The sequence below is a fragment of the Shewanella sp. ANA-3 genome, assembly GCF_000203935.1.
Taxonomy (GTDB): Bacteria; Pseudomonadota; Gammaproteobacteria; order Enterobacterales; family Shewanellaceae; genus Shewanella.
This window is the reverse complement of sequence record NC_008577.1, coordinates 1,266,454-1,324,124: the sequence shown is the minus strand read 5'-3', so window position 1 is coordinate 1,324,124 and position 57,671 is coordinate 1,266,454. Positions and strand designations below refer to the sequence as shown.

Here is a 57,671-nt window from a genome sequence, read left to right as displayed (position 1 = left end):
GTGGCGCTTATCACGCTAATGGCCCATATTGGCTGCTTTGTGCCAGCAGATCGCGCCATCATTGGCCCTATCGATCGGATTTTTACTCGGATTGGCGCCTCAGACGATCTCGCCTCTGGTCGCTCAACCTTTATGGTAGAAATGACTGAAACGGCAAATATTCTCCATAATGCGACCGCACAGAGTTTAGTCTTGATGGATGAAATTGGCCGTGGCACATCAACCTACGATGGTCTGTCATTAGCATGGTCTGCAGCGGAATATTTAGCGCAGCAAGTCGGCGCAATGACGCTGTTTGCGACCCATTATTTCGAGTTAACACAATTACCGGAACTCATGGCTGGCGTCTATAACGTGCACCTCGATGCAATTGAGCACGAAGACACCATCGCCTTTATGCACGCGGTGCAAGAAGGTGCTGCCAGTAAGAGTTATGGTTTGCAAGTTGCGGCCCTTGCCGGGGTACCTGCACGGGTGATTAAGGCGGCAAAACACAAGTTACATCAGCTTGAGAGCCGCGATCATCAAGTGGAAGGTGCTAATGTTAACGGCACTAGGGCACCGATCCAAACCCTGCTCGCCCTGCCTGAGCCAGTGGAGAATCCCGCCGTCAGCAAATTAAAAGATATCAATCCCGATAACCTGACCCCAAAACAGGCGCTGGATTTACTCTACGAGCTAAAACGCTTGAGTTAACACATAGAGTGAAAAACTCGCGATAGCATAAAAGTGAAAGCATAAAAAAACGCCCTCAAAATTGGGCGTTTTTTTATGACTTGTTTAACTGGTGGAAGGCTAAATATCTGAACCTTAGTTTCTAAAGAGTGCCTCTACAGAGAGACCTTGAGCGCCCAGCAAATCACGTAGGCGTTTTAGGGCTTCCACTTGAATTTGGCGAACACGTTCACGGGTGAGGCCAATTTCAGCACCGACGTCTTCAAGGGTTGAGGGTTCATAACCTAACAAACCAAAGCGGCGCGCTAACACTTCTCTTTGCTTGGTATTGAGTTCATTAAGCCATTTCACCACTGAGTTTGAAATGTCTTCATCTTGTACTTTGTAGTCAGGGCCTACGTTGTCGTCATCGGCCAGCACATCGAGTAACGCCTTGTCGTTATCGCCACCTAAGGGGATATCGACAGAGGTGATCTTCTCATTGAGCTTCAGCATACGGCTGACGTCAACACTGGATACTTGCAGTTTTTCGGCAATTTCTTCTGCCGTAGGTTCGTGGTCAAGTTTTTGCGCTAATTCCCGAGCCGTACGTAAATACACGTTGAGTTCTTTTACAACATGGATTGGCAAGCGAATCGTGCGGGTTTGATTCATGATGGCACGTTCAATCGTTTGTCTGATCCACCAAGTCGCATAGGTTGAGAAACGGAAGCCTCTTTCTGGATCGAATTTTTCCACCGCACGGATCAAGCCAAGATTACCCTCTTCGATTAAATCCAGCAGCGCTAGGCCGCGATTATTGTAACGACGGGCAATTTTAACCACGAGTCGCAGGTTACTCTCAATCATGCGATTACGGGATTTTTCGCAGCCTTTTAAGGCCTTACGGGAAAAGTAAACTTCTTCTTCTGCGCTAAGCAGTGGGGAAAATCCTATTTCACCTAAATAGAGCTGAGTGGCATCAAGATTTTTTTGCAGGTCATCTTGAACCTGTTGTTCGAGTCCTAGTTCTTGAACTAAATCAGCGGCAATATCCTCTTTATCGAGATCAAACTCTGCGGTATCTACGGAAAAATCTACTAGTTCTTCTGCGGCAGTGCTATTTATGCGGCTCATGATCAAATCTCCCAAACCTAATGTAAACTGCTTGAATTACTGCAATTTTTTATCCTCCATGCCAACAAGGCCCTAAACAATCATTGCTTAGGTAAATAGTTAAGTGGGTTAACAGACTGACCGTGGTAACGGATCTCGAAGCGAAGCATTACCTGATTAGTACCTGTACTGCCCATTTTTGCAACTGTCTGTCCAGCGAGGACATGTTGCTTTTCTTCGACTAAGATCTGATCTGCATGAGCATAGGCACTAAGGTAATCGTCACTATGTTTAATAATCACTAAATTACCATAACCCCTAAGAGCACTACCTGCGTATACCACCCGCCCATCTGCAGCGGCTTTGATGATATCTCCGCGTTTTCCTGCGATCTTAATTCCTTTATTTCCCTGCTCATTGGCAGAGTATGTCCCAATCAATTTACCTCTTACTGGCCATTGCCACTGACTCACACTGTCTGGCAGTGTTGATGTCGGGGCGACGATCGAAGGGTTAATACTTTGTTGAGAGCTTGTTGCAGAATACGCAGGCTTGGCTTTCTGATCAAGTGTTTTTTTCTGCTGTTCACTTGACAAGTTTTTCGCGGATGAATTGTTACTAGCTGATTGTTTATCAACAGAATTAGCTTTATTTTGTCCTTTAGACGCTGAATTACTTCCACCTAAAGTTGTAGAGCCTTTGCCATTTTGCCCGCGATCATTCGTTAAATATAGAATCTGTCCAGGGTAGATGGTGTACGATTTATCTAATTGATTAATTTTAGCAATTTCGGCGAAATCTTTACCTGCAGCCCAAGAGATCGAGTAAAGGGTGTCACCTTTCTTAACTTTATATGAATTAGATTTAATGTGGCCTTTGTTATGTTTGGAATAACTGTGGGAAAGACTTTCGACAGGTGCGGGGCGACTCGCCTGAAAGCTACAGCCCGCAAGCAACAACACTAAACTGAGGTTTAAGAGTAAACCCACATTCAACAATAAAAACTCCTCTTTAGGGCTATCTTACTGTTTTACCTAATTATAAAGTTAAAGTATTTAACGAAGTGACCTAAAGCTAAAAACTTAAGCGAGCTCGCCATTGATCAAGGGAACAAATTTGACGGTTTCGATCACTTCAGAACTAAAACGGTCCGAGCGGCGGGTAAAGCGCATCAATTGCTGCGTCTCTTCCCCCACAGGGATGATCAGCACGCCCCCTTCAGCTAACTGGGACAATAAGGCTTCGGGAACCTTAGCCGCTGCCGCCGTGACCATAATGCCATCAAAGGGGCTGCGATTCGGCCAGCCCTGCCAGCCATCGCCATATTTAAATGACACATTATGCAGATCGAGTCGCTTTAATCTTTGTCTCGCTTGGATCTGTAACCCTTTGATACGTTCAATGGTGCACAGTTCTGGCACTAATTGCGCGAGGATCGCCGCTTGGTAGCCAGAGCCCGTTCCTACCTCAAGTACCTTTTGCGGCTGATGTTGCAGCAGTAATTCTGTCATACGCGCGACGATATAAGGCTGAGAAATCGTTTGTCCTTGGCCTATAGGCAAGGCGGTATTTTCGTAGGCTTTATGGGCCAGCGCATTATCAAGAAACAACTCGCGCGGGGTACGGGATATTGCCTTAAGAACGGCTGGATGGCGGATCCCCGCCTCCTGAAGCTTTTTAGCTAAATTCACCGCCGATGTTAAGGCAACCCGAGTCATATTTTATCTACCCAATCTTGCAATACCGATAATTGTCTATGCGCAGTCAAGTCCACGGTTAAGGGAGTGATCGACACATAACCATGGGCTACCGCATGGAAGTCCGTTCCTTCACTCGCATCTTGTTCTACACCCGGTGGACCGAGCCAAAAAATCTCTTTCCCCGCAGGATCTTGTGTTCGCACTATGCCTTCGGCCTTATGCCGTGCACCTAGGCGCGTCACCCTGATCCCTTTAATCTCATCGAGCGGTAAATCGGGCACATTGATATTGAGGATCTGATCGCTCGCAATTGGATGCGCTAACAGCCCCTGCACAATTCGCCGCGCATACACAGCCGCGGTGTGATAATGCTTTAATGCCTTACCATTAAGCGAAATCGCAACGGCGGGGAAACCTAAAAACCGCCCCTCCATCGCCGCCGCTACCGTGCCCGAATATAAAGTGTCATCCCCCATATTCGCGCCAGCATTGATACCCGATACCACCATATCCGGCTCACCATCACAAAGCTCACGTATGGCTAAGTGAACGCAATCCGTGGGTGTACCGTGAACCGAAATATAACCATTATCTAACCTATTAATTCTTAATGGGTTAGTCAAGGTTAAAGAGTTACTTGCGCCGGAGCAATTACGATCGGGCGCGACCGTCATCACAGTAGCGATTTCGGCGAGCGCCTCGGTTAAGGCTCTGATCCCCGGCGCATTCACACCATCATCATTACTGACTAGGATGCGGATCATAAAGCTGACTCGCCCTTATCGGTTGTAATGGCCTCTGCTGAATCGGTTTCTGATGCTGTGTTTGTTTCAGCTGCGTTTGCATCAGGCGTGACTGTCGCTTGCCATTGCAGCTCTTTCACATCTTGATAATCAACCAGCTCTCGTAACAGCGATGTCGCAAAGCTGCCCGCAGGTAAGATAAATTCGAGCACTAATCCATCCTCGGTTTGCTCGTATTTAAGGCCTTGAGGTTCAAGCAGCAATGGACGGCGCTCCTGCTCAAGCCCCGCGTGCTCAAGGCCGTAGCAATCTTCGCTCAGCTCTGCCATGGCGAGGGTTTCAACCTCGGCGGCTTCGCCCTGCGGCAACATTTTTCCGCGGCCCCAAAGTGGCGCAGAAAGCTGAATATCCTTCTCAATCAAGCGTTTCAATACCACTAAGTCCCATTCTGGCGTGACGAAAAAGCTCTTACTGCCCGCCAGCATCACGCAATCCCCCGCTAAGGGTTTAGTGCCATGATTCGCCAAACGATAGGAGACAACGGTATTGAACAGATTGGAGCGCACCGCAGACAGGTACATGCTGCGCTTATTACGGTCTTTCACCTTTTTGCCCGCCAGCATTTGCCGACCCATCACCAGGTTTTTACCATCGTGGCCGAAACGCTGCTCACCAAAATAGTTAGGCACACCAATTTGGCTGACTTTTTCGATGCGGCTGATAATGTCTTCCACGTTTGTGACATTACGCAGGGTAAGAATAAAACGGTTGCCCAAGAGCGCGCCAATACGCAGTTTTTTGCTATGGCGACTGCTGGATAAAATGGTTAAGCGCTCGCTGTTAAGCTCGCTCCACGCCGGGGTTTCTTTACCTGGGATACGAATGCCAAACCACTGTTCTGTGATGGCATTTTTATCTTTTTGTCCGGCATAGGTCACTTCTTTGGGATGAACCTTAGCGAACTTGGCCAGCATTTCAGCCACTTGCACCGTATTCAGCCCATCCTTACGAATGTGGACTAAATGATGCTCGCCCTCGCCCGACGGGCTAAAAGGCAAAATCTCTTTCACGATAAAGTCGCTGTTAACGGTTCTTAAATCGGCGGTGGCCGTCGGTTTGCCGTACAGGTAATGTAGTTCGCTCATGGGTCTTTCTTATCTCTTAAAGTTTCAAGCTATTGGCGGCTGAGTAATACAACGGCTTCGACCGCAATGCCTTCTTTGCGGCCGGTAAACCCGAGTTTTTCAGTGGTGGTAGCCTTAACGTTGATATCGGCAATGTCAGCATTAAGATCGGCCGCCAACACTTGGCGCATATCCTCGATATGCGGCGCCATCTTTGGTGCCTGGGCAATGATAGTGACATCCAGATTACCCAGCTCAAATCCCTTCGCCCGCGCTAACGCATAACAGTGTCGCAGCAAGACGCGACTATCGGCGCCTTTATAGGCGGCATCGGTATCGGGGAAATGTTTACCAATATCCCCAAGGGCCATCGCCCCTAGAATGGCATCGGAGATGGCATGCAACACCACATCACCGTCGGAATGAGCCACCAACCCAGTTTCGTAAGGGACTTCGACCCCACATAAAATTAACGGGCGCGCTTCACCAAATTTATGGACATCAAAACCATGGCCGATTCGGATTTTCATTACTTATTTCCTAACGTATTTAATAGATTGCGCAATTCACTCTGCTTGGCTTCAAGCATTCGCGCGCAGTAAAAAAAGTTCTGCCAACTCCAAATCATCGGGATGGGTGACTTTAATGTTATCCGCCCGCCCCGCGACCAAACCAGGGGAAATGCCCGCCCACTCCATCGCCGAGGCTTCATCGGTCACGACAGCCCCCGCGGCAAGCGCGGCTTTTAAATGTAATCGCAACAAGGAGGTTGGGAATAACTGCGGTGTCAACGCATGCCAGAGATTATCGCGGCAAACAGTCGAGCTAATTTCACCTAAGCTATTGGCGCGCTTCATGGTATCCCGCACAGGCATGGCTAAAATCGCCCCTTGGGGAAAGTGCACCCGCGATGCCAACAATTTATCAATGTCTTGCGCCGTCAGGCAGGGTCTGGCCGCATCGTGAACTAAAGCCCAACCATTATCAGGCGCCTTATCGAGTGCCGCCAGCACCGAGTCGGCACGCTCAGAACCGCCAATGACAGTTACCAGCTTGGGATGCTTGGCCTGCGGCAACGCGGCAAACTTGGTATCCTCAGGATGCAGCGCCACAATCACTTGGTTAATTTGCGGATGGGATAATAACTTATCTAAGGTATGAGCCAGAATGCTTTGTCCCAGCAAGGTTAAATATTGTTTGGGTTTGCCCGCGCCCATGCGGCTGCCAATCCCCGCGGCGGGCACAATCGCCACCACATGGTGCGAGAAAGGATCAATTTGAACTGCAACTTGGGTTTCGACCTGCGGCGCGGCCTCTAATACGGTATCCATAGGCGCTCCGTTACTGCGAGGGACTCGATACTGAACGGTCACCGCCCACCACGCGATAGAAGGTTTCGCCTTCTTTCACCATGCCTAGCTCGTTACGCGCCCGCTCTTCAATCGCTTCGGTACCACTCTTAAGGTCGATAATTTCCTCTTTAAGCACTTGATTACGCTCATTGAGTTTTGCATTACCTTCTTGCTGAGCCGCGATCTGTTTTTGCAGAACAAAGTATTCGGGCAGGCTATTATCACCCGACCACAGCCGATATTGCAGCAAACCGAGAAGCACTATGAGTGCAATGACAAAGAATTTCATGGAGGAATTAGCGTCAGTATCTTGAATTAAAAAAATATACTGCAGATAGTACAACAAAAAAGGCCACCAAGTGGTGGCCTTTTTACATCAGACGACTAAATTACGCCTGACCTTTGATTTCTTTCAAACCGCGGTATGGCGCTTTTTCACCTAATTGCTCTTCGATACGCAGCAATTGGTTGTATTTAGCAACACGGTCAGAACGGCACAGTGAACCCGTCTTGATTTGGCCAGCCGCAGTACCTACCGCTAAATCAGCGATAGTAGAGTCTTCAGTTTCACCGCTACGGTGTGAAATCACCGCAGTGTAACCCGCCGCTTTTGCCATACGGATAGCCGCTAAGGTTTCAGTTAATGAACCGATTTGGTTGAACTTGATCAGGATTGAGTTAGCGATGCCGTTCTCGATACCACGGGTTAAGATCTTAGTGTTAGTTACGAATAAATCGTCGCCCACTAATTGGATCTTGTCACCCATGATCTTAGTTTGGTATGCCCAACCATCCCAATCTGACTCGTCCAGACCGTCTTCAATAGACACGATTGGATATTGCTCAGTCAGTGATTTCAGGAAGTCAGAGAAACCGTTTGAATCGAATACTTTGCCTTCGCCAGACAGGTCATATTTACCGTCTTTGTAGAACTCAGAAGCCGCACAGTCTAATGCCAGAGTCACGTCGGTACCCAGCTTGTAACCTGCTAATTCAACGGCTTCTTTGATTACCGCTAATGCATCAGCGTTAGAAGACAGGTTAGGTGCGAAACCACCTTCGTCACCCACAGAAGTGCTTAAACCTTTGCCGTGCAGTACTTTCTTCAGTGTGTGGAAAATCTCAGCGCCCATACGTAAAGCTTCGCGGAAGTTTTTCGCGCCAACAGGTTGAACCATGAACTCTTGGATATCAACGTTGTTATCAGCGTGCTCGCCACCGTTGAGGATGTTCATCATAGGCACTGGCATAGCGTATTGGCCAGGAGTACCGTTTAATTCCGCAATGTGAGCGTATAAAGGCATGCCTTTGAATGCTGCAGCCGCTTTAGCCGCCGCTAAAGACACAGCCAGAATCGCGTTAGCGCCTAACTTGTCTTTGTTTTCAGTGCCGTCTAAGTCGATCATGATTTGATCAAGCTCAGCCTGTGCAGTCGCATCTTTACCGATTAACGCCGCACGGATAGGGCCGTTTACGTTAGCCACAGCCGTTAATACACCTTTACCTAAGTAACGGCTCTTGTCGCCATCACGCAGTTCCAGCGCTTCGCGGCTACCGGTAGAAGCACCAGATGGCGCAGCCGCCATACCGATAAAACCACCTTCTAAATGCACTTCGGCTTCAACTGTTGGGTTACCACGAGAATCCATAATCTCGCGACCAATCACGTTAATAATCTTAGCCATATTACCCTCGATTTAAGTTTAAAAGAGAAAAGAAAAAACCAATACCAATGGGAATTAACAGATGTAGAGTACGACCAAAATCTTTAAATTCCGTTTACTATTTCCGTCTATACGCATGTCGTTTATACACATGGGTATGAGTTTTGACTCATGATTACGCGGCCTGAGTGTAACAAAAGGCCGGGCCCACTGTCGCGGGTCCGGCCTTAAAATTTATTTCTTCAGATCACGTTTTTGATGTGCACTTGCGGCAGCAACGAAACCTTCGAACAATGGATGACCATCGCGTGGGGTCGAAGTGAATTCTGGGTGGAATTGACCCGCTACAAACCAAGGATGATCTTTCAGCTCAATCATCTCAACCAGTTTACGGTCCGAAGATAAACCACTAAATACCAGACCCGCTTGCTCTAAACGTTCTCTGTACTTGTTGTTCACTTCGTAACGGTGACGGTGACGCTCAACACAAGTGTTACCTTTGTACGCTTGCGCCGCTTTTGAGCCTTCCAGCAGGTGACATAACTGCGCACCTAAACGCATAGTGCCACCTAAATCAGAAGCTTCATGGCGTTGTTCAACGTTACCTTCTTCATCAACCCATTCAGTGATTAAGCCAACCACAGGGAATGGCGTTGCTTTATTGAACTCGGTTGAGTGAGCATCGGTCATGCCAGCAACGTTACGAGCGAATTCAATCAGCGCCACTTGCATACCTAAACAGATACCAAAGTACGGCAGCTCGTTTTCACGGGCATATTTAGCCGCTAGGATCTTACCTTCCACACCGCGCTCACCGAAGCCACCTGGAACTAAGATACCGTCTAAACCTTGCAGAACTTCATCGCCTTTCGCTTCAACGGTTTGTGAGTCAATATACTTGATGCTCACAGATACACGGTTCTTCAGACCCGCGTGTTTTAATGCTTCGTTGACTGACTTATAGGCGTCTGGCAGTTCGATGTATTTACCGACCATACCAATCACGACTTCGCCGTTTGGATTGGCTTCTTGGTAAATGACGTTTTCCCACTCAGACAAGTCAGCTTCGCGGCATTCTAAGCCAAAACGCTTAACCACTAAGTCATCTAAACCCTGTGAACGCAGCAGCGCAGGGATCTTGTAGATGCTGTCGACGTCTTTTAATGAAATAACCGCACGTTCTTCAACGTTACAGAATAACGAAATCTTCGCACGTTCGTTGGCAGGAATCGCGCGGTCGCCACGGCAGATCAGCACATCCGGTGCAATACCGATAGAACGCAATTCTTTCACTGAATGTTGAGTCGGTTTCGTTTTCACTTCACCCGCGGCGCCAAGGAATGGCACTAAGGTTAAATGCATAAACAGGGTACGATCGCGGCCCAGTTCAACGCCTAATTGGCGGATAGACTCAAGGAATGGCAGTGATTCGATATCACCAACAGTACCGCCGATTTCAACGATAGCCACATCGTGACCTTCACCGCCTGCAATCACTTTTTCTTTGATCGCGTTAGTGATGTGTGGGATCACCTGAATCGTCGCGCCTAAATAGTCACCGCGACGCTCTTTACGCAGTACTTCCTCGTAAATACGACCCGTAGTGAAGTTGTTGCGACGGTTCATCTTAGTACGGATGAAACGCTCATAGTGGCCAAGATCAAGGTCTGTTTCTGCGCCGTCCTCAGTCACAAACACTTCACCATGTTGCGTTGGGCTCATGGTACCTGGATCAACGTTAATGTATGGGTCCAGTTTCATGATGGTTACATTGAGACCACGGGCCTCTAAAATTGCGGCTAATGAAGCGGCTGCAATGCCTTTACCTAGTGATGAAACCACACCACCAGTAACGAAGATATACCTTGTAGTCATGCTGAACCTGAGAAAATGAGTTTGAAAATACGTGCTTGTAAGAAAGCACTAGGACGGGGCAGTAGTATACCAAAGGTGTTGCCATTCGACAAACACCAATCCGGATAATTTGCCCTTTATCTTGACTCGCCCTGTTTAACCTTATCCCAATAGACATCTAACTCTTCTAAGCTATGTTCTTCTAATGCTTTATTATTTTGTCTTGCAAATGCCTCAACACCTTTAAAACGGCGTTCAAATTTAACATTGGCTTGGCGCAGCGCTTGTTCTGGGTCCACCTTTAAATGGCGCGCCAAATTCACCACTGCAAATAATAAGTCGCCCATTTCGGCCTGCACTTTGGCTTGGTCGAGCGTTGGCTGATTCACCTCCGCAAACACTTCATCAATTTCTTCATGGATTTTTGCGACAACAGGCTCAAGCTCAGGCCAATCGAACCCAACGCGCGCGACCCGTTGCTGAATTTTGATTGAACGGGATAACGCTGGCTGCGCGCGCGGAATATCATCAAGCACAGAAACCTCGCTTAATGAAGCCCCCCCAGCCGCCAATGCCTTTTGTTCACGCTCGCTGGCTTTGATTGCTTCCCAATTGGCCTTCATCTGCTGACTACTGGCATCGGCCTCGAATACTTCATTACCAAACACATGGGGATGACGGCGGGTCAGTTTGTCGGTGATTTTATTAACGACAGTGCTGAAATCGAACCTGCCCTGCTCTTTGCCAAGCTGGCAATAAAACACCACTTGGAATAATAAATCCCCCAGCTCATCAGGTAATTCGTCTAAGGCTAAACGTTCAATCGTGTCAGCCACCTCATAGGCCTCTTCGAGGGTAAAAGGCACTATGGTTTGATAAGTCTGGGCTTTATCCCATGGGCAACCCGTTTGCGGATCGCGCAGCTTCTCCATAATCTTCAGTAGCGGCGCAACATCGGTTGCAGAAAGTGCTGTTGCGGGAAGCTCAGTAATAGAAGGCGTGATATGGGAAGTCATGCAGATATCCTTTCAAGAGAGTCGACACAGGTGCAGGATGCGTAAACAGGAATACACTCAAGCTGAGTCGCAACTAAGGCTGTAATAAGGGCAATAAAGCGCTAATGATAAAGTAGCCAAGCTCAAAGTGCTATTTAGAGTCTGGTATTAGGTTTTAACGAAGAGGATATGCCCATCATAGGCTTCATCCTTTTGCCGTTTACACTCAAGGGCGGCAACTTGTTCATCCGAAAGGATTATCCCTTCTGGCTCGACTTTGGCTTCGAGGGCTTCTAATCGCTTTTGAAGTTCTCTAAGCCATGCAGTAACCAAATGGAGCTCACGCCACTGGCGGAGACAAATATCCCTTGTTTTCGAAGCTCGTTACTAGAGCGAGACTGCCCATGGGCAGGAAATACGATAGCATGTGTTAAGACAGCATTTTCAGTTACATCATCAACACGATTCTTGAGGTACAGTGTTCTTCTGGGCTGCAATCCCCAAAAAAGAAGGCCAGCTGGATTGCTGACCTTCTCTTTACAACTATTCACCTTCAGTCGCCAAACACTCAGTAACCGCCCCCCCAAATAGCTATATGGCAACTTTACACAAGTCGCCTAGGCACCAAATACTAAAATCCAAGTGCCGGGGTTTGGCTGGGTTCCAACACCAAACGGGCAACACCAGTGACGCCTGCACCATAAGGCCTGCTGGCCTGTATACCTCGACTGGATGCAGCCGGTGCTGCTGCTTGGTTCCAGTAATCAAAGGCTATTTCTTCATAGATATTGAGTCTGGGGCCCAAACCGCGGGCAACATACCAAGGCGACTGGCTGTCATTTCTGCGTTCTTCAAATTCAAATACATAAATACGTGGGCCCAAAACGCCAAACTCCAATTCTTTAAGCACATACCAATCACGGCGAGCGCATGCCTCGGTGGTCACATCACCACACTTCCAGCGGTAAATTGACTGGAATGCCACATCATCCGATTCGGTATCTACTATCCAATTAATGGGAGTGTTAAATATGGGCGCAAAATCAGGTGGTGAGGATTGGAAACTGCCCAACTGATAACCTTCACCATTGGCATTGAACTGCCAACCAAAATAGGCGAAACCGTTATCCCATAACAAATTACCGTTATCCCAGGCCGATTTATGCCATTGATTGATAGTGGTATTCCAGTACTTGCCCTCTGCGTTGGTCAAGTCAAAGGTCCCAATCACACCGTTTTCAAGCTCCAATGCATAGTCTGTATCTGCGGCAAGTAAGTTACCCTCTGCATCGTAGGATTCACTGAATACCTGTATATCGCTGCCTGACTGGTCAAGCTTGCTGATATGCACGCTACTGCCATCTTCAAATCGGGCAATAAAGGTGCCATGCTCATTAATGCTCCAGGTGAAAGGCCGCTCCAGTACCCTAGCTATACCTGTACCATCAGCACTAACCTCAAACAAGTCGGCAAACATATCAGAGTAACCGAGTCCTGGCTCACCAAAGTAGTAATAATGTTCGATAATCCAGTCGCTGACTACCTCGTCGGCGGTGAGTTTAAGTTCACTCAGTTTATCGCCATTGCGCATCAGCTGATCGGTGGTGGACTCATTCAACTTTCCACTGGTCGAAATCACCACACCACCATCCAACGTCACCGGCGTCATGGTTTCTTTTACCGATGCGACAATACGGAAGGTGTCAGTTTTCTCGCCTTCGATTACCCGTTTCATAGTGGTGCTTTGCGGTTTACGCAGCACCTCCACCTGGTTGACTCCTGCATTATGCAGCTGGTTAACCTGCGCCATAGTTAATCCGGCAACGCCCTCCTCGACGGCGGGATAACTGTAGGAGCCAATGGGATCGGAATAGGTGAGGGTTAAGATGCCATCGGTGAGTGCCCAGCTGAACTTCTCTACACGACCAGTTGTTTCAATCCCGCTGCCGTTCTGGTGGAATTCAAATCGGCCACCGCCGCGGGACAAAAAGCCTGCCGCCGCTGGATACACTTCATAGTAGGTGCTGGCGAGACTGTCTGGCGCAATCGGGGGGGTCAGTTCAGGATCAGCGATGATATCATCGACGGTCGCACTAATAATACCTGGCGTGGCGGTTTCGGCCGCTGTCACGTAGCTGTTGTATGCTTCGGTATTGGTCAGCAACTCCAGCACATTACTGACCCCTTCCGGCAAGGCAAACGCCCCCCCCTGTGTAATCAGTTTCACCACAGCGGCTGCCTCTATCAACTCATCCGGACTAACTGATTTTTCAACCAGAGTGAATTGGTCTAAATCAGCTGGAACCTCACCATTGTTAGCTGAGACTATCAGCGAATACAAAGCGGTTGAAACTGCATTGATAGACACAGTATTGGCGACCTCATCGGCCAGAGTTTCTGCCTTGGTAGCAGTTGGCGAAACCTGAATTCTGGAGGTCACTTTGCCTACCACAGCCGTCTGTACCGGATCCGCTGTCAGCTGGGGGACAAACTTGTAATACTCCAAACCGGCAGTGCTGGCTGATTTAACAATGAGATTGGTAAACAGATTGGTTTCATCATCGTCAGCTTTAAGTGGCAGGCTAAAAGCACCATTGCTGTCAGTTGTGGTGCTAAAACTGGTACCAGCCACGGTGCCGCTGACCTCGGAGCTGGCAAAGGCTGCGTCAGTAACATTCCCCGTGACGGTATAAGTCACCATGACTGGGGTCACGATGACAGTTCCGACTACTGAGGCGGATTCATCATCATCGTCAGTAACCATCAGACTGAAGCCTAGGTCAGTATCAACCGAAACACTTGGCGCCGTAAAACTTAAGGAAGCCGTGGTTTCACCGGCCAGAGTTACCGGGGAGCCAGAGGTTTGGGTCCAAAGATATGAGCTGATACTACCATCCGGATCAGTCGCTGAGGCTGTTAAGGTCACGGCCGACTTTTCAACTACACCTTCAAAGACGGCTGTGACCGTGGGTAACTTATTGTTGGCCACCAGCACCGAAACCATGGCACTGGCAGTTTGATTGGCGCTGTCAGTAACAGTGACCCGAAGCACTGCGGTCCCATCAGCATCAACGCTCGGAGCGGTCACACCAACGATGGCGCTGGTGATGTTGGCCAGCGTTAACGTGGGGCCAGATTCTTGAGTCCATAGATAGCTGAGCGAGCTGCCATCGTCCTGGCCGACCGAAATAATATCGACGCTTCGGTTTTCTTTAAGCGCAACAGAACTCGCAACGGTTACCGTTGGCATTTCATCGGAGTCATCAGAGCCGCAGGCTGCCAGTATGACAAAAGCCAAAAAACTCACAGACAACTGTTTGAAATTTTTAAATTTCATCGTCACTCCTTAACGAGCTATTGGGTATACACGAGAGGTATGAGATAGAAAACAATCGATAGGTATTGACGAATAATAAGGAATTAGTTCGCCTTTTGACCAATCAAAAAAAGCATAGTTCATATTTAAAAGACGCACGAGAATAATTCTGATTACAGTTCAGTGATTATTGGGTGCGGCCATATCTTTTGTGGTTCGAGCCCTGTTCATACTAGTCTTTAGATTTCCTTCACTTTTTCTATTTTAGAGCGGGTGATGACCTCTGATAGAAGAATACTTATAGTAGGTGCCAATAAACGCACATTTATCATCTAATTAATCGCTACGTCAGAAGTACTTTTTTGTATGATGGAGATAAACTCACGTGGCGAAACCATGAGCGAATACATGGATGTATTATTTATCAAGTAAAGAAATCACCTTCTGAAGAAGGTGGTTTAGGGCTGAAAATAAAAAAGCGGTAGCGCTTTATGCCCTACCGCTTTTTTACAACGCATAATCACAGAATCGAGAATTACAATCTGCGCGCTTCTATCACGCTATCGACTTGGGAGAGCTTAGATAACACCCGCGATAAACCATCAAGATTATAAAGCTCTAATTCCAGCTCAATGGCTGCCGTCTGATTCTTAATATCCGATGAGGAGCTCATGGCAAGCACATTGGACTTTTCGGCGGCTAGTACCGAGGTGAGATCCCGCAATAATCCGCTGCGATCATGGGCTAAGACGCGCAGACGCATGCGATAACCACCTGAATAGTTTTCGCCCCAAACCACATCGACGCCGCGTTCTGGGTGAACGCGCATTAACTCTTTCACCTGCTCACAGTCGGAGCGATGCACAGAAATACCGCGCCCTTTGGTGATAAAGCCTAAAATCTCATCCCCAGGCACGGGTTGGCAGCAACGGGCGATATGGCTAAGTAAATTACCCACGCCATTCACTTCCACCTGTCCTCGGCTATTGGTGCCAGATTTAGGTTGGCTCTTCTTAACTAATTCTTCAACCGCATCTTCTTCGCTCGCCTCATCGAGGCGCAACTTGCTTTGAATATGGTTAACAACCTGATGTAAACGCACATCACCGCCGCCGATGGCGGCAAGCAAGTCGTCCATACTCGCCATATTAAAACGCTCAACGGCGATGGCAGCATCTTTGATTTTAAGGCTGACTCGCGCCAGCTCGGCTTCGAGCATTTCTTTACCGGCGATAATGTTTTTATCGCGGTCTTGCTGCTTAAACCAATGCTGAATTTTCGAACGCGCCCGCGATGTGCGGATATAGCCTAAGTTTGGATTGAGCCAATCGCGCTTAGGATTGGGGTGCTTCGAGGTGATAATCTCGATGCGCTCGCCCGTTTCAACCTGGTAGGTAAACGGTACAATCCGGCCATCGACCTTGGCGCCGATACACTTATGGCCAACCTGCGAGTGAATATAGTAGGCAAAGTCGAGCACGGTTGAACCCAGTGGCAAGTCAACGACTTCACCACTTGGAGTAAAGACATAGACTCTATCTTCAAACACTTGGCTGCGGACTTCTTCGACCAAATTGCCGCTTTCGACCACGTCTTCCTGCCATTGCAGAATTTTACGCAGCCAATTGATTTTTTCTTCGTAGCCGCTCTGTTTGCCGGAGTGATTACCTTCCTTGTATTTCCAGTGCGCGGCAACACCCAGCTCTGCATCTTCATGCATATCTTGGGTACGAATTTGAATTTCAACGGTTTTACCTTCTGGCCCCACCACAACAGTATGGATGGATTGATAACCGTTAGGTTTAGGGTTGGCCACGTAGTCATCAAACTCGCGTGGAATATGATGCCAAAGAGTGTGCACGACCCCTAAGGCGCCGTAGCAATCCTGCAAACGTTCGGTGACAATCCGCACGGCGCGCACGTCAAACAACTCATCAAACTTGAGGTGTTTGCCCTTCATTTTGCGCCAAATGCTGTAGATATGTTTTGGACGACCATAGACCTTAGCGCGGATATGATCCTCATCGAGGCGCTGCTGCAACTGCTCGACAAATTTTTCGATATAGACTTCGCGGTCTAACCGCTTACCATCTAGCTGTTTCGCAATGTCCTTGTAGGTATCTGGATGCAGATAACGGAAGGAAATATCTTCTAATTCCCACTTTAACTGACCAATACCCAAACGGTTCGCGAGCGGCGCATAGATGTCGGCAATTTCGCGGGCCAATAAGACACGGGTTTCTTCATCGGCATTTTTCACGGCGCGAAGCAAACAAACACGCTCGGCTAGTTTTATCACCACGGCGCGCACGTCTTCGACCATTGCCAGCAACATGCGGCGGATATTGTCGATTTGCGGCTCGCTTGAGCGGCTATTGGGATTGATTTTTAACGCGCCAATCGCATCCATGGTCACGACGCTGGCAACTAACCGCGCCAGCGGCTCGCCAAATTTTTCTTTGATCGCCTCTTCATTTAGTAAGCCAGCATCAAACACCACAAACAGAATGGCCGCTTGCAGCGTCTCGATATCCATGTTCAATGGCGCGAGGATTTCAATCATCTCACGGGCACGTTCGAGCAGTTCTCTTTTCGCGGCAGGACTCTTAGCGGGTAAGGCTTCCACCTGTGCAATCAGGGTGAGTAAGGTCTGGGCCTCCTCGACATGACTGACATAGCGAGCCACCCAATCTTCAAGATGAAAATCGGGATCATTAAAGTGCGCTTCGCGAACAGAGACCATCTAATTTATTTCCTTATTCGTGCTCAGAGAAAAGTGGCACCACCTCGGCACTCCTATCTTCAGCATTGGCACGGACTTGTCAAACCCAACGAGACGAAACTTCACATTTTTTACGTTATTCAAACGCTTTGCTTACTTTACACTCGAATAACGCGGGCAAGTGAGGAAACCTTGCCCAATCGATAAGCCTTATTTTGCAAGCTCAAACAAGGCCATGGCTTCGATATGATGTGTCTGCGGGAACATATCGATTAAACCTAACTTTTGTAACTTGTAACCACGCTCGAGCAACACAGCACTGTCGCGGGCCAAGCTCGCCGGATTACAAGAGACATAAACCACTTGGCGGGGTTTCATCTTCTTAAGCCATTGCAAACTCTCGAACGCACCCGCGCGGGCAGGATCGAGTAGCAACTTATCAATCTTCCCCATCCAAGGCTCACAGGATAAATCGGCGCTTAAGTCGCCATGGTAAAAGGTTAAATTGCTTAAGCCATTTGCCGCCGCGTTTTCGCGGGCTTGGCTGACCATTTCTGGCACCCCTTCAACCCCAATCACTTCGGCGCCCAGTTTAGCTAAAGGCAAACTGAAGTTCCCCATACCGCAGAAGAGATCGAGAATTCGCTCACCCGGCTGTGGTGCTAACCATTCTAACGCCTGCGCCACCATGGTCTTGTTAATTTGCGCATTCACTTGCACAAAGTTACCAGGGGTAAAGGTGAGGCTCACAGGCGTTGCATCGGCGTTATCATCGAGTAACTGGTAAACGGGCAATAACAGCGTGCCATTCACTCCATGGAACTCGCCGTTGTTGTCTTGCAGACAAATATGGATTTGATGCTGCTCAGCAAACTGCGCCAGCTTAGCCATATCCTTATCATTTAAGGGTTTAGTGATCCGAATTACCGCAAAATGGCCGTTGTCGGCATCAATTAATTCTACATGCCCAAGGCTCGACTTGGCCGCCAGTTGATTAAGCAACTTAGCAAATGGGGCAATTAAATCCGCTAAGGGTTTCGCCAAGACTAAACAGCTATCAATAGGCACCACTTGGTTGCTGCTCGAAGCGCGAAACCCTAGGCTCAACTGCTTGGTATTTTTATCAAATAGGGTCGCAAGGCGGGCGCGGCGACGATAGTGCCAACCTTCGCCCGTCAATGCAGGCACTGAGTTGCCTTCGGCACCAGCAAATTTGGCCATAATATCAACCAAGGCCGCGGACTTATGCTCGCGCTGCCCTGCTAATGACATATGCTGTAAATCGCAGCCACCACAGCTTTGGTAATGTGGGCATAGCGGCGTGACTCGCTCAGCGCTCGGTGTCTCAACTTTAATCAGCTTGGCTCGGGCATAGTTTTTCTTTTGTTCGGTCAGCTGCGCCTGCACGGTTTCATTCGGCAAGGCGCCGGGGATAAATACGACTTTTCCCTGATGTTGTGCTATACCTGCCCCTAGATGATCCAGCTGGTGCACGCTAAAGGATTGCTTCGCGGACAATTGCTTGGAACTATTTGGTTTTGCTTTAAAAAATTGTGCCATTTCGGCCTCTAAATCAATAAAAAACTGGTAAAGACCGCCCTTTTTCTGGCAGTCTTATAAAATTATATCGTCCCTAGAATTTAGGAAACTGCGCTGCTGCTATGAACCCTGTCAACAACATGACCAAATACAGCTTACGTTCCTGGGTTCTGGTGCTTGCGCTTGCGCCGACGATCTTAGTCGGTATTCTGCTGGGCAGCTACTTTACCATAAATCGCTTCTATGAACTCGAAGATACGCTGATTGAACAGGGCAGCAATATTATCGAACCTTTAGCGATTGCCAGTGAAGTGGGACTCGTGGGCAATGACAGGGAAGCGACGAAACGGCTCCTTGCCGCAGCCCAACTGAATAAATCCACGCTCGTTAAATCTATCGCTATTTTTGACATTCAAAATCAACTGTTTGTCACATCGCATTACCACAAAGATTTCGAAATCATGCGCTATAAAGAGGCGCTGACTAATCTGCACAAAACCGAAATCGAACATGTGGGCGACAGCCTTATCCTACGCACACCGATTTTTGCCACCGCACCACCTGCGCCGGGCGCGCCCGTCAATTTTGATATCCAAACCGATAATGGCGAGTTGCTTGGCTATATTTCGGTGATTATCAATAAAGAACGCGCGCTACTCGAACAACACAGGGCCGCCGTGGCCGCCTTTATTATCGTCTTGATTGGGGTGCAATTAAACCTGTTGTTTACCTTTCGTCTGGTTAAAAACGTCACCCAGCCGATTACCGAAATGGTGCGGGTGGTCGCCAAAATTCGCGAGGGTAAACTCGATGCCAGACTCGAGGGTAATCTTATCGGAGAGCTGGATTTACTCAAACGCGGTATTAACGCCATGGCGGGCTCGCTATCGGAATATCACGATGAGATGCAGCAAAATATCGATCAGGCAACTTCGGATCTGCGGGAAACCTTAGAGCAGATTGAGATCCAAAACGTCGAGCTCGACTTAGCCAAAAAACGCGCGCTGGAGGCCAGCCGCATTAAGTCGGAATTCTTGGCGAACATGTCCCACGAGCTGCGCACACCATTAAACGGCGTGATAGGCTTTGCCCGTCAACTCGTTAAAACCCCGCTACACTCGAGCCAAGTCGATTACATTAATACCATCGAGCGCAGCGCGACTAACCTACTGGCGATTATCAACGATATTCTCGACTTCTCTAAACTCGAAGCCGGTAAAATGGTGCTAGAAAACATGCCATTCGGCCTAAGGGAAACCCTAGGTGAGACAATCACTTTAATCTCCGGCAGCGCGCAGGCGAAAGGGCTGGAGTTAGTGGTCGATATTGCACCCAACGTCCCCGACAATGTTAACGGCGATGCTATGCGTGTTTGCCAAATTATCAATAACTTAGTGGGAAATGCCATCAAGTTTACCGATTCGGGCAGCGTGTTAGTCAAGTTAGAGTTACAAAACCAGACCGATGATCAAGTGGTACTGCGCTGTGATGTGATTGATACCGGCATTGGAATTGATGAAAACCAACAGGACTTCCTGTTCCAAGCCTTTGGCCAAGCGGACTCCTCGATTTCTCGCCGCTTTGGTGGAACAGGGCTAGGGCTGGTCATCACTAAGCGCCTCGTCAACCAAATGGGTGGCCAAATTGGCTTTACCTCTTCGGTGGATAAAGGGTCTAACTTCTGGTTCACTCTGCCATTGGGCCTAGGTCAATTCCAGATTGGCGATTCGCTACCCTTTGAAAAGCTTAAAGATAAAACCGTGCTGTTTTATGAGCCCAGAGTACTCACCCATTCGGTTATTAGTCGCCAGCTAAAACAGTGGGATACAAAAGTCACTCACCATCAACACATTCCGAGCTTGCTGACGACGCTCTCGACCACTGAGCATCAGTTCGATTATGTGCTGTTGAGTTGCCATGGATTTAGCAATCCGAATCAATTGGTCAGCACCTTAAATCAAGCTAAGAGTAAAACAGATTGCTTGATCGTGCTGTTCGATTGCCAAGAGCAGGAAGTACTAAGCCAGTTTATTCGCCCCAATGCCGATGTGGTGTTGTCACTGCCGGTGAGTGAACATCAATTGGCGCGTAATATGCTCTATCCACCAATGGAATATGACATTTTACCTCCCGTGGCGATTACCGTCCCCGCCGCGCGCCAATCCCTTACGGTGTTGGCGGTGGATGATAACTTTGCCAATTTAAAACTGATTGATACGCTGCTTAACGAGTTAGTGACGACCGTCATCGCCGTTAACAGCGGTGAAGAAGCCGTCAAACAAGCCAAGAGTCGCACCTTTGACCTTATCTTTATGGATATCCAGATGCCGGGCACCGACGGCATCAGCGCCACCAAGCAAATCCGCCAAGGGTCGATGAACCGCAACACGCCCATTATTGCCGTGACCGCCCACGCGATTGCCGAGGAACGAGAGCTGATTTTAGGCAGCGGCATGGATGGTTACTTGCCTAAGCCCATAGATGAAGCCGCCCTCAAAGCGGAAATAAACCGCTGGATCACTCGGCCCAAGTTCACCCACTTCGATTTACACACCCTCAACTGGGATCTTTGCTTAACCCAAGCCAACCATAAGTCGGATTTAGCCTTAGATATGTTGCGCATGTTATTGGATTCCTTGCCACAAACGGTCTCGGCAATTGAGACGGCGCTGAGTCAGAACGATCAAGCGACTATGCTCACCACTATCCACAAACTCCATGGAGCCAGTTGCTATTGCGGAGTACCGACCACACAGCGATTATGCCAAGAGATTGAATCGGCATTGAAACGAGATGCTCGTGTCGAAGATCTCGAACCGGAAATACTAGAGTTACTTGATGAGCTAACTAAGGTAGAATCGGCGGCAAAACAAGTGCTATCACAGCTATCAGCGGAAATAACAGATGACCAAAAAAACGGGCTTCTTTAAGCGTTTAAAGGCGCTAGAACTACCACAGAAAAAACTCTTTGCCATTGCCCTTTGCCAACGAATGTTACCTAACTATCAATTGTTTTCAGAGGTTTGCGAGTTTGGCGATCCTGCGGTATTAAGCACTGTGCTCGATCTTCTTTGGCAATCCCAGTACGACAATAAGCTGAAATTCAACATTGATGTGCATTTGCAGCGCTTAGAAGATAACACCCCGGAACCCGCCGATTTTGATAACTATGGCGTATACCCGGCGATGGATGCCGTGGTTGCTCTGTCTACGTTACTCGGTGCGATTCAAACCGATCTTGAAGAAGATATCACCAATATCAGCAAGTTATCCTCAAGCACTGTGGCGAACTACATTGAGACCATCAGCGATGTGGATTTAACCGATGATGCCTTAGATGACTATGTCTTCGCCCATGAAGTGATGGAAGAAGAGCGTGAACTGCAGAATACACTGCTGGAAATTATCGAAGAGAATCCTAAGATCACCGCAGAATTGGTGAAAGGTTTACGCAAAGAGATTATCGAAGCGGGTGTCTCGAATATCGGTATTAGCGTCGCGTAAGTGAGCCCTGCTACCTAAGAGTGGTTCACTATTAGGTAGCATCTTATACCAATCGTATTAAATATCTGTTTATTCAGCGGGAGTTAAACGGGCTTTAGACAAGGCGAAGGCTTGAAGGCATAGTGGCGCTCTGTCGAAAGCCTTAAACGCAGTATAAAGCCCGTTCAACCCCGCCCTTCGGGAGCCTCACAGGCGTCTCACTCCCGTGTTACATTGACTTAAAAGGGAATAACCATTTCTTCGTCAATGCGCCTTGGATTGAGACGCCTGTGAGGCTCTGAACTGATTAGATATTTAATGTGATTGGTATTAGCCAAGGGATAACACTGCGAGGGATAGGATTTAGCCGAGCATCCATTCAATATGAAAAAACTCGTTTACCAAGGATTTATCTTAACCAATAGCGAAGGTCGCACCGATACCTGGAAACTCACCATAGGCCAGCAAAGCCGTATTGGTTCTCTGTTTGAACTGCGCCGTTTAGTCAATTACTACCTTGAGCTGGGGATTGTGCCCGCCACCCGCGCTAGCCTACAAGAGGCGAAACAGACCCAAAACTCCATGAGTAAAAATCCGCTAAAACCCCGCAAACGCTAACGAGCTTAAATCATCGAAAACAGCTCGGGCGCCTTAGACTGCATAAACTCTATAAATACTTTTACCTTTAGCGGCTGCTGACTCCGCTGGTGATACAAAATCGATATTCTGCGCTGCTCACCTATCCATTCGGGCAAGAGTACTTTTAACTGTCCCTCTTTAATCTGCTGTTTTACAAATAATTCTGGGCCATAGAGAATGCCGCCGTGATCGAGAGTCGCCTGAATCGCCCCGTGTAGATCCGTGAGCGTGAGTTTTGTCGGGCCATTAAAATAAAACGACTCGCCATTCGAGTGCTTTAAGTGCCAGTTAAACAGTGGCCACACTTTAATTAACTGATGGGCTTCAAGATCATCGGGATGGGTTAACTTAGGCGCCGAGGCTAAATATTCCGGCGTCGCAAACAGGCGGTAATCGAGTTCGCCTAAGGTGCTCGACACCCAAGAGGAATCGGGCTGGGCACCGCCCACAATCGCCACATCGATCCCTTTATCGATCAAATCCACCAACTCATTGCTTTGGGAAATATGCAGGCGAATATCGGGATATAAACGCCCAAATTCGTTCAGTGCACGGATAAAGATGATGGAGATAATCGAAATCGGCGCAGCTATTCGCAATGTTCCTTCGGGCTTATCACTGCCAACACCACTGAGTTCATCAAATTGGGCAATGACACTCTGGTAGCGTTGAAATAAAGCTAGACCTTCTTCGGTTAACCGCAGCTTACGAGTGCTACGCATAAACAATTGCTTATCGAGTTTCTCCTCAAGTTTGGCCAGCTTGCGGCTCACAGTGGCGATGGGCATATCGAGCTCTTTAGCCGCTTGGGAAAAACTCCCCGCATTCACTAAATGCACAAACAGATAAATTAACTGCAGCTCGGCGCCTATATCATCAGCCATTTTCTATCCCAATTGTTTATGTGAGTGCTTGCATTCAGACTATGCACTAACTCATTGTGTTTTAAACGTAGAATTATTCACTTCTACGACCATAGCGCAATAGCCTCTAGGGGGAATGCTATGCTATTTTGCTAACAGATTTACTGCGCTAGCGCCGATTATCGTCAATTCGCTGAAATAACATCCCAACCGATCTCACCTTGGCGGCTTGAATGAAATCAAGCATCACTAAGGCTATCTCGCGGGATAAGCAACACAAAAGGATGAGTGAGGGTCATGAACATTTTAACCCCTCTGTTTGCCGTCTTCGGGATCATGCTACTGGGCACACTAGTGCAAAAACTGCGCTTTCTTCCAGTAGAAACAGACCAAGTACTCAATCAATATGTTTACTATATTGCGTTTCCTGCCATCCTGTTGATAGCACTGGCGCAGCAGCCCATTGAAGAGATCCTACAGTGGGGGTTTATCGCCGGCTACAGCGCAGCCATGCTGGTGATTTACCTCGTTTGTATCGGCATATCCCTGCTGGCTAACCCTAAACAACATGCGATTGCCGCCGTGCGCGCCTTAAATGCCACTTTTGGTAATACCGCATTTATTGGTATTCCACTCCTTATCATCTTATTTCCCCAACAACAAAGCGCCTTAGTTGCCGCTGCGATTGCCAGTTTATTATCCGTACTCATGTTTGCCGTGGCCTTGGTCTCGCTAGAACTCGCCACCAATAAACAACGACAACATCACGCCGCGGTGATCATGTTGTTAGCCGTGGTGAAAAACCCAATTGTGATAGGTTGCTTTATTGGCGTGGCCATTTCGGCATTAGGGATAACTCTCCCCTCCGGTTTGGCAATGATGATCCAGCAGATAGGCAATACGTCCAGTCCCTGCGCCCTCTTTGCCGTCGGCATGGTGTTGGCGAAAGCTATGCGCTATCAAAAAGATAGCAAGGTCTTTAGCCTGACAAACTTTATCGAACTGAGCCTTATCAACCTGTTTAAACTTATCCTGCAACCCGCCTTGGTTTACTTCATGTTAAAAGGCGTGGGTGTCACGGGCGACTATCTCGTTATGGGCGTCATCCTTAGCGCCTTACCCACGGCGGCAAGTGTCTATCTGTTGGCTCAGCGCTATAACACTCAAGCCTCCAGCAGTGCCCAAGGGATACTCTTTGGTACCATAGTGACCTTTTTCAGCTTACCCATTCTGGAACAACTAGTTAAAACCTATTCATAAACAAATAATTAGATTTTATGATATAGCGACATGTCGAATATTCACCCAAAGCCACTTTACTGTATATAAATTCAGTATATACTGTTTATCAATACAGTGATTTGGTAAGTTTTTCGACAGGAACTCACTATGCTTTGCCAACTCAGCATCAACAATTTCGCTATCGTACGTTTCCTTGAATTGGACTTTCGCCCCGGAATGACCAGCATTACTGGTGAGACTGGCGCGGGGAAATCCATCGCCATCGACGCCCTAGGTTTGTGCCTAGGCAACCGTGCCGATGCCAGCAGTGTTCGTCCTGGCGCGAGCAAAACCGAAGTCAGTGCCCGATTTTCACTCGAGGATGTGCCTCTGGCAAAACGCTGGCTCGAAGATAACGATCTCGAACTCGATGATGAGTGTATTCTGCGTCGAACCATTGGCAGTGACGGCCGCTCACGCGCCTATATCAATGGCAATCCCGTTCCTTTGACTCAGTTAAAATTACTGGGCCAATTGCTGGTGGGGATCCATGGCCAGCACGCCCACCATGCAATGTTAAAGAGTGAACATCAGCTCACCTTACTCGATAGCTACGCCAATCACAGGCTACTGATAGACACTGTCGCAGCAAGCTATCAGCGCTGTAAACAAATCGAAGCAGAACTCAAGCAATTAGAAGCCTCACAGCAGGAACGTATCGCCCGTAAACAACTGGTGCAATATCAAGTTGAAGAGTTAGATGAGTTTGATCTCAAGGTGGGAGAGTTTGAAGAGATTGAACAGGAACACAAACGCCTAGCAAACGGCACCGAGTTGGTTGATAGCTGCCAAGCCAGCCTGTTTTTGCTCACCGATGGTGAAGAGAGCAATATCGAGTCACTGCTGAATAAAGCCGTTGGCCTTGCAGAGAATTTGCAAAGCTATGATCCCGCATTAACCAATGTCAGCACTATGCTGAACGAGGCGCTTATTCAAGTACAAGAGAGCGCAGGCGAATTGCAGCACTACCTAAGTAAACTTGAACTCGACCCCGCGCATTTTGCCTATTTAGAGGAAAGACTCTCTAAAGCCATGCAACTGGCCCGTAAGCACCATGTTAGCCCAGACAAATTAGCCGAGCATCATCTCGCCCTCAAGTCAGAACTCACCACACTCGATGATGATGAAAATAAGCTAGAAGATATCCAACGCCAAGTGGAGGCCAGTAAAGTGGCCTACCTCGCTAACGCGCAAAAGCTGAGTCAGAGCCGCGCCCGTTACGCGAAAGAGTTGGATAAGTTGGTGACTCAATCCATCCACGAACTCAATATGCCTAAGGGTAAGTTCACCATTGAAGTGAATTTCAACCCAGAAATCATATCGATGAATGGCAGCGATAATATTGAGTTTATGGTTACCACCAACCCAGGTCAGCCATTACAACCTATATCTAGGGTTGCCTCAGGCGGCGAATTGTCACGTATAGGCCTTGGTATTCAAGTCATTACCGCGAAAAAGGTTGCCACTCCGACACTTATTTTCGACGAGGTGGATGTTGGGATCTCGGGCCCCACCGCAGCCGTGGTTGGACGTATGCTACGTAGCCTTGGCGAATCGACCCAAGTGCTGTGTGTGACCCATTTACCGCAAGTTGCCGGTAATGGCCATCAACATATGTTTGTGAATAAATTCAACAAGGCGGGAAGTACTGAAACTACTATGACGCCTTTAGATAGGGAACAACGCATCCAAGAGCTCGCCAGATTACTCGGTGGCGATACGATTACCACCAACACCTTAGCCAATGCACGGGAGTTATTGCAGTAGTCATTCGCTTAATCCTGTAAATGAAGGTGTACACATAATGAAGGTTCTGAGAGAGCCTTCATTTTTTATTGTGCAGAATAATTATCCAAGCTAAAGCATAAATAATATTAAATTTTAGAATACGTTAGAATATTCAAACAACCTAATATCTAAATACTCGATACCAAATACCCTCTGATGATAACAATCACCCTTAGTGAAGGGTGAATGAATAAATTTTTATATAAATAGGCATGATTATAAAAAAATATTCGAAAGCACTATCGTGGATTAAGGTAACTACATGATATTTAATTATTAACTTTAGTTAGATTATTATCGGCTAGATTGCAAATTTAATAGCGATAATTAATATTACCGTATGAGCCCTATTTTCCTAGACTTAATTACCTCTCAGGTCAATAGGAGTTTTAGCATGCCTTTCCAGCATATTCTCGCGGCGGTGGATGAATCAGTTCCCCCCAACGCGGTTCTAAAAAAGTCCGTCGTATTGGCCAGGAAATGCCACGCATCGTTAACTATCCTAAAAGTGAAACGAACCCACAATTTTAATCTTAATCTGTTATTTCATAGAGATAAGTCTAAGATAATGCCTGATGACAGGCGAAAGCCTATCTTGGCCTATCCCGATAAACAATATCCAATCCGTATAAAGGAATGCCTTTCCCATTCAATTCATAATGCTATCGTCAATGAATGTAGCCAGTTAGATTACGACCTCATCATCGTCAGTCATAAATTCTATCCACCTTTCTTCAGTGAATTTTTAATTGCAGATGAATGGCAATTACTGAGATTGCCTAATATTCCGGTGATGTTTGTCGATCTTGAAGATTGGCACGAAAATGGTCACGTACTCACCGCCCTTGAACTAGACAATGAAAATACCAGTCACCTTGATTTTAATGAAACGCTGATAGAAGAAAGTAAACGGATTGCAACCTTGCTATCTAATGATCTGCACTTAATTAACAGTTACTTGCCCGATCCCTTCTATATGAGCTTTAATCAACAGCCACAAGAGCAACTCTGTGAACGGGACAAATATAAGGCAAGACTCACCACAGTGGCACGGCAGCATAATCTCAACACACGCAACTTACACATTGAAGAAGGCTTGCCCGAAGATACTATTGCCAAGGAAGCACGTAGACTTAACGTTAATATGCTGGTGATGGGCAGCGCCGAACGCAAAGGCATGTTGAGCGCATTCAAAGGTAATGCGGCGCGAAATATCATTAACAAACTGCGAACCGATCTCTTTATTGTCAAACCGAGACATCCGCATTAAAACATCAATACAAACAAAAGCCGCCTTTAGTCTTCACTAACGGCGGCTTAATTAACACCAATCGCTTTCGTTAATGGATAAAAGCCGCCAGGGCCTGCACACCAATAAGCGCAAAAATGCCTGCTAATACATCGTCTATCATAATGCCAAAGCCGCCTTCGACCTTGGCATCGAGCCAACGAATTGGCCAAGGCTTGATGATGTCAAAGAGACGAAACAGCACAAAACCAACGACTAACCAGAGCACTCCGGCTGGCGCGGCAACCATAGTGATTAATAGACCCGCCACTTCATCCCAAACGATTGCACCATGGTCATGTACGCCCATGTCTTTAGCAGCTTTATCGCAGATATAAATCCCCGCGAGTACGCATACTAAGGTCACAACTAAATACCAACTTAAGGGCAATTGAGCCAATAACAAATAGAGCGGAACTGCCGCCAAGGTGCCAAAGGTGCCGGGGGCCTTAGCCGCTAAACCGCTGCCAAAGCCTAAAGCTAAAAAATGGATCGGATTTTTAAGAGACAGGCGCGACAGCGCCTGATCTTGGGATAACAACTTCATTAAAAATGCTCAAAACCATGATATGGCGGCGTAAAGGGCTCACCATTGAGTTGCAACTTAAGTTTACTGCCCGCGCAAATTTGCCCAACCCGCACAAACTTAGTCCCAGCGTGGCTCAACGCCGTTTCTAACGCACCTTTTTGCGCCTCTGGCACGGTAAAGAGCAGCTCGTAATCCTCGCCCCCTGTTAGCGCATAACCTAAGGCATGCTCTTCGCTCACGGTATCTTGCATGGCGCGGGACAACGGAATCGTGCCCACATCCACAACCGCGCCTACCTGCGATGCTTTGAGGATATGGCCAATGTCGGAGATAAAACCGTCGGATAAGTCGATGGCACTGGATGCCAAAGACCGTAACGACTGACCCGCTAACACTCGAGGCGTCGGACGATAATGGCGATTGATTAAGAACTCTTTATGCTCCGCACGCGCATGCTGCACACCACGGATCAAATCCAGACCTAAAGCCGAATCACCGAGTGTACCGGTCACATAAATCCAGTCACCCGCTTTTGCACCGTGGCGAGTCAGCGCCTTACCCTGCGGCACTTGCCCATGCACGGTAATGTTAATGGCTCTAGGGCCGCGGGTAGTATCGCCGCCAATAAGGGCAATACCATAGTATTCCGCCGCTTCGAAGAGTCCCTCACTAAAACCACTCAGCCAGGCTTCGTTAACCTCTGGTAAGGTAAGCGCAAGCGTCATCCAAGCAGGCTCAGCCCCCATGGCCGCTAAATCGGAAAGATTCACTGCTAAGGCTTTGTAACCTAAGGCTTGTGGGGGAATATCGGGGAAGAAGTGAACGTTTTCGACTAAGGTATCGCAGGAGATGGCGATCGACTTGTTTTCGGCGGGCTGCACTAGGGCACAATCATCGCCAATACTCAGTTTGACATCACGGCGCGTGGGGCCGCGGTGATTGAAATAACATTCAATAAGTTGGAATTCTTTCACTGTACAGTTTGGCGCGACTCACATCGGCCACCTTTGTTAGCAATGAAAAACGGTATCCTAAGATACCGTTTGTCCTTATTACTTACGTGCAACCAGTTTGTCGAGTAATCCATTAACAAACTTATGGCTTTCATCCGCACCGAAAGCTTTAGCCAGTTCAATCGCCTCGTTAATCGCGACTTTGAACGGCACATCTTTACGGAAAGTCAGCTCATAGGCCGCTAAGCGAACTATGGCCTTCTCCACTGGCGACACCTCATCAATGGGGCGGTCTAAGTGTGGAATGAACAACTCATCCAGTTGGGTTTTCTTAGTTGCTACGCCTGCAAATAGCTCACGAAAATAAGCTACATCAACACCGTCGAGGCTCTGTTCAGTTAAAAACTCGTGCTCGACATCGGCAATATTATTCCCGCTTAGTTGCCATGAATAAATGGCTTGTACGGCTAAACGGCGGGCCTTGCGGCGCTCAGAAGGCTTCATTATTTTTCCTACTATTACAACTGTTGTTCTAGCTGTTGCAGAACATTGACCATTTCAAGCAAGCTTAGTGCAGCTTCGCCGCCCTTGTTACCTGCTTTAGTACCTGAACGCTCAATGGCTTGTTCAATGGTATCTGTCGTCAATACACCGAAGGCAACGGGCAGATCGAACTCTAATGCGATTTGAGCTAGACCTTTGTTACATTCACCTGCAACAAAATCAAAATGAGGGGTACCACCACGGATCACAGCACCAAGTGCGATGATACCGTCAAACTTACCACTTGCGGCAACACGACGTGCAGCCAGCGGTAACTCAACCGCACCAGGTACACGGACGACAGTGATGTTTTCATCACTGACTTGGCCAAAACGTTTCAGCGTGTCAAGTGCACTTTCAAGCAAGCTCTCAACTAAAAAGCTGTTAAAACGCGAAATTACAATCGCAACTTTGGCATTCTTCGCTTCGATATTACCTTGAACTACGTTCATTTTCTTACCTAATTTAGCTAAAGCACCCGGCTTGGGCGAAAAGTGGCGACATGATACCACAGTCAATCGCCCACAGCCCTATGCAAATTATACAAATGATTAATTTTACCTTAGTGCAACGTCTAACAAGCTCGGCCTGTTACTCCGCTACGTATTCAGTCACTTCAAGCCCAAAGCCAGAGAGCGAGTGATAACGCTTAGGCGAACTCAAGAGACGCATTTTGGTTACCCCAAGGCTGGCAAGGATTTGCGAACCTACACCCACGCGGCGTGAAGTGCCTTGCCATTTTGCAGAGGCTGGCGCTTGACCTTGATCTTCTGCTTCAAAGGCTTTGACTTTAGAGAGAATTTCACAGGTATGCTCTTGATTGCCCAGTAGCACCAACACTCCACCTTCGGCAGAAATGCGCTCCATGGCTTTTTCAAGCGGCCAGCTACGCTGCTGATCGCGCTCTGAGTGGAGTAAATCGTTGAAGGTATTTTGTAAGTGTACGCGCACTAAACAATCCGGTTTCACCTCGCCCTTCACTAAGGCAAAGTGCAGTTGATTGTCGATAGTATCCCTAAAGGTCACCATGTCGAACTCGCCAAAGCGGGTTGGCAGTTTACATTTGGCTTCGCGCACGACAGTGGTTTCTTTGGTGTTGCGGTATTCGATAAGCGCCGCAATAGTGCCGATTTTAATCCCGTGTAATTCAGAGAAAATCTCTAAATCGGGGCGACGAGCCATAGTGCCGTCTTCATTGAGGATCTCAACAATCACCCCCGATGGCTCAAGTCCTGCTAAACGGGCTAAATCACAACCCGCTTCCGTGTGACCTGCGCGGGTTAACACGCCGCCGTCCTGCGCCATTAATGGGAAGATATGACCAGGTTGTACTAAATCCGATGCCTTGGCATCTTTAGCCACGGCAGCTTTTACCGTTACAGCGCGATCGTGGGCCGAAATCCCGGTGGTTACACCTTCTGCCGCTTCAATCGATACCGTAAAGTTAGTCGAGAACTGCGCATTGTTATTAGTCACCATCAAGGGCAGGTTTAGCTGCTGACAACGGGCCTTAGTCATCGTTTGGCAGATAAGTCCACGGCCGTATTTCGCCATAAAGTTAATCGCTTCAGGCGTCACCAGCTCGGCCGCCATAATCAGGTCGCCTTCGTTTTCTCTGTCTTCGTCATCCATCAAAATAACCATTTTGCCTTGACGAATATCCTCGATGATCTCTTCTATACTGTGCAGCGCCATTGTAGGACCTTTATGATTTTACTGTTGTTATGAAATTCTATACCTAAGTGAGCTAAGTGCCAGTGCCCTAACGCACAAAGCCAGCACGGGCTAACATTTCCATGGTCACCCCACCGCCTTGGGTTTCTTTAGTATCAAAGCGCATTAAACGCTCTAAATAGCGGGCGATTAAATCCACTTCAATATTCACCTTATCGCCAGCTTTTAAATCCACCAGTGTGGTTTCACCCGCAGTATGAGGCACTATGGTTAAACGAAAACGGTGTCCATCGACTTCATTTACCGTCAGGCTCACACCATCGATGGTGATAGAACCTTTATGGGCGATATAGCGCGCCAGCTCAGTTGGCGCCGCTAACCAAAACTCGATTGCTTGGCCCCGGGCTAAACGCTGCTCTACGGTGGCAATGCCATCCACATGGCCGCTGACCATATGCCCGCCGAGGCGAGTTGTCGGGGTAACGGCTTTTTCAAGATTAACCTTAGTGCCCACTTTATAGTTAGCAAAGCCTGTGAGACTGACAGTTTCAGCCGACACATCCGCCACATAGCCGTCGGCTAATTGCTGAACCACAGTCAAACACACACCATTGGTGGCGATACTGTCGCCTAAACGCACATCGCTTAAATCCAGTTTGCCACTGGCGACCGTCAAACGAATATCATCGCCTTTACGTTCAAGCTTTCGCAGCGTGCCTACGGCCTCAATAATCCCAGTAAACATGGTTAACTCACTTATTCGCTAAAGATGGATTGGACGTGAGCCGCAAGGTGAAACGCATATCCGCGCCCACTTTACGCTCATCGACCAGTTTGAGGGTCGGAATATCGGCCATCATTTGATAATCGGGTAATTCGAGTAGATTACGTCCTTGTGCCCCAAGGATTTTCATCGCTTGATACAGCACTAACTCATCGGCTAATCCGTCACCGATAAAGGCGCCGGCTAAGGTCGCGCCCGCTTCGATAAGCACCTGATTACAGCTTTTGCCTAAATAGCTTAAGAGTGCAGGCAGCGAGATTCGACCATCAATCGCCGGTAATTGAAGACAAGTCACATGGGCAGGCAACTGCGCCATAAAGGCTGGCGAGTAAGGCTCTGTTGAGACTAATAAAATCGGCGATTCAATCGCAAGCAAGGCTGCCGTAATCGGCATGCGGCAACGACTATCTAAAATCACCCGCAGCGGTTGTAAAATTTGCGCTTCACTCAATTGCAAGTTAAGACTGCCAAGCTCTGAGTAGCGCACATTAAGCGAAGGGGCATCGGCCAGTACGGTTTCAATCCCAGTGACCAGTGCACAGGCGCGCAAACGTAAGCGCTGCACATCGCGGCGAGCTTCGGGGCCTGTAATCCACTTAGAGACACCGTTGGATAATGCGGTTTTACCATCGAGACTCGCGGCAAGCTTTACCGTCACCCAAGGTAAGCCCGATTCCATGCGCTTCATAAAACCAAGATTTAAAGCATAAGCTTCGTCGCGATGTAAGCCGACATCCACTTCAATGCCCGCATCGCGCAGCATTTGAATACCGCGACCACCGACCTGCGGATTGGGATCTTCAACCGCGACCACTACACGTTTTACACCAATATTGATCAGCGCCAAGGCACACGGCGGTGTGCGGCCATAATGGCTGCAAGGTTCTAAGGTGACATAGGCGGTCGCGCCACGGGCAAGCTCGCCAGCCATGCGCAGTGCATGCACCTCGGCGTGGGGCTCGCCGGCTTTTTGATGATAACCTTCACCGACAATCTGATTATCTTTTACGATAACGCAGCCCACACTGGGATTGGGGCGAGTGGTATAAAAACCTTTGCGAGCCAGTTGTATGGCTCGGCTCATCATCTGGTTATCGAGTTCTGACCAATTCATATAAACCCTATGAAATCTTGAGGAAGCGTGCCCGAACAAGGCGCTAACCTAAGCACTAACCTAAGATAACCCACGTTACTTTTGCAGTTTCGCAATCGCCTCACCAAATTCGGAGACGTCTTCAAAGGCGCGATAAACCGAGGCAAAACGAATATAGGCAACCTTATCTAGGCTCATTAACTGTTCCATCATCAAGTTACCTATCATCTCGGATGGCACTTCGCGCTCACCAGTAGCCCGCAGCGTTGACTTGATTTTACTTAAGGCCTGCTCGATTTCATCCATAGACACGGGGCGCTTTTCGACCGCGCGTAACATACCTGCTTGCAGCTTTTCTTCATCGAAGGGTTGGCGCGTACCATCGCGTTTAATCACCCGTGGCATGACTAATTCTGCCCCTTCGAAGGTAGTAAATCTTTCGTGGCATTCGGTGCATTCTCGGCGACGACGCACTTGATGGCCTTCCGCCACTAATCGGGAATCGATCACTTTAGTATCTGTCGCGCTGCAAAATGGACAATGCATTGAGCCTCCTGCCGTGAATGGAATAAAGCCTATGGCTTTCGCTGTTTCTCGCTTAAACCGAGCGGGTTTAAGTCTAAGATTTTAGCAATAAAAATGGCCGCTTAATGCGGCCATGGGATTTTATCCTATTTATCGGCTGAGGTTAACCACCTGAGAGTAACACCCTAAGCAGTTGTGAACTCAGCCGTCATATTCAGATAAATTAACGAATTAACCGTAAACAGGGAAACGGGCGCACAGTGCCAATACTTGGCCTTTAACGCGCTCGATGACCGCTGGGTTGTGGGCATCGTCGAGGATGTCACAGATCCAACCGGTTAACTCTTTCGCTTCAGCTTCTTTAAAGCCACGGCGAGTGATCGCAGGCGTACCGATACGTACACCAGAGGTCACGAATGGAGAACGTGGGTCATTTGGCACAGAGTTTTTGTTTACTGTGATGTTGGCGCTACCTAAAGCGGCATCGGCTTCTTTACCAGTCAGGTCGCGACCGATTAAGTCCACCAGCATTAAGTGGTTGTCAGTACCGCCAGAAACGATCTTGTAACCGCGCTCTAAGAACACTTCAACCATGGCTTTAGCATTCTTAACCACTTGTTGTTGGTAAGCTTTGAACTCTGGCTCTAAAGCTTCTTTGAAGGCTACCGCTTTACCTGCGATAACGTGCATCAAAGGACCGCCTTGACCGCCTGGGAATACCGCAGAGTTCAGCTTCTTGTATAACTCTTCATCATCGGCAGCAGACAGAATGATACCGCCACGAGGACCGGCTAAGGTCTTGTGAGTGGTTGAGGTCACAACGTGCGCGTGTGGCACTGGGTTTGGATACACACCAGCGGCGATAAGACCCGCAACGTGCGCCATGTCGACAAACAGGTAAGCACCGATTTTGTCTGCAATTTCGCGCATTCTTGCCCAGTCAACGATGCCTGAGTAAGCAGAGAAACCACCGATCATCATCTTAGGCTTATGTTCAACCGCCAGACGTTCCATTTCGTCATAGTCGATTTTGCCTGATTCATCGATGCCGTAAGGAATGATGTTGTACAGTCTACCGGAGAAGTTTACTGGCGAACCGTGGGTCAAGTGACCACCGTGAGCGAGGTTCATACCTAAAACGGTATCGCCTGGTTTTAACAATGCCATGTAAACGGCGCTGTTTGCTTGAGAACCTGAGTGAGGTTGCACGTTTGCGTAAGTCGCACCAAACAATTGTTTTGCACGCTCAATCGCTAAGGTTTCAACTACGTCCACATACTCACAACCACCGTAGTAACGCTTGCCAGGATAACCTTCGGCGTACTTGTTGGTTAATTGTGAACCTTGCGCTTGCATCACGCGTGGACTGGTGTAGTTTTCAGAAGCAATCAGCTCAATATGCTCTTCTTGACGCAGAGTTTCGTTCTGAATTGCGTTGAACAGTTCCGGATCATAATCTGCGATATTCATATCTTTTTTCAGCATTGCTTACTCCAGCTGCCAATTCTTGTAGGTAGGGTTGCGCGGTATTCTACTCGTAACGAGCCGACAATCCCAGTCTCTGAAACATGAAAATCCTACAGTTTTACCTTGAACTCGCCTCAATGCCGAGTTGAGTTCGGCGCGCAATCGAGTAGAATTAGCCGCATCATTAGTCACTTATAGATGCAGAAAAATGGCTCAGTTTGTTTACAGCATGCTGCGGGTGGGCAAGGTTGTTCCTCCTAAGAAGCAGATCCTTAAAGACATTTCCTTAAGCTTTTTCCCCGGCGCTAAGATCGGTGTGTTAGGTCTTAACGGTTCAGGTAAATCCACCCTACTGCGCATCATGGCCGGTATCGATACCGAGATTGAGGGTGAAGCGCGCCCAATGCCAGGGCTGAAGATTGGTTATCTGCCGCAAGAACCGAAACTCGATCCGACGCAAACCGTGCGTGAAGCGATTGAAGAAGCGGTTTCTGAAGCCAAAAATGCCCTCAAACGCTTAGACGAAGTCTATGCGGCTTACGCCGATCCCGATGCGGACTTCGACGCACTAGCCAAAGAGCAAGGTGAACTCGAAGCTATCATTCAGGCGCAGGACGCCCACAATCTGGACAACATCCTCGAGCGTGCGGCGAATGCCCTGCGTCTACCTGATTGGGATGAGAAGATTGAAGTATTATCGGGTGGTGAGCGTCGCCGTGTGGCGATTTGTCGTCTGCTGCTGGAAAAACCAGAGATGCTGCTACTCGACGAACCCACCAACCACTTGGACGCCGAATCAGTCGCTTGGCTCGAGCACTTCCTGCAGGAATACTCGGGCACTGTTGTGGCGATTACCCACGACCGTTACTTCCTCGACAATGCTGCAGGCTGGATTTTAGAACTTGACCGTGGTGAGGGTATCCCATGGGAAGGCAACTACTCTTCATGGCTTGAGCAAAAAGATGCTCGCTTGAAGCAGGAATCTGCCGCAGAAAGCGCGCGTCAAAAGACCATTGCGAAAGAATTAGAATGGGTTCGCCAAGGCGCGAAAGGCCGTCAGTCTAAGGGCAAAGCCCGTATGGCGCGCTTCGAAGAGCTGAACACCACTGATTACCAAAAACGTAACGAAACCAACGAGCTGTTTATTCCGCCCGGACCGCGTTTAGGTGACAAAGTGATTGAGGTTAACAACTTAACCAAATCCTACGGTGACCGCGTTCTGATCGATAACCTGTCGTTCTCCATTCCTAAGGGCGCGATCGTCGGTATTATCGGTGCCAACGGTGCAGGTAAATCGACCCTGTTCCGCATGCTGTCTGGCAGCGAGCAGCCTGATAGCGGCACCATCGAGCTGGGTGAAACCGTGCAACTGGCGTCGGTTGAACAGTTCCGTGACTCGATGAATGACAAGAACACCATTTGGCAAGAAATTTCCGGTGGTCAAGACATCATGCGTATCAACAACATGGAAATCCCAAGCCGCGCCTATGTAGGCCGCTTCAACTTCCGTGGTGCGGATCAGCAAAAAGTTATCGGCACGCTGTCGGGCGGTGAGCGCAACCGTGTTCACTTAGCTAAACTGCTGCAGGCTGGCGGTAACGTACTGCTCCTCGACGAACCTACCAACGACTTAGACGTTGAAACCCTGCGCGCACTGGAAGAAGCGATTCTCGAATTCCCAGGTTGCGCTATGGTGATCTCGCACGACCGTTGGTTCTTAGACCGTATCGCGACCCATATTCTGGACTACCGCGACGAAGGCCAAGTGAACTTCTACGAAGGTAACTACACCGAATACTCGGCGTGGTTGAAGAACACCTATGGTGCCGATGTGGTTGAGCCACACCGCTTAAAATACAAGCGTATGACTAAGTAAGCGCGATGCGTTTACAGGTACAAATAAGCCCCGCAATTGCGGGGCTTTTCTTTGATACACAAAAGGTTATGCCGACTAATCCTGTTCCTGAATCGCTTTCACATCACCATCGCGGTCAATCACATCGACCTGAAAGTAACGCACGCGCACGGTCGCCGGTTTTACTTGCCCCGTCTGCGTCAACTCACTCTCCAGTAGTCGCACAAAGCTGGCATCTGGTTTTTTAATGCCGCCAACGGTGACCCGCACTATCCATTGACTCGCCTCTTCCTCAATCCCGACTTTAATCAACCGCATATTGGGGAACTTGAGTAACTGCTCGCTCACAATGCGAGTCACTTTGCTCTCATACAATTGCCTTGCCACCACATTATGCAGATTCACGCTGAGGGCGATAATCAAAATAACCAGCAGAATCAATGTAATGAAGTTACGTTTCAACAACTCCCACAGCGAGCTTTTTTGCCAAAAATAAAATCCGTGGAAACCGTTCAACCACAGCACAACCGAGGACACAAATTGGATGGCGACTATGTTGGTAAACGTCAGTAAGAAGGCACCTCGGGCGAGTTCAAAATTACCATGGCCTAGCAATATCGCCGAGGCACACAGGGGCGGCACTAATGCGGTAGCAATCGCAACCCCCACAAAGGAAGTACTTAACCGCGGCGAAATAGTCGCATAGGCGCCCGCTGCACCACCTGCAAACGCGACCATTAAATCGAGAAAGTTTGGCGCCGTTCTCGCCATGATCTCCGGCGTGATAGGAATATCGGAATGCAGAAAGCCAATTAAAAAGGCGGTGAAATAAACCAGAATACTCCCCACGATTAAACTTTTAATGGCATGGCGAACTAGCAGCTTTTCCCCTTCGACCAGTCCTAATGCCAAGCCTAAAATGGGGGAAAACAGCATAGCGACAATCATGGCGCCAATGACCACCGCTGCGCTGTTAGCCAAGAGTCCGTAGCTGGCGATGATGGCCGCTAGGGTGTTCATCGCCAAAAAGGGCACATCGAGCTGGGCATTAACGCGAATATTCGCGCGGGTAATTTCTTTGTGATCTTTAATATCTTCGCTCATATCGTCTGCTCAGCAAGGGAGGATGGGACCTAAGTTGCACATTTAAAACAAAAATATCCCAAACAATATAGCTGAACAGAAAATAGCCGCAATGGGGTTTAAGCGTCTGGCGCAAAATATAAATCGAAGGAAGGAGCTGGGTTGAATAACGATTCCGAAGTGACGTTAACCGAGTGACAGAGTCGAACGAACAACGCAACCCAGTCGCCGCTATCTCATAGAGATGCAAGCGCAAGTGCAAGTCGCGCATTCAAGATCACGCCCTTAAATTGCCCCATTAAAATGCTGCACTAGCATATCCATCATCACCCTTAATGCGGGCTGCATATGTTTGCGGGATTGATAAACCCCGTACACGCCTAGGGATTGAGGTTTGAATTCCCGCAGCAATGGCACTAATGCCCCCGAATCGAGGTGCGGTTTAGCCGCCCACAGGGGCTGCATGGCAATTCCCTCCCCCGCCAAAGTGGCGTTTAACACCACCATAGAGTCATTGGCACTTAGGTTGCCCTTCACCGGAATATTGAATATCTGCCCGACTTCCTGCGTTGGCGTTGCCTTCACGGCGATAGGCGTTTGAGTGAATCGCCACATCACATCGCCAAAGTAGGAATAGGTTAGGCAGTTATGCCGAGTTAAATCCTCGGGATGCGTGATGGCCGAATGGCTGGCAAGATAACTCGGTGCCGCGCACACCACAGACTCACACTCGCCTAAACGTCTGGCGATAAGCGTAGGGTCGAGTTCGTTGGTGATACGAATGGCAAGATCGATTCGTTCAGCCACTAAATCAACGGTTTGACTCGTCACATGAAAGTTCACACTCGCCTGCGGGTATTGTGCTAAATAAGGGCGCACGACGCTGGGGAGGAGTAAATGCGCCATAAATTGCGAGCAGCTGATCCGCAGTAGCCCTCGGGGCTGGGCACTCTGAGCATGACTTACCGCAGGGACTTCCTGCGCCAACTCAAGCAAACGCTGACAATAATCGAGCACCTGTTCACCCGCATCGGTCAGGCTCAAACGTCTTGTCGAACGGTGCAATAAACGGGCGCCCGACCATTCTTCCATCTCGGCCAAGTAACGGGTCACCATGGAGCGCGACATATCTAACGCCTCGGCGGCGCCAATCATGCTCCCCCGTTCGACAATAGTCACAAACACCTTTGCCGCTTCGAGTCTATCCATGGTTATTCTCCCTTGTGGATTAGCTTGCACTAGATTCTCGGCTTTCAACACCAATTCATCCGAATTATGCAACAAACAAGCGCAATTTTCCGTGTTTATCTAACGTTTTTTGCAACCTAAACTAAGCTCACTTTTGCAGCAGTGCAAATCACCGAATGCCTATTTGAATGAATAAGTGAGAACTGAAATGACACTATTGAATAACCTCAGCTTAGCCAGCTTCAAACCCCAATTCGCCGCTGCAATGTTGGTGGCAGGAATGGCTACGGCGCAGGCCGCACCTTTGCAAGTGAGCCATTTTAATCCGGGTGAAAACAGCATCTTTGCCGTGTCCTCCAGCTTTATCAGTGGCGAGCATGAAATGATGTTGGTCGATGCTCAGTTCCAAAAAAATGATGCCCAGACCTTAGTGAATACCATTAAGGCCAGCGGTAAAAAACTCACCTTGGTTTATATCAGCCACAGCGATCCTGACTTTTACTTTGGGTTGGATGTGATTAAGCAAAACTTTCCCGAGGTAGAAATCGTCGCCACCCAAACCACGGTCGATGATATTAAAGCCTCGATGGAGGGCAAACTCGCCTACTGGGGACCGATTTTAAAGGACAATGCGCCGAGCCAATTAGTGTTGCCAAAGGTGGTGACAACCAATAGCTTTAGTATCGACGGCGAACAAGTGCTGATTGAAGGTCTAGAGGATGCTCATCCTAAGCATACTTTCCTGTGGGTACCTTCGGCTAAGACCATCACTGGCGGAGTTGAAGTATTTGATAATACCCATGTTTGGATAGCTGATACCCAAAGTATCGAGTCTCGCCAGGCTTGGTTAGCCCATTTAGATAAAATGAGCGCCCTCTCCCCCGAAACAGTGATCCCTGGCCATTATCTTGGCAAAGCGAGATTTGATCAGCGCGCGATTAGCTTTACCCGCGACTATATTCATGCCTTTGAAAATGCGGCTAAAACAGCAAAAAATTCTGCGGACTTAATCGCCAAGATGCTCGCACTCTACCCACAAATCCCCAGCGATGTGGGCCTTGAGATCAGCGCCAAAGTGATTATGGGTGAAATGCGCTGGCCCATGTAAGCGCATCGGGGCACGGTATTCCCTGCCCCATTCATTCTGATGTAAGCCTCGGTTAGCACTCAAGCAAAAGCCAAAGCTCAGTTCAGTTAAGCCCGTTTTATAGGAAGTTCCCATGAATACCACTGAAAATCCACCAGCCGTTTTACATGCCATTATCGACCCTCTGTGCGGTTGGTGTTATGCGGCCGCACCGTTGTTTGATGCCGCAGCCGCTGCCGGATTTACCATTAAACTCCACGCAGGCGGCATGCTCACAGGCCCAAGACGCAAACAGATTGATAATCAATGGCGCGACTATGTAATGCCCCATGATCAGCGTATTGCCGCGCTAACCGGACAAGCCTTTGGTAAGAGCTACTATGAAGGCCTATTGCGTGACACCAGTATCCTATTGGATTCGGCGCCGCCCATCAGGGCGCTACTCGCTGTGGCCGCCTTAGGAGGCGATGATTTAGCCTACTTACATGCGGTGCAGCTCGCCCATTATCGCGATGGCAAGTGCGCGAGCGATGAAAACAACCTGCATCTTTTAGCGGAAAAATTGGGGATAGATGGCGCCGCCTTCGCCCGGGAATACGCCGAAAATGAAGAAGCCCTTTATCAACATATCGTCGCTTCGCGGGCATTAATGAATCAGCTCGGCGCCCAAGGGTTTCCCTCCGTGGCGCTAGAGACCGATGAAGGCCACTTAAAGCTTATCAATCACAGCCGCTTTTACGGTCAACCTTCGAAGTGGCTTGAATATCTGAAAGAGCAGCTATCCTAATCGGCAGCGTTCTTATCAAGTTGGTAATTAAAAGCATACGCCTTAGGAAGTTTACTACCTAAGGCGTAATATATTAGCCCTGAGTACAAAGCGATTTTCTAAGTCTTTTTAAATGCTTATAAAATCGGTTAACCTTGGTTTTCAGGAGCAAACTCGGCTTGCTTGGCCTCTTCGAGGGTAAAACTCTCCGTCTTTTTCACGCATTCCAGCACCGTCTTAACATAGAGCGCTATCGGCTTATCCTGCGGTAAACGGGGTAATTTTGTTCCGGGTAAAGACAGCTGATACTGCTCGACTTTAGATTCAAACCAGGAGAAACGCATCAATTTAACTCCTTGATTCGTTTCTAAATAGCATTTGTAATCCTGTCGCTTCTCTTTTTCTGTCGCCATCGCAGGCCATTGAAGCCCCCATAACAGCAACAGACAAACGGCACCATATTTCATCATCAAGCTATCACTCATATTGATTTATTAAGGCTTTGCGTCATTGATCTACGTAGTAGTAAATCTTGTTTGCCTTGGGACCACTGCCGATACACTTAGGATTACCACTCTCACAAGTCGCCTCCTCGGGCACCGCCTTACCAATCCCAATCAAAAACATATCTGGAGTGGGAGCCTTAGCATTGGGGGCATCGGGCTGCGCAGCCGGGGGGATAACCAATTGCGGCGTATCCAAAACCAGTTCACCGGCATACAAGAAATCGGTTCTATAGCCATTTGTGCCCTTGTGTAAGTTCTTTTTATAGAGGTAGCCCTTACCCGAACTCAAACATTGGTTCACCGAAGCATCACTGCCTGGCACAAAACTAGTGAAATACACCTCGCCCTGAACTATGGTCGCAGAAGATAGACTCTTTTCACCTTTGCGGGAGAAGTTATAGTACCAGCCCCGCTTTTGACCAAAAGCGATTTCGCTGGCTTTATCATTTGGCGCCGCCGTAGTTACATCGTATAAGTCACTTAAGGTTAAGGCGCTCGGCACTGGCTTTTGATTAGGTTTACCTTGGAATGATTGAGTCACTATGTTCCTATCTTGCAAGGCAAAAAACATATCCGAACGGGACGCATCGCTAGGCTTCGCCCTGTGACCGCTGCCTACAACTACGGCATCGTAGGGAATATTCTGCTTAGTCACTGTCTTGGTCGATTTCCCATTCACCACCTGAGTCAACTCGAAGGTATTGGTGACCATGGTCTGCGCAACCGCCGGCCCCGAGAAAAATCGCCGATCCCCAGCCACCGAACTCCTGTCCCCTAATGCGGCAAATTTAAATCCCGACCAAGTCGAAGTATTTGCCGAAGGCATGTCCATTCGCCACACATTCCCTTGTGTGTCTGTGGCATAGATCCTATCCGTTCGGCCATCGCCATTACCATCTAACACGGCAACGCTGCTCGGAATACTGTTGGCAATCCCCGGCAATAGGGTGTTGGCGCCATTGCCACCAAATTGATGAATTAATGCCCCCGTTTCGGCGTCGACAATAAACACGCCTCGACCTTGGCTATCGTCACTGCCAATCTCGGCGCCATCCTTGGTCGCGGGGGTATATCCCGCACCGAAGATCAGCACAGGTTTATCGCCTGTGGCACTCGGAATCGTGGTGACGACAGGCGTCGACCAGGATTGACCTAATTCGCCCATTCCCGGAGAACTAGCATCAATCCTCCACATAAAAGTAGGATTATCGGGGGAGGTGATATCGAGGGCATAATAAGCATTTCCCCCACGGCGCATCCCCACAAACACCCACGCTTTTTCAATACGTTTGCCCTGCATTTTGGTGTAAGCGACTGGCGAGCCATCGATGCCGTATACCGAGTGCACGCCCGTTGGCGCGTTCGCCTTCAGATCGCGAAAATTCGGCAGCAACTCATAGGGGATAAAACCCCAAGTCTCAGACACGCTATCGCCTTCATCCTTGAACATATGCAGGAACCCATGGTTAGTCCCCACGATAATCCGAATATCGGGCTGGTCTTCAGAGCCAAAATTGAGTGCTAAGGGTTTGGAATGTAAAGCATCCCCCATAATATCGGCGCGCCAATTGGGGGTTGCGCCACTCGCGGCACTGAGGTCCTGATTCTTGTCATTATCGACATCGATGCCCTTGGCCCAATCAAAATGCTCGCTAAGCTCAGTTTCATCGACCCCCATATACAAGGCCAAACGGGCATCGCCCCCCGCTTTGCGAGAGGCATTCGACAGGGTAAATGGGCTTAATCCCGTGCCTAAATTACTGTACAAGGTGCGACTACTCGCCTGCTGCATTGCACCTAGCACTCCACCCCGCTTCACATCGTTACCATCGCCACTCGCACCACACTCTTCGGCCGAGGTCCAATAGGAGCAGGCCTCGGCTTTGATGTTGCCATCTTCACCTATCGCATTGTTGCCTTTGCTATCGACAACATCACCACTACTGGTCACCTTAAATTTCTTGATATTGCCTAACCATCTCGGCCCTTTGTTCGGCAAAAACATAGAGTAATAAGCGGAATCAAAGGTTTGTGTTCGGTTAAAGTTATTACTTGCCACCGAGGGAGAGGTAAAGCTGGCATTTTTTTCGAGGATATTGTTCAGGGCCGTTTGTAATGAAGAGCGTAATTTACTGGCATCGGTCGCATCGAAATACTTACCTCCGCCATTTTCGGCGGTCTGCTTCAGTAAATGTTCGGCACTGGCGGCACCTTCACTAAAGCCGATGGTAAAGGTTCTAACGGTTTGTTTACCCGCAGAATTAGGATTGACGTCTTCATTTCTCATCCAGCCCGAAAGCGCACTAAGGTAACTGACAGGACTTGAGGTATGTTTTCCCACACCTTTAGTTAACTGTTCAACCAAACCATCGGCCGCGTTATCCAAGGTGGGTTCACCGTCGGTGATATAGATGATATAGGCTTCGTTTTGGCAACGTTTGAAAGGCGAGTTATAGTTATTGGTCCCCACGACTAATGCTTCGGGATCAGTAAAAGGGTTTCTTTTCGCTTGGTAAGTCCCTTGATAGCGCCCCCACTGATCGTAATAATGGTAATCGCTATCGTCGTCACCAAAATACTGACTCTGCCCGCCAAAATAGCGGTACGCCTCATAGAGGGTTTCGCATAAGGGGGTATTTTGAGCGTAGTTAATATCATTGATCCCTTTGAGCAAATCAATTTTAGCTGCAGCGGACATGGGCTTAATCCCAGAGATAATCCGTCCACCATCACGCTGGCCATCATAGGGGCCATTCATATTAAAAATCGCTAGGCCAAAATCCACACCCGGCGTGGTTAGAATCACACTTTCAATCGCATCTTTAGCCAAGGCCAGTCGTGTTTTATTGACCTTAGTTTTCGGGCCATGCAGCCAGTTTAAGTAATCTTCGGTATAGACGGTAACCACTTTACCAGTACCAAACGCGGTTTTTTCGGCCTTGGCCTTAGCCGCAGACTTTGCGCTGTCTGACGAGCTAGTACTGGCCTTTGTGTAACGAACCGGTTTGCTTGCCGTCCCTAGGCTATCCACGGGTAAACCTTCAGCTTCGCCTACCGCGTTACCGAACTTGTTTTCCTGAATATCCTCAAAACAATCGACAGCGGAAATGGAACTGCCGTTAAGCTCTGAAAACTCTCTCCAAGACCCCGAGCTTCCCGAAAAACCATACTCCCTAAAAAACCCCGTAAAGGTGCCGTAACGATTGAGATATTCCCATGAACTTTCGCAGCCATTGAGCGCCCCTTTGAACTTACGTTTTTCCCTCCGTGAATTAGGGTTGGGCGCTGCCGCGTTTTCCGATGAGCCTCGGCTATAGAATAAATTACCCGATTGGGCATAATTTACTGCGCGCTTATTCTCGTAGGGCGCCTCGACATCATAGGCGAGACTGCTCATGCTGCCCGAGTTATCGAAAATAATCAGTACCTGAGGACGCGAGCCATTACGGGCCGATGCCTCGAAAACATAAAGCTCAGTATCATCGGCGTGAGTCGGCGCCATAAATAAGCTGGCCGCACTCACAATTACACTCGACAGAATAAGGGAAATGACGGACGTTAACGTATGGCGAACGTTTTGTGGTCGAGAGTTAAGGGATATCAGTGAAGAAGCACGAGCAATAGAGAATACCAACCGATTATGTGGCTGGCATTTAAATAAAAACGGAATCATACGGTATGCATATCTGTTATTTAGATAAAAATAAAAACACTTTCACCTAGGATTTAATAATTTAAATCGCACGATTTAAAATAGAAAAGCAAAAATTACCGAATGAAGCACAGTAAAATCATATCATTAGGTGACACTCGTGACTTTTACCACTATCAACACTTATTTGGCAATAAATAAACAAAAATATTTAAGCCTCAACACAAATATCCACATATCAGCGTTAATCAAACATTGTCACTTAATCAACCAAGTGAAATAACTCGATATTGAGCAGACTTAAAAAATAACCGTATATAGTCCGATTAAAATAACGATATAAATTTAAATAGAATACTTATTTTAATGGTTTGATAAAAATAAATTCACTCTCATTTTAAACACAGCATTCAAGATAAACTCTCAAGTTTTGTATGAGATAAGCATGACTTTCAATCGCTTGCTCATGAACAGCTCCCCTCTTGATGACTCTTGCCGCATTCAATTATTAACATTATGCTAACCAGCCCTAAATAGGTGACGTAAAACAATAATAAGGAACATCGAATGCGCATACTCTCCGAATCAGGTCTACCCCATGCCAACAGCCCATCGCGGGATGTGTGTTCGTCCGTGTCACCTAAAAAGCGCAGCAATATCGCCGCTCAGGGAGTTTTATTCTCACTACTCAGTTTATTTTCCGTTGCCAGTAATAGTGCAGAGCCAAGCTCCCCAGTCACCGATGGCCCCTATGTGTTTCTCGACCAAGGAAAAGAAAACACTGCTTACTGGATCTGCCAGAGTGAGTTAAAACAAACTCCTATCGCAAACAATCAATTGGCTCGCCCAAACGATTGCGGCAACTTGCCACAACCTTTACGCCATAACGCAGCCCCTCAGATTGAAGCCGATACTTACACCCATGCGGGTAAAATTGTGGCCTTAAGCGATGTGCATGGCCAATTTGACGTGATGATTAATTTACTTAAAGCCCACAAGATTATTGATGAAAATAATCATTGGGCCTTTGGTGATGGCCATATGGTGATGACAGGCGATATGTTCGACCGCGGTCATCAAGTCAACGAAGTCCTGTGGTTTTTATATGAGTTAGATAAGGAGGCGCAAGCCGCGGGTGGCCGTTTACATTTACTTATGGGCAACCACGAGCAAATGGTGTTTCGCGGCGACTTACGCTATATCAATGAGCGTTACAAAACCTCAGCCGAATTGCTTAATCGCAGCTATGATGCACTCTACAATAAAGACACCGAAATTGGCCGTTGGCTTCGTAGTAAAAACACGCTGGTGAAGATCAACAATCTGCTATTTATGCACGGTGGAATAAGCCCTGAGTGGGTCGAGCGTAAACTCAATATCAGCGATGCCAACCAGTTATTTCGCCAACATTTAGACGATAAAAAAGAAGAGCTAAAACAAAACGATCTGCTGAATTTTCTGTTTTTCACCAACGGCCCGACTTGGTACCGAGGCTACTTTAAAGACGCGCTTAGCGAGCAAGAAATTGACCAGATCCTTAGCTACTTTAAGGTTGACCACATCATAGTCGGCCATACCTCGCAAGATCGGGTTCTTGGGCTTTACCATAATAAAATCATTGCGATAGATAGCAGTATTAAGAATGGTCAATCTGGCGAGCTATTGCTGATAGACAAAGATAAACTTACCCGCGGCCTCTTTCAGGGTGAGCAAGTACAACTTTAAGCCATTAGAAGAAAATTAAAGGATTAAGGGCTTATGGCATTTCCCCATAAGCCCTATTTTTTCGAGGCGATGATTCGACTAAATATCCATTTCTCGCTGTAGTTATAGATAGTGATCACCATAGCTATTGCCATAGTTATTGTCATAGTCATCGCCACTTCAATTGTCATAGCTCTCACCATAATAACAACCACACAAAATTCCCACTCAAGGTTCAAACAGCCCCTATACTCAGCAAAGTGACGCTTTATTTTAAGGGACAAGTATGAACCTCAAGTCGCTAATCAAGATTAGCCTTGTATTGCAGCTCTTAGGATTATCTACGCCGTGTATGGCGGGACGAGAGTTAACACTGGTCGCGACTAACTACCCTCCCTTTTATACCAATGAGTTACCCGACCAAGGCGGCGTCGCGCTTGTGGTCAAAGAAGCCTTTAAACGTCGCGGCTACAATGCCAGTGTCAAATTCTATCCCTTCGCGCGGGCAGCATTGCTTGTTAAAACCGGCCAAGCCGATGGCATTATTGGCCTTTGGTATCGCAAAGAACGTGAGCAATGGGCACACTATTCCGATCCCATCCAAGCAGTCCAAATTGTGTTCTATAAACGCAAGGATAATCCGTTAAGTTTTAGTCAATTAACTGAACTAAAGCCCTTCACCATAGGTATTGGTCGCGGCTATGCCAATCCACCCGAGATAGCTGGTGCGGGACTCACAACAGAGGAAGGTAATTCAGATGAGATGAATCTTAAGAAATTATTTCTAAAACGCATCGACTTAGTCTTAATAGGTCACAACCTTGCTGAGTATTTAATCAAACAACATGGCGATGAATATACCGATGCCTTCGAGCAGGTTGGCGAGCCTATCGCGACTGAAGTATTTCATTTAGGGGTTTCCTTGGCCGTTAGCGATCAAATAACCTTAGTGGCAGAGTTTAACAAAGGCCTTGAATCAATGAAGAAAGATGGCCGTTTAGCCGCGATTTTAAGCCGATTCCCTCAACTTCTATCTACTTCAGATCCGATAGAAAAAATACGAACACAAGCACATCCTTAGCCCGATAACTAGGCTATTTTAGCCACGCCCACACAGCCTGAAAAAATTGTTGGCCGTCTTTTCGACAAAAACACAATTTCTTTCACTTTCGTGCGCTTAACTTTACAAAGTTTTACTCACCTGATGACGGTTATTCACTAGAATAGCGCCATTAGTGCGATCGCCTCTTAACCGTCTTTGTGCGAGATAATTATTCCAATGAAAAAAACCATAATAGCCATTGCCTTAATTGCTGCGGTTGCCACCGCTGTGAGTTTTAGTGATGTACTGCAGGCGGCCAAACCCGAAAGCGCGCCCCATTTAATGCGCACTGTACCTGTGGTCACAGGAGAAGTGGTTGAACATCCACTGGCACAATCGATTTCACTCATAGGTAAACTCGCCGCCGATCGCGCCGTGGTTATCGCGCCGCAAGTCACAGGCAAAATTAAGCAAATCGCCGTGACATCGAATCAGGCGGTCAAAAAAGGCCAACTGCTTATCGAACTCGATGATATGAAAGCCCAGGCCGCAGTAGCCGAGGCCAATGCCTTTTTAAATGATGAAACCCGTAAACTCAGGGAATTTGAAAAACTCATCAGCCGCAACGCCATCACCCAAACCGAAATCGATGCGCAAAAGGCCAGCGTCGATATCGCCAGAGCCCGACTCGCCTCGGCGCAGGCAGATTTACATTACCATTCGCTAATCGCTCCCTTTGCTGGCAAAACCGGCCTGATTAACTTCAGTGAAGGAAAAATGGTCAGCATTGGCACAGAGCTGATGACCTTGGATGATTTATCCAGCATGCGACTCGACCTACAAGTGCCCGAACATTTTCTGTCACAGCTCAGCATTGGCATGCCCGTCTCGGCGACCAGCCGCGCCTGGCCGGGAGAAACCTTTATCGGCAAAGTAGTCGCCATCGATCCCCGCGTCAATGAAGAAACCTTAAACTTGAAGATCCGCGTACAATTTGAAAACGCGAAAAACCGTTTAAAGCCGGGCATGATGATGTCATCGACCCTCACCTTCCCGCCGATTTCCGCCCCGATTGTGCCAGTGCAAGCCTTAGAATATTCAGGCACTAAGCGCTATGTGTATGTGGTGGGTGAGGACCATATCGCCCATCGCACCGAAGTAATTTTAGGTGCCCGCGTGGGTGACCAAGTGCTTATTGATTCGGGCCTCAAGATTGGCGACAAAGTGGTGGTGCAAGGGCTAGTGAACATGCGCGATGGCTTAAAGATCAATGAAGTGGTGCTCGAAGCCAAAAACGATGCTAACCGTCCAGCGGCCAAGTCTGACGTCAACACCGCGGAGACGAAATAATGTGGCTGTCCGATGTATCCGTTAAGCGCCCCGTCGTCGCGATCGTATTAAGCTTATTGCTGTGCGTCTTTGGTTTAGTATCCTTCACTAAACTGTCGGTACGGGAAATGCCCGATGTCGAAAGCCCAGTAGTGACCGTCAGTACCAGCTACTCAGGTGCCTCGGCCGCGATTATGGAGAGCCAGATCACTAAGACCCTTGAAGATGAACTCACGGGGATCAGCGGCATAGATGAAATCACCTCAACCACCCGTAACGGCAGCTCGCGGATCACAGTGAAATTCCTCCTCGGTTGGAACTTAACCGAAGGCGTGAGTGATGTGCGTGACGCCGTGGCCCGCGCCCAGCGCCGTCTGCCCGAAGATGCCAACGATCCTGTGGTCTCTAAGGACAATGGCTCAGGCGAGCCGTCCGTCTATGTCAACTTAAGCTCCAGCGTGATGGACAGAACTCAGCTGACCGATTACGCCCAGCGCGTATTAGAAGACAGATTTAGCCTCATCAGCGGCGTGAGTTCCATCAGCATCTCGGGCGGTCTGTACAAGGTGATGTACGTCAAGCTCAGACCCGAGCAAATGGCGGGACGCAATGTCACAGTCACCGACATTATTAACGCACTGCGTAAAGAAAACGTCGAAACCCCGGGCGGTCAAGTACGTAACGATACCACTGTGATGTCGGTGCGCACCAAGAGACTCTATTACACCCCGAAGGATTTTGACTATTTAGTGGTACGCACCGCCAGCGATGGCACGCCTATTTATCTTAAGGATGTGGCGGATGTGGCCGTTGGCGCCCAGAACGAAAACTCCACCTTTAAGAGCGATGGTATCGTTAACTTAAGCTTAGGCGTCATCACTCAGTCCGATGCGAACCCTTTGATTGTGGCGCAGGAAGTCCATAAAGAAGTCGATAGAATTCAAGACTTTCTCCCCGAAGGCACAAGCCTAGTGGTGGACTTTGACTCGACCGTCTTTATCGACCGCTCAATTAACGAGGTATACAACACCCTCTATGTCACTGGCGCCCTCGTAGTATTAGTGCTGTATATCTTTATCGGCCAAGCCAGAGCGACCCTTATCCCAGCGGTGACAGTACCCGTGTCGCTGATCTCGGCCTTTATTGCCGCCAATATGTTTGGCTACTCGATTAACCTCTTGACGCTGATGGCATTAATTCTCGCCATCGGTCTTGTCGTCGACGATGCCATCGTCGTGGTAGAGAACATCTTCCACCATATTGAGCGCGGCGAAGAGCCACTACTCGCCGCTTACAAAGGCACGCGGGAAGTAGGCTTTGCGGTTGTGGCCACCACCGCCGTGTTAGTCATGGTGTTCCTGCCGATTTCCTTTATGGAGGGCATGGTCGGTTTACTCTTTACCGAGTTCTCCGTAATGCTGGCAGTATCCGTGCTGTTTTCTTCACTTATCGCCCTGACGCTGACGCCAGTATTGAGTAGCAAACTGCTTAAAGCCAATGTTAAACCGAACCGTTTCAACCGTTTCGTCGACAGTGGTTTTGCCCGCATGGAAAAGGTTTACCGTGTTGGCGTGACTCAGGCGATCCGTTTTAAATGGTTGGCGCCACTGGTGATCCTCGCCTGCGTTGGCGGCAGCGCCTGGTTAATGCAGCAAGTGCCCTCACAGTTGGCCCCGCAGGAAGACCGCGGCGTACTGTTCGCCTTCGTAAAAGGTGCCGAAGGCACCAGCTATAACCGTATGACGGCAAACATGGACATAGTTGAAGACCGACTGATGCCCCTGCTCGGCCAAGGCGTGTTACGTTCTTTTAGCGTGCAAGCCCCCGCCTTCGGTGGCCGCGCTGGCGATCAAACTGGCTTTGTGATCATGCAGTTAGAGGATTGGGAGCATCGCCATGTCACGGCGCAGCAAGCCCTTGGCATTATCAGCAACGCCTTAAAAGACATTCCCGACGTGATGGTTCGCCCTATGATGCCAGGCTTTAGGGGTCAATCGAGTGAGCCAGTACAATTCGTGCTCGGCGGCTCAGATTATGCTGAGCTGTTTAAATGGGCACAGGTATTAAAAGAAGAAGCCAACGCCAGCCCTATGATGGAAGGCGCGGATTTAGACTATGCCGAAACCACGCCAGAGCTTATCGTTACCGTCGATAAAGAACGGGCGGCAGAGCTTGGGATCAGCGTAGATGAAGTCTCACAAACCTTAGAAGTGATGCTCGGCGGTCGTAAAGAAACCACCTATGTCGACCGAGGCGAAGAGTACGATGTGTATCTGCGCGGCGATGAAAACAGCTTTAACAACGTCGGCGATTTGAGCCAAATCTATATGCGCTCGGCCAAGGGTGAATTAGTGACGCTCGATACCCTAACCCATATCGAAGAAGTCGCATCGGCACAAAAACTTAGCCATACCAATAAGCAAAAATCGATCACCCTTAAGGCCAACATCAGTAAAGGCTACACCTTGGGCGAAGCCTTAAAGTTTTTGGATAATAAGGCCATTGAGTTATTACCTAAGGATATTTCCATCGGTTATACCGGCGAATCTAAGGACTTTAAAGAAAACCAGAGCAGCATCTTAATCGTGTTCGGTTTAGCGCTCCTAGTGGCTTATCTGGTACTGGCGGCGCAATTTGAAAGCTTTATCAACCCCTTAGTGGTGATGTTTACCGTGCCTATGGGGGTATTTGGTGGTTTCCTCGGCCTGTTGGTCACCAGTCAAGGCATTAACATCTATAGCCAGATTGGGATGATCATGTTGATTGGTATGGTGACTAAAAACGGCATCTTAATCGTCGAGTTTGCCAACCAATTGCGTGACCGTGGTTTAGCCCTAGATAAAGCCATTATCGACGCCTCGACTCGTCGCTTACGCCCCATTCTGATGACAGCCTTCACCACCTTGGTAGGTGCAGTGCCGCTGATCTTCTCATCGGGAGCGGGCTCTGAGAGTCGGATTGCCGTGGGTACTGTGGTGTTCTTCGGCATGGCCTTCGCCACCTTTGTGACCCTATTTGTGATCCCAGCCATGTACCGCTTAATCTCGGCCGCAACCCATTCACCGGGTTATGTTGAGGCAAAACTCGAAGCGGCCATTAAGGCTCAAGAATTAGCAGCTCAAGAATTAGCAGCGCAAGAGGCGGCCAAACAACAGGAACACACTGCTAAAGCCTAGCACGAGACAGTAAAGCGAAACGGCATAAGGTTTGTTAAAACCATAAAGCCAAGGGAATCACCCTTGGCTTTTTATTTACGCTCGAGACGACTTCCCTCTTAGCACTGTCCTGCCTGCCAAACCCGCATATCCAAGCCCAACACATAGCAGTGCAGCTAAGGTAATAACGCCCCCAAGATGGCTTACCATGCCCGCACCGCCTAAACCTAGCCCCAACAGAATGTAATAAAACAGTCCAAACAGTGCACCCGCGGAACCTGCATAAGCGCGGTAGTTTGCCAGCGCCGAGCTCAGGATATTAGGAATCGCGATCCCATAAGCAATCACAATCAACAGCATGGGTAGTAAGAAATAAACATTATTCAAGCCAATATTAGTCGATTGGAACAGCCAAATACCGAGTCCTCCGAATAGTGCCATAAGGCTTGCTAACCGCACTAATAGCGCACAGGAATAGCCTCTACCCAGCAATAGTTTATTAAAATAACTGCCAAGGAATGCGCCAAAGCCCAATAACAACCCACTGGCACCGAAGGCAAGCGTCGACAATCCTCGCGCCTCAAACATAAATGGTGCCAGCGAAAAGTAGCTAAACCACATCAAGTTAAATGAGGCCACCAGCAGAGTATTTTTAATTATCCCAATGTCGGTAAGCATCTTGATAGCTAATTCAACTATCGCGATTTTTTGAGTGTGTTCAGGCTTGGTTTCGGGCAAAGATTTTACCGACAAAAACAACAACACAATGGCAGAAACCATCAGGGCGACAAATACCCCTTGATATCCCCAATAAGCACTGAGGATGCTCCCCAATAGCAATCCGATAATGGGACTAATCCCAAGAGACATGCCCATCACCGAAAAGACTTTCGCGAGTTCCTCCCCGTTGTAACTGTCACGCATCATGGTTTGAGTGATGACAGAACCCACTGCTGCACCAAAGGCCGATAATACCCGAGCGAACAACAACAGGGTAAAGTCGCTAATCATCAACGCGCATGCGGAACCAATGGCATAACAGAGTAAGCCCGCAAGCATGGCATTGCGGCGACCAATGATGTCGGCTAAACGACCCCAGCAAAATACGCCTACAGCAAAAGCGATAAAGTACACAGATAAAGTCTGCGAGGCGCTGGTAACAGACACCGCAAAATTTTCTGCAATATTAGGCAACGCAGGGCTATAGATGGTTTCCATAATTTGCGGAAACATCATCAAGAGTACGCACAGCCAGAGTGGTGGTTTTATTTTCATGATTTTTATCTACGTTTTAGCTTTCAGGGTTAACCGATAAACCAAAACGGCGCTCCATACTTGTCAAAGAGGGCGCAGTATAGATAGGATCCCTAAGTGACAATTAACGACACTTAGACAAAAAACATCAAAAATAAGACAGCATGGCCTTTATTCAACCCGAGCAGCAATTTAATCCCGATGCCTTAGACAACCTAGTGATCGGCATTGCCGCCGAAATGGGCGAGCATGACTCAGGCGTACATCAGCATAGCAAGGCTCAGTTGCTCTACTCATCGGCGGGATGTATGCGGTTTAACTTAGCCGATACTCAAGTCGTGTTGCCGCCAACCCGTGCGGCTTGGCTGCCCGCAGGCGTGATCCACCAAGTCACAATGCGCAATGTTGTGGCGTATCGTTCACTCTACTTTGAGCCTGAAACCGTGGCGTCTTTGCCGGATAACGTCACGATTTTCCATGTGGATCCGTTACTCAAAGCGTTAATCGACACTATGTCCTTTTGGCCTTGGGACAAACCCAGACACAGCCAGCACAATGCCTTTGCCCTGCTGATTGAAGAATTAGTCAATGCGGATGCAGAGAATTTAAGCTTACCCCTGCCCAAGGACAAACGGCTACAGAGCTGGCTTAAGCAATTGCAGCAACAGCAAAAAATCCCCGCCAGCTTGCAGGAAATGGCCATTGAAATTGGCGCTAGCGAACGCACCATCAGCCGTATCTTTAGCAACGAAACGGGCATGGCTTATCAGGCGTGGCGGCAGCAATGGCGCTTACTATCAGCTATTGAGCAATTAGCTGCGGGCGCCTCGGTGGCGCAGGTAGGATTTAACTTACAGTTTTCCAGCGACAGCGCCTTTATCAGCTTTTTTAAACAATATACCGGCACCACTCCGGCGCAATACTTTAGATAATCAATCTGTTAACCTAACTAAAAATCCATTAAACACAACGACACACGGCAACTCCCGATTAGACCCATTGCCGTTTTGCCTGCTCGCGCCATTAGCCGCCTTGCTGTGCTATAGTGCGAACAGTCTTCCAGCTGATAGCCATAACTTATCCCTTGAAAAAAATCGCCCTATTTGTCGACGTGCAAAACATCTACTACACCTGCCGTGAGGCCTATCAGCGCCAGTTTAACTATCGCAAACTCTGGCAACAGTTAAGCGCGCAGGGTGAGATTGTCAGCGCCATTGCCTATGCCATTCATCGCGGCGACGATGGCCAGTTAAAGTTTCAAGATGCGCTCAGACATATTGGTTTTGAGCTAAAGCTCAAGCCCTTTATTCAGCGCAGTGATGGTTCGGCGAAGGGGGATTGGGATGTGGGCATCACCATAGATGTACTGGAAATGGCGCCCGAGGTGGATACTGTAATACTGCTGTCTGGCGATGGGGACTTTGCCCTCTTGCTCGATAAGATAAGGCAAAAATACGCAATCGAGGCCGAGGTGTATGGCGTGCCCTCCCTCACGGCCAAATCCTTGATGGATGCTGCCACAAGGTTTACACCAATCACTCCCGATTTGCTGCTCTAACCTTTTACGCTAGTGAGCCACTAAGCCTCATACTCTTGTGTCGAGAGTTGGTAAAAATTATCGGCATCGGCTAGCAACACATCATAAACGTTCGAGTCCAACTTACCTTGTTGAACCATAGGCAACATAATCTCCAGCACCTCACTTAAGGACATTGAACCTCGATAAGGCCGCTTTTGGGTTAAGGCTTGAAATACATCGACGAGTGCAAGGATACGCGAAGGTAAATCTAATTGTTCTGGTCCTTTTCTAAAGGGGTAACCCGACCCATCGAGACGCTCATGGTGGTTTGAGGCCCACTCACCAATCACAGACTTTGGAAAAAAGCTCTTTAAGGTGTGGTCGGTATCGACGGTGTGACGCTTCATAATCGAGTATTCCTCCCTAGTCAGCTTGCCTTCCTTATGGAGTAATAAATCGGGGGTTTTGAGCTTACCAACATCGTGTAACAGCCCTGCCACATACAATAACTCGGCATCGGTATCCGATATGCCACAATCCTTAGCGACCAGTTTTGCCAGCAGTGCAACCTTGTCCGAATGATGAAAAGTAAAGGGACTCTTGGCATCGACAATCCGCGCCAGAAATCTTGATATCTGCTTAACGCCTTCGAGATCCAGCTGTTTGTCGTATAGTTGATTCGCTTCAAACTCGAGGGCCATTTGCTCGATATGGGCAGCCTCCATGTTGTACCAAAAGCCGTCTTTGCTGACTAATTGGCACATGGCCGCCACCATATTCGGCTCGAAGAGCACGCCACTGTGGGCTAGCAAATTATCCGCAACTAACCCCTCGTGGAGGGTGATTAGCTCTTGGTGACAACCATGGGTATAGCGCGCCCGCAGAAAATCGGTCCGATCGGCCAGAAACACCAATGCAGCAAGGTCACGGTCAAACTCAGAGATTGCCGCGGTTTGCAACTCTAGCCAAGGTGTATGGTGATAAAGCACAGTGAGGGCAAAGGCATCTAAGATAGGACACTTCATTAATGCCTCATACCCACGACGACTGTGGGAGGTGGCATCTTCTGGCTGCATTAATTTGAGTAGGCGTAGATGTTCCTCGGAGGAAGACACGCCGCAGTCATGGATAAGCCCCGCAAAATAGGCAAACTGCTTCTTTTCATCTGACCAGCCCAGCACATTGGCGCATTCGTAGGCCATATAGGCCACTCGATGACCGTGGTGTAAATCATCCACGCCGACAAAATCCAATGCCGTCGCCACGGCTAACAGCGCATGCCGCACATCAATTTTGATGCTGATTTCCTGGGGCTGAAAAGCATTCATCGCATTTTCCTAATTTAATGCACTGATCTAACTATAGTTACTTCGTCGATATTTACCCGCAAAAATAAAAAAAGACCTGCATTTGCAGGTCTTTTAAGGAGATAACAGATTGAACTGGCTTAATTACTGTGCCGTTAGCGCTTCCGCTTTACGGCGACCGCGTTTAGCGAGGGCGTAGTAAAATAGTGGCGTCAGGATTAATCCAAACAGTGTCACCCCTATCATGCCGGCAAATACCGCAACCCCCATGGCCTGACGCATCTCGGCGCCCGCGCCCGTTGAAAACACCATGGGTACCACTCCCATGATAAAGGCAATAGAGGTCATCAAGATCGGGCGTAAACGTAAGCGCGCCGCCTCGAGAATCGACTCCATGACTTCCATACCATGGTCTTGTTTTTCCTTGGCAAATTCGACAATCAGAATCGCGTTCTTGGTCGCTAAGCCTACGAGGACGATAAGACCAATCTGGGTGAAAATATTATTATCACCGCCATAGATAAGCACGCCACTG

The 57,671-nt window shown here is 48.4% G+C and carries 47 protein-coding genes and 1 pseudogene (2 of these 48 only partly in view); 16 read left to right on the top strand and 32 right to left on the bottom strand.

Going from position 1 to position 57,671, the window contains the following annotated elements:
• A protein-coding gene (gene mutS / locus SHEWANA3_RS05895) for a DNA mismatch repair protein MutS (RefSeq protein WP_011716224.1) crosses the window boundary here: on the top strand, positions 1 to 696 show its 3' end. The gene continues 1,890 nt to the left of window position 1, outside the view; 696 of the gene's 2,586 nt are visible here — the last part of the coding sequence; its start codon lies off the left edge, out of view; its stop codon occupies positions 694 to 696.
• 114 nt (positions 697 to 810) lie between these two features.
• Here the strand turns inward: mutS and rpoS are convergent, their stop codons facing one another.
• The 15 genes and pseudogenes from rpoS to rlmD all read right to left on the bottom strand — a co-directional run bounded on the left by rpoS (position 811) and on the right by rlmD (position 18,800).
• Complete coding sequence (gene rpoS, locus SHEWANA3_RS05890) at positions 811 to 1,791, bottom strand: RNA polymerase sigma factor RpoS (protein ID WP_011621912.1); 981 nt, start codon at positions 1,789 to 1,791, stop codon at positions 811 to 813.
• 80 nt (positions 1,792 to 1,871) lie between these two features.
• The gene (locus SHEWANA3_RS05885; RefSeq protein ID WP_011716223.1) at positions 1,872 to 2,768 is read right to left on the bottom strand and encodes a peptidoglycan DD-metalloendopeptidase family protein; all 897 of its coding nucleotides are present in this window, start codon (positions 2,766 to 2,768) and stop codon (positions 1,872 to 1,874) included.
• Positions 2,769 to 2,852: 84 nt separating this feature from the next.
• Positions 2,853 to 3,488, bottom strand: a complete 636-nt coding sequence (locus tag SHEWANA3_RS05880) for a protein-L-isoaspartate(D-aspartate) O-methyltransferase (RefSeq protein ID WP_011716222.1) — start codon at positions 3,486 to 3,488, stop codon at positions 2,853 to 2,855.
• On the bottom strand, positions 3,485 to 4,234 hold the full coding sequence (gene surE, locus SHEWANA3_RS05875; RefSeq protein WP_011716221.1) for a 5'/3'-nucleotidase SurE: 750 nt from the start codon (positions 4,232 to 4,234) through the stop codon (positions 3,485 to 3,487). Before surE ends, SHEWANA3_RS05880 begins: the two co-directional genes overlap by 4 nt.
• Positions 4,231 to 5,358 carry a tRNA pseudouridine(13) synthase TruD gene (locus tag SHEWANA3_RS05870; RefSeq protein WP_011716220.1) on the bottom strand — a complete coding sequence of 376 codons (1,128 nt, stop codon included), beginning with the start codon at positions 5,356 to 5,358 and terminating at the stop codon, positions 4,231 to 4,233. Before SHEWANA3_RS05870 ends, surE begins: the two co-directional genes overlap by 4 nt.
• A 29-nt stretch (positions 5,359 to 5,387) precedes the next feature.
• Positions 5,388 to 5,867: a 2-C-methyl-D-erythritol 2,4-cyclodiphosphate synthase gene (gene ispF, locus SHEWANA3_RS05865; RefSeq protein ID WP_011621907.1), complete on the bottom strand. Its 480-nt coding sequence runs from the start codon at positions 5,865 to 5,867 to the stop codon at positions 5,388 to 5,390.
• Between the two features lie 51 nt (positions 5,868 to 5,918).
• Positions 5,919 to 6,668, bottom strand: coding sequence for a 2-C-methyl-D-erythritol 4-phosphate cytidylyltransferase (gene ispD, locus SHEWANA3_RS05860; RefSeq protein ID WP_011716219.1), 750 nt, complete (start codon positions 6,666 to 6,668; stop codon positions 5,919 to 5,921).
• Between the two features lie 10 nt (positions 6,669 to 6,678).
• Positions 6,679 to 6,978: a cell division protein FtsB gene (ftsB, locus tag SHEWANA3_RS05855; RefSeq protein WP_011625569.1), complete on the bottom strand. Its 300-nt coding sequence runs from the start codon at positions 6,976 to 6,978 to the stop codon at positions 6,679 to 6,681.
• A 100-nt stretch (positions 6,979 to 7,078) separates the two neighbouring features.
• Positions 7,079 to 8,374, bottom strand: coding sequence for a phosphopyruvate hydratase (gene eno / locus SHEWANA3_RS05850; protein ID WP_011716218.1), 1,296 nt, complete (start codon positions 8,372 to 8,374; stop codon positions 7,079 to 7,081).
• A 213-nt stretch (positions 8,375 to 8,587) separates the two neighbouring features.
• On the bottom strand, positions 8,588 to 10,228 hold the full coding sequence (locus SHEWANA3_RS05845; protein WP_011716217.1) for a CTP synthase: 1,641 nt from the start codon (positions 10,226 to 10,228) through the stop codon (positions 8,588 to 8,590).
• Between the two features lie 116 nt (positions 10,229 to 10,344).
• Positions 10,345 to 11,223 carry a nucleoside triphosphate pyrophosphohydrolase gene (gene mazG / locus SHEWANA3_RS05840; RefSeq protein ID WP_011716216.1) on the bottom strand — a complete coding sequence of 293 codons (879 nt, stop codon included), beginning with the start codon at positions 11,221 to 11,223 and terminating at the stop codon, positions 10,345 to 10,347.
• Between the two features lie 180 nt (positions 11,224 to 11,403).
• Positions 11,404 to 11,690, bottom strand: a pseudogene (locus SHEWANA3_RS23140) (IS481 family transposase); the annotation flags it as partial.
• A 143-nt stretch (positions 11,691 to 11,833) separates the two neighbouring features.
• The gene (locus SHEWANA3_RS05835) at positions 11,834 to 14,539 is read right to left on the bottom strand and encodes a hypothetical protein (RefSeq protein WP_011716214.1); all 2,706 of its coding nucleotides are present in this window, start codon (positions 14,537 to 14,539) and stop codon (positions 11,834 to 11,836) included.
• Positions 14,540 to 15,053: 514 nt separating this feature from the next.
• Positions 15,054 to 17,261: a GTP diphosphokinase gene (relA, locus tag SHEWANA3_RS05830; protein ID WP_011716213.1), complete on the bottom strand. Its 2,208-nt coding sequence runs from the start codon at positions 17,259 to 17,261 to the stop codon at positions 15,054 to 15,056.
• A 189-nt stretch (positions 17,262 to 17,450) separates the two neighbouring features.
• Positions 17,451 to 18,800 carry a 23S rRNA (uracil(1939)-C(5))-methyltransferase RlmD gene (gene rlmD / locus SHEWANA3_RS05825; protein WP_011716212.1) on the bottom strand — a complete coding sequence of 450 codons (1,350 nt, stop codon included), beginning with the start codon at positions 18,798 to 18,800 and terminating at the stop codon, positions 17,451 to 17,453.
• A 101-nt stretch (positions 18,801 to 18,901) separates the two neighbouring features.
• Between rlmD and barA the strand changes: the two genes are divergently transcribed.
• From barA to SHEWANA3_RS05810, 3 genes are all read left to right on the top strand, one after another.
• Entirely contained in the window at positions 18,902 to 21,709 is a 2,808-nt protein-coding gene (barA, locus tag SHEWANA3_RS05820) for a two-component sensor histidine kinase BarA (RefSeq protein ID WP_011716211.1), read from the top strand.
• Complete coding sequence (locus tag SHEWANA3_RS05815; protein WP_011716210.1) at positions 21,684 to 22,283, top strand: YjaG family protein; 600 nt, start codon at positions 21,684 to 21,686, stop codon at positions 22,281 to 22,283. Before barA ends, SHEWANA3_RS05815 begins: the two co-directional genes overlap by 26 nt.
• A 363-nt stretch (positions 22,284 to 22,646) precedes the next feature.
• Positions 22,647 to 22,880 carry a DUF3319 domain-containing protein gene (locus SHEWANA3_RS05810; RefSeq protein WP_011625558.1) on the top strand — a complete coding sequence of 78 codons (234 nt, stop codon included), beginning with the start codon at positions 22,647 to 22,649 and terminating at the stop codon, positions 22,878 to 22,880.
• A 5-nt stretch (positions 22,881 to 22,885) separates the two neighbouring features.
• Here SHEWANA3_RS05810 and lldR read toward each other — a convergent pair whose 3' ends face one another.
• Positions 22,886 to 23,785 carry a LysR family transcriptional regulator LldR gene (lldR, locus tag SHEWANA3_RS05805; RefSeq protein ID WP_011716209.1) on the bottom strand — a complete coding sequence of 300 codons (900 nt, stop codon included), beginning with the start codon at positions 23,783 to 23,785 and terminating at the stop codon, positions 22,886 to 22,888.
• A 276-nt stretch (positions 23,786 to 24,061) separates the two neighbouring features.
• Here lldR and SHEWANA3_RS05800 point away from each other — a divergent pair, with 276 nt between their 5' ends.
• The 3 genes from SHEWANA3_RS05800 (at position 24,062) to SHEWANA3_RS05790 (ending at position 28,103) form a co-directional block, all read left to right on the top strand.
• Complete coding sequence (locus SHEWANA3_RS05800; protein WP_011716208.1) at positions 24,062 to 25,024, top strand: AEC family transporter; 963 nt, start codon at positions 24,062 to 24,064, stop codon at positions 25,022 to 25,024.
• A gap of 129 nt (positions 25,025 to 25,153) precedes the next feature.
• Entirely contained in the window at positions 25,154 to 26,812 is a 1,659-nt protein-coding gene (recN, locus tag SHEWANA3_RS05795; RefSeq protein WP_011716207.1) for a DNA repair protein RecN, read from the top strand.
• A gap of 415 nt (positions 26,813 to 27,227) precedes the next feature.
• Positions 27,228 to 28,103, top strand: coding sequence for a universal stress protein (locus tag SHEWANA3_RS05790; RefSeq protein WP_011716206.1), 876 nt, complete (start codon positions 27,228 to 27,230; stop codon positions 28,101 to 28,103).
• A 70-nt stretch (positions 28,104 to 28,173) separates the two neighbouring features.
• Here SHEWANA3_RS05790 and SHEWANA3_RS05785 read toward each other — a convergent pair whose 3' ends face one another.
• The 9 genes from SHEWANA3_RS05785 to glyA all read right to left on the bottom strand — a co-directional run bounded on the left by SHEWANA3_RS05785 (position 28,174) and on the right by glyA (position 35,707).
• Entirely contained in the window at positions 28,174 to 28,668 is a 495-nt protein-coding gene (locus tag SHEWANA3_RS05785) for a phosphatidylglycerophosphatase A (protein ID WP_011716205.1), read from the bottom strand.
• Positions 28,668 to 29,624, bottom strand: coding sequence for a thiamine-phosphate kinase (gene thiL / locus SHEWANA3_RS05780; RefSeq protein WP_011716204.1), 957 nt, complete (start codon positions 29,622 to 29,624; stop codon positions 28,668 to 28,670). The genes SHEWANA3_RS05785 and thiL overlap by 1 nt, the downstream gene beginning before the upstream one ends.
• A gap of 78 nt (positions 29,625 to 29,702) precedes the next feature.
• Positions 29,703 to 30,107 (bottom strand): transcription antitermination factor NusB, encoded by a 405-nt coding sequence (nusB, locus tag SHEWANA3_RS05775; protein ID WP_011621889.1) that lies wholly within the window; start codon positions 30,105 to 30,107, stop codon positions 29,703 to 29,705.
• A 14-nt stretch (positions 30,108 to 30,121) separates the two neighbouring features.
• Positions 30,122 to 30,598 (bottom strand): 6,7-dimethyl-8-ribityllumazine synthase, encoded by a 477-nt coding sequence (ribE, locus tag SHEWANA3_RS05770; RefSeq protein ID WP_041412575.1) that lies wholly within the window; start codon positions 30,596 to 30,598, stop codon positions 30,122 to 30,124.
• A 139-nt stretch (positions 30,599 to 30,737) separates the two neighbouring features.
• Positions 30,738 to 31,841 (bottom strand): bifunctional 3,4-dihydroxy-2-butanone-4-phosphate synthase/GTP cyclohydrolase II, encoded by a 1,104-nt coding sequence (ribBA, locus tag SHEWANA3_RS05765; protein WP_011716202.1) that lies wholly within the window; start codon positions 31,839 to 31,841, stop codon positions 30,738 to 30,740.
• A 67-nt stretch (positions 31,842 to 31,908) separates the two neighbouring features.
• Entirely contained in the window at positions 31,909 to 32,565 is a 657-nt protein-coding gene (locus tag SHEWANA3_RS05760; RefSeq protein WP_011716201.1) for a riboflavin synthase, read from the bottom strand.
• A 7-nt stretch (positions 32,566 to 32,572) separates the two neighbouring features.
• The gene (gene ribD / locus SHEWANA3_RS05755; RefSeq protein WP_011716200.1) at positions 32,573 to 33,718 is read right to left on the bottom strand and encodes a bifunctional diaminohydroxyphosphoribosylaminopyrimidine deaminase/5-amino-6-(5-phosphoribosylamino)uracil reductase RibD; all 1,146 of its coding nucleotides are present in this window, start codon (positions 33,716 to 33,718) and stop codon (positions 32,573 to 32,575) included.
• 75 nt (positions 33,719 to 33,793) lie between these two features.
• Positions 33,794 to 34,243 (bottom strand): transcriptional regulator NrdR, encoded by a 450-nt coding sequence (nrdR, locus tag SHEWANA3_RS05750; protein ID WP_011073317.1) that lies wholly within the window; start codon positions 34,241 to 34,243, stop codon positions 33,794 to 33,796.
• Positions 34,244 to 34,453: 210 nt separating this feature from the next.
• Positions 34,454 to 35,707 (bottom strand): serine hydroxymethyltransferase, encoded by a 1,254-nt coding sequence (glyA, locus tag SHEWANA3_RS05745; RefSeq protein WP_011625551.1) that lies wholly within the window; start codon positions 35,705 to 35,707, stop codon positions 34,454 to 34,456.
• Between the two features lie 190 nt (positions 35,708 to 35,897).
• Between glyA and ettA the strand changes: the two genes are divergently transcribed.
• Positions 35,898 to 37,565, top strand: coding sequence for an energy-dependent translational throttle protein EttA (gene ettA, locus SHEWANA3_RS05740; protein ID WP_011716199.1), 1,668 nt, complete (start codon positions 35,898 to 35,900; stop codon positions 37,563 to 37,565).
• Positions 37,566 to 37,640: 75 nt separating this feature from the next.
• Here ettA and SHEWANA3_RS05735 read toward each other — a convergent pair whose 3' ends face one another.
• Positions 37,641 to 38,648: a TIGR00341 family protein gene (locus tag SHEWANA3_RS05735; RefSeq protein WP_011716198.1), complete on the bottom strand. Its 1,008-nt coding sequence runs from the start codon at positions 38,646 to 38,648 to the stop codon at positions 37,641 to 37,643.
• A gap of 264 nt (positions 38,649 to 38,912) precedes the next feature.
• Positions 38,913 to 39,836, bottom strand: coding sequence for a LysR family transcriptional regulator (locus tag SHEWANA3_RS05730; RefSeq protein ID WP_011716197.1), 924 nt, complete (start codon positions 39,834 to 39,836; stop codon positions 38,913 to 38,915).
• Between the two features lie 187 nt (positions 39,837 to 40,023).
• On the opposite strand from SHEWANA3_RS05730, the gene SHEWANA3_RS05725 reads away from it, so the two are divergent.
• Positions 40,024 to 40,923: an MBL fold metallo-hydrolase gene (locus SHEWANA3_RS05725; RefSeq protein ID WP_011716196.1), complete on the top strand. Its 900-nt coding sequence runs from the start codon at positions 40,024 to 40,026 to the stop codon at positions 40,921 to 40,923.
• A 112-nt stretch (positions 40,924 to 41,035) separates the two neighbouring features.
• A complete protein-coding gene (locus SHEWANA3_RS05720; protein ID WP_011716195.1) occupies positions 41,036 to 41,689 on the top strand; it encodes a DsbA family protein in 654 nt (217 codons plus the stop codon).
• Between the two features lie 128 nt (positions 41,690 to 41,817).
• On the opposite strand, the gene SHEWANA3_RS05715 is transcribed toward SHEWANA3_RS05720, so the two are convergent.
• Both SHEWANA3_RS05715 and SHEWANA3_RS05710 read right to left on the bottom strand, forming a co-directional pair.
• A complete protein-coding gene (locus SHEWANA3_RS05715; protein ID WP_244096600.1) occupies positions 41,818 to 42,138 on the bottom strand; it encodes a TapY2 family type IVa secretion system protein in 321 nt (106 codons plus the stop codon).
• 37 nt (positions 42,139 to 42,175) lie between these two features.
• Positions 42,176 to 45,847: a PilC/PilY family type IV pilus protein gene (locus SHEWANA3_RS05710; RefSeq protein ID WP_011716193.1), complete on the bottom strand. Its 3,672-nt coding sequence runs from the start codon at positions 45,845 to 45,847 to the stop codon at positions 42,176 to 42,178.
• Positions 45,848 to 46,393: 546 nt separating this feature from the next.
• Between SHEWANA3_RS05710 and SHEWANA3_RS05705 the strand changes: the two genes are divergently transcribed.
• The 4 genes from SHEWANA3_RS05705 (at position 46,394) to SHEWANA3_RS05685 (ending at position 53,077) form a co-directional block, all read left to right on the top strand.
• Positions 46,394 to 47,551: a metallophosphoesterase gene (locus tag SHEWANA3_RS05705; protein ID WP_011716192.1), complete on the top strand. Its 1,158-nt coding sequence runs from the start codon at positions 46,394 to 46,396 to the stop codon at positions 47,549 to 47,551.
• A gap of 265 nt (positions 47,552 to 47,816) precedes the next feature.
• Positions 47,817 to 48,611: a transporter substrate-binding domain-containing protein gene (locus SHEWANA3_RS05695; protein WP_011716191.1), complete on the top strand. Its 795-nt coding sequence runs from the start codon at positions 47,817 to 47,819 to the stop codon at positions 48,609 to 48,611.
• 198 nt (positions 48,612 to 48,809) lie between these two features.
• Positions 48,810 to 49,922, top strand: coding sequence for an efflux RND transporter periplasmic adaptor subunit (locus SHEWANA3_RS05690; protein WP_011716190.1), 1,113 nt, complete (start codon positions 48,810 to 48,812; stop codon positions 49,920 to 49,922).
• Complete coding sequence (locus SHEWANA3_RS05685; RefSeq protein ID WP_011716189.1) at positions 49,922 to 53,077, top strand: multidrug efflux RND transporter permease subunit; 3,156 nt, start codon at positions 49,922 to 49,924, stop codon at positions 53,075 to 53,077. Before SHEWANA3_RS05690 ends, SHEWANA3_RS05685 begins: the two co-directional genes overlap by 1 nt.
• A 75-nt stretch (positions 53,078 to 53,152) precedes the next feature.
• Here SHEWANA3_RS05685 and SHEWANA3_RS05680 read toward each other — a convergent pair whose 3' ends face one another.
• Positions 53,153 to 54,331 (bottom strand): multidrug effflux MFS transporter, encoded by a 1,179-nt coding sequence (locus SHEWANA3_RS05680; protein WP_011716188.1) that lies wholly within the window; start codon positions 54,329 to 54,331, stop codon positions 53,153 to 53,155.
• Positions 54,332 to 54,474: 143 nt separating this feature from the next.
• Here SHEWANA3_RS05680 and SHEWANA3_RS05675 point away from each other — a divergent pair, with 143 nt between their 5' ends.
• Both SHEWANA3_RS05675 and SHEWANA3_RS05670 read left to right on the top strand, forming a co-directional pair.
• On the top strand, positions 54,475 to 55,242 hold the full coding sequence (locus tag SHEWANA3_RS05675; protein ID WP_011716187.1) for a helix-turn-helix transcriptional regulator: 768 nt from the start codon (positions 54,475 to 54,477) through the stop codon (positions 55,240 to 55,242).
• A gap of 152 nt (positions 55,243 to 55,394) precedes the next feature.
• A complete protein-coding gene (locus SHEWANA3_RS05670; protein WP_041412568.1) occupies positions 55,395 to 55,868 on the top strand; it encodes an NYN domain-containing protein in 474 nt (157 codons plus the stop codon).
• A 20-nt stretch (positions 55,869 to 55,888) separates the two neighbouring features.
• On the opposite strand, the gene SHEWANA3_RS05665 is transcribed toward SHEWANA3_RS05670, so the two are convergent.
• Positions 55,889 to 57,157 carry an HD domain-containing phosphohydrolase gene (locus SHEWANA3_RS05665; RefSeq protein ID WP_011716185.1) on the bottom strand — a complete coding sequence of 423 codons (1,269 nt, stop codon included), beginning with the start codon at positions 57,155 to 57,157 and terminating at the stop codon, positions 55,889 to 55,891.
• A gap of 123 nt (positions 57,158 to 57,280) precedes the next feature.
• On the bottom strand, positions 57,281 to 57,671 hold the final stretch of the coding sequence (locus SHEWANA3_RS05660) for a multidrug efflux RND transporter permease subunit (RefSeq protein ID WP_011716184.1). 2,759 nt of this gene lie beyond the right edge of the window; the window shows 391 of its 3,150 coding nt (coding positions 2,760–3,150); its start codon lies beyond the right edge, outside the window — the gene reads right to left on this strand; the stop codon is at positions 57,281 to 57,283.

Coding starts and splice junctions, on each gene's coding strand:
- rpoS (WP_011621912.1), bottom strand. CDS start 1,791: ATGAGCCGCATAAATAGCACTGCCGCAGAAGAACTAGTAGATTTTTCC.
- SHEWANA3_RS05880 (WP_011716222.1), bottom strand. CDS start 3,488: ATGACTCGGGTTGCCTTAACATCGGCGGTGAATTTAGCTAAAAAGCTT.
- surE (WP_011716221.1), bottom strand. CDS start 4,234: ATGATCCGCATCCTAGTCAGTAATGATGATGGTGTGAATGCGCCGGGG.
- SHEWANA3_RS05870 (WP_011716220.1), bottom strand. CDS start 5,358: ATGAGCGAACTACATTACCTGTACGGCAAACCGACGGCCACCGCCGAT.
- ispF (WP_011621907.1), bottom strand. CDS start 5,867: ATGAAAATCCGAATCGGCCATGGTTTTGATGTCCATAAATTTGGTGAA.
- ispD (WP_011716219.1), bottom strand. CDS start 6,668: ATGGATACCGTATTAGAGGCCGCGCCGCAGGTCGAAACCCAAGTTGCA.
- ftsB (WP_011625569.1), bottom strand. CDS start 6,978: ATGAAATTCTTTGTCATTGCACTCATAGTGCTTCTCGGTTTGCTGCAA.
- eno (WP_011716218.1), bottom strand. CDS start 8,374: ATGGCTAAGATTATTAACGTGATTGGTCGCGAGATTATGGATTCTCGT.
- SHEWANA3_RS05845 (WP_011716217.1), bottom strand. CDS start 10,228: ATGACTACAAGGTATATCTTCGTTACTGGTGGTGTGGTTTCATCACTA.
- mazG (WP_011716216.1), bottom strand. CDS start 11,223: ATGACTTCCCATATCACGCCTTCTATTACTGAGCTTCCCGCAACAGCA.
- SHEWANA3_RS05835 (WP_011716214.1), bottom strand. CDS start 14,539: ATGAAATTTAAAAATTTCAAACAGTTGTCTGTGAGTTTTTTGGCTTTT.
- relA (WP_011716213.1), bottom strand. CDS start 17,261: ATGGTCTCTGTTCGCGAAGCGCACTTTAATGATCCCGATTTTCATCTT.
- rlmD (WP_011716212.1), bottom strand. CDS start 18,800: ATGGCACAATTTTTTAAAGCAAAACCAAATAGTTCCAAGCAATTGTCC.
- barA (WP_011716211.1), top strand. CDS start 18,902: ATGAACCCTGTCAACAACATGACCAAATACAGCTTACGTTCCTGGGTT.
- SHEWANA3_RS05815 (WP_011716210.1), top strand. CDS start 21,684: ATGACCAAAAAAACGGGCTTCTTTAAGCGTTTAAAGGCGCTAGAACTA.
- SHEWANA3_RS05810 (WP_011625558.1), top strand. CDS start 22,647: ATGAAAAAACTCGTTTACCAAGGATTTATCTTAACCAATAGCGAAGGT.
- lldR (WP_011716209.1), bottom strand. CDS start 23,785: ATGGCTGATGATATAGGCGCCGAGCTGCAGTTAATTTATCTGTTTGTG.
- SHEWANA3_RS05800 (WP_011716208.1), top strand. CDS start 24,062: ATGAACATTTTAACCCCTCTGTTTGCCGTCTTCGGGATCATGCTACTG.
- recN (WP_011716207.1), top strand. CDS start 25,154: ATGCTTTGCCAACTCAGCATCAACAATTTCGCTATCGTACGTTTCCTT.
- SHEWANA3_RS05790 (WP_011716206.1), top strand. CDS start 27,228: ATGCCTTTCCAGCATATTCTCGCGGCGGTGGATGAATCAGTTCCCCCC.
- SHEWANA3_RS05785 (WP_011716205.1), bottom strand. CDS start 28,668: ATGAAGTTGTTATCCCAAGATCAGGCGCTGTCGCGCCTGTCTCTTAAA.
- nusB (WP_011621889.1), bottom strand. CDS start 30,107: ATGAAGCCTTCTGAGCGCCGCAAGGCCCGCCGTTTAGCCGTACAAGCC.
- ribE (WP_041412575.1), bottom strand. CDS start 30,598: ATGAACGTAGTTCAAGGTAATATCGAAGCGAAGAATGCCAAAGTTGCG.
- ribBA (WP_011716202.1), bottom strand. CDS start 31,841: ATGGCGCTGCACAGTATAGAAGAGATCATCGAGGATATTCGTCAAGGC.
- SHEWANA3_RS05760 (WP_011716201.1), bottom strand. CDS start 32,565: ATGTTTACTGGGATTATTGAGGCCGTAGGCACGCTGCGAAAGCTTGAA.
- ribD (WP_011716200.1), bottom strand. CDS start 33,718: ATGAATTGGTCAGAACTCGATAACCAGATGATGAGCCGAGCCATACAA.
- nrdR (WP_011073317.1), bottom strand. CDS start 34,243: ATGCATTGTCCATTTTGCAGCGCGACAGATACTAAAGTGATCGATTCC.
- glyA (WP_011625551.1), bottom strand. CDS start 35,707: ATGCTGAAAAAAGATATGAATATCGCAGATTATGATCCGGAACTGTTC.
- ettA (WP_011716199.1), top strand. CDS start 35,898: ATGGCTCAGTTTGTTTACAGCATGCTGCGGGTGGGCAAGGTTGTTCCT.
- SHEWANA3_RS05735 (WP_011716198.1), bottom strand. CDS start 38,648: ATGAGCGAAGATATTAAAGATCACAAAGAAATTACCCGCGCGAATATT.
- SHEWANA3_RS05730 (WP_011716197.1), bottom strand. CDS start 39,836: ATGGATAGACTCGAAGCGGCAAAGGTGTTTGTGACTATTGTCGAACGG.
- SHEWANA3_RS05725 (WP_011716196.1), top strand. CDS start 40,024: ATGACACTATTGAATAACCTCAGCTTAGCCAGCTTCAAACCCCAATTC.
- SHEWANA3_RS05720 (WP_011716195.1), top strand. CDS start 41,036: ATGAATACCACTGAAAATCCACCAGCCGTTTTACATGCCATTATCGAC.
- SHEWANA3_RS05715 (WP_244096600.1), bottom strand. CDS start 42,138: ATGATGAAATATGGTGCCGTTTGTCTGTTGCTGTTATGGGGGCTTCAA.
- SHEWANA3_RS05710 (WP_011716193.1), bottom strand. CDS start 45,847: ATGATTCCGTTTTTATTTAAATGCCAGCCACATAATCGGTTGGTATTC.
- SHEWANA3_RS05705 (WP_011716192.1), top strand. CDS start 46,394: ATGCGCATACTCTCCGAATCAGGTCTACCCCATGCCAACAGCCCATCG.
- SHEWANA3_RS05695 (WP_011716191.1), top strand. CDS start 47,817: ATGAACCTCAAGTCGCTAATCAAGATTAGCCTTGTATTGCAGCTCTTA.
- SHEWANA3_RS05690 (WP_011716190.1), top strand. CDS start 48,810: ATGAAAAAAACCATAATAGCCATTGCCTTAATTGCTGCGGTTGCCACC.
- SHEWANA3_RS05685 (WP_011716189.1), top strand. CDS start 49,922: ATGTGGCTGTCCGATGTATCCGTTAAGCGCCCCGTCGTCGCGATCGTA.
- SHEWANA3_RS05680 (WP_011716188.1), bottom strand. CDS start 54,331: ATGAAAATAAAACCACCACTCTGGCTGTGCGTACTCTTGATGATGTTT.
- SHEWANA3_RS05675 (WP_011716187.1), top strand. CDS start 54,475: ATGGCCTTTATTCAACCCGAGCAGCAATTTAATCCCGATGCCTTAGAC.
- SHEWANA3_RS05665 (WP_011716185.1), bottom strand. CDS start 57,157: ATGAATGCTTTTCAGCCCCAGGAAATCAGCATCAAAATTGATGTGCGG.